A 57,671-nucleotide genomic window follows, 5' to 3' on the forward strand; every position below is an offset into this window, starting at 1 on the left:
GGGGGATAGGGGTGCACATGTCCACCCCGCCGATCTCGTCGACGACACTCACGAACGACAGGAAGTTGACCTCTATGTAGTGGTCGATCCGGACGTTGGTCGCCTTCTCCACGGTGGCGACGGCCAGGTTGCGGCCGCCGAGCGTGTACGCGGCGTTGATCTTGCCCTTGGACTCGCCCACGTCCCGGCCGGACCCCTTGTCCTTGTGCGCCGGGAAGGTCACATAGCTGTCGCGCGGGATGCTCACCATCGTCGCCTGGTCGCGCTTGGCGTTGAGGTGGACCAGGATCATCGTGTCGGTGCAGTCGCAGGCTTCGCCGCCCGCGTGCAGTTCGTTCAGGCGCTCCTTGGAGACGCCTTCGCGGCTGTCGGTGCCGACGATGAGGAACGTGGTGCCGCCGGTGGCGCCGTCCGGCCGGTCGTCGAGGCCGGCGAACGGGTCGACCCGGTCGATCTTCCCGTCCAGGTACTTCACCCACGCCCAGCCGACGCCGCTGGTCACCAGCACCAGCGCTGCCACCATCCCGGCCAGGGTCATCGGCCAGCGGCGACGCCGGGCCGGGGGCGCGGCGGGACGGCCCGCCGCCGTACTGCGCGTCGCCATCGCTGCCCTGCCCCCTCCTGATCCGGCCTTCGGAACGCGGAATTTCCACCTTAGGACGACGTTCCGGGCGGGCGCCGGAGCGACGCGCCGGACGGGCCGCCGTAGCGGACCTGCGGATTCCCGGCTTCTCCGGAATGCGCAGCTCCGGATATCCCGCCGCGGTGGCCCGCACACCCCCGGCGGGCAGTACGCTCGGGTCCCGATGAACCCGAATCCCAACGAAGCGTCCGGCGCGCCCGCCTCCGCCCGCCCCGGGGACCTGCCGCCGCTGCCGCCCGCGCCCGCGGTGTCGATCGTGATGCCGGTCCTGAACGAGGCCCGCCACCTTGAAGAGGCGGTGAGCCGCGCCCTCACCCAGGACTACGACGGCGACCTCGAACTCGTCATCGCCCTCGGCCCGTCGACCGACGACACCGACGCCATCGCGGCCCGCCTCGCGGCCGCCGATCCGCGCGTCCGCACCGTGGCCAACCCGAGCGGCCGCACGCCCAGCGCGCTCAACGCCGCGATCGAAGCCGCCCGCCATCCCGTGGTGGTGCGCGTCGACGGCCACGGCATCCTGCCGCCCGACTACGTGCGCACCGCCGTCGCCCTGCTGAGCGACACCGGCGCGGCCAACGTCGGCGGCATCATGCACGCCGAAGGCACCACCGCGTTCGAGGACGCGGTCGCCCGCGCGATGACGTCCAAACTCGGCGTCGGCAACGCCCGCTTCCACACCGGCGGCGGCGCGGGACCCTCGGACACCGTGTACCTCGGCGTGTTCCGCCGCGACGTGCTGGACAAGCTCGGCGGCTACAACGAGGAATTCATCCGTGCGCAGGACTGGGAGCTGAACTACCGCATCCGGCAGGAGGGCCACCTGATCTGGTTCTCGCCGGAGCTGCGGGTCTCCTACCGGCCCCGGCCGACCGTCAAGGCGCTCGCGAAGCAGTACTACAACTACGGCCGTTGGCGCCGCGTGGTCACCCGCTACCACAAGGGCTCGGTCAACCCGCGCTACCTCGCGGCCCCCGCCGCGCTGGTCGGCGTCGTGGGCGGCCTGGTCGCCGGAACCGCCGGGTACCGGCCCGCGTTCGTGCTGCCGGCCGGATACGCGGCGGGCATCCTCGCGGGTGCCGCGTGGGAAGGCCGCGGCCTCAAGCCGGGGGCATGGGTACGGCTTCCGGTCGCGCTGGCCGCCATGCACGGGTCGTGGGGCCTCGGCTTCCTGACCAGCCCGCGCGCGCTCGCCGAGCACGTGAAGGCGGCGGGCATCCCCGTCCCGAAGACGCCCGCGCCGCGCGACGCGGAACCCGGTCCCGCCGCGTTGGAGCCCGACCCGCGGTGAACGTCCTGATGCTCGTCATCACGACGGTCGCCACCGACACCCGGGTGGTGCGGGAAGCCGCGACGCTTGCCGCCGCCGGGCACGACGTGCACATCATCGGGCGCGGCGTGCCCGGCGACTGGCTGCCGCCGCCCGGCGTCACCGTGTCGTCGGCCGACGGGGCGTCGGTGTTCGCCACCTCCCGGGCCGCGCTCGGCGGCGGCCCGGCGCCCACCGGCGCGCCTCCGGGCACCCCGGCCGCGCCGCAGGGACCCATGCCGCCGTACCGGCGCGCGGCGCGCTGGATGCTGCTGCCGCAGCACCGCGCGTCCGCGTTCGCCGCCTGGACCCGCTCGGCCCGGCGGGACGCCGCCGACCGGGTGTTCGACGCGGTGCACGCGCACGACTTCAACACCCTCGTCCTGGGCGCCGAACTCGCCCGCCAGCGCGGCGTGCCGCTGGTCTACGACAGCCACGAACTGTGGAGCGGCCGGCCCCGCGTCGGCCGACCCACCCCGCTCCTCGCCGCCCGCGAAGCCCGCATCGAAGGCGAACTCGGGCGCGAGGCCGCCGCGGTGCTGACCGTCGGCGAAGGCGTCGCGAACGCGCTGCGCGGGCGCTACGGGTGGCGGCACGTCTCCGTCGTGCACAACACCTTCCCCCGCGGCACCGCGGCCGCCGCCGTACCGCTGCCGGACCGGCCCACCGGCGCGGTCTACGCCGGACGGATCGCGCCGTACCGGGAGATCGAGACGATCGTCGCCGCCGCCCGCGACCTGCCGGGGCTGGACGTCACGCTGGTCGGACCCGCCGACGACACGTACCTCGGCGAACTCGACCGCGGCCCGGTGGCGGTGGAGGCCGCGCTGCCGGTCGACGAGGTCGACGCGCTGCTGCGCCGCACCGGCCTGGCGCTGGTCACGCACTCGGACCGGTGGGAGAACCACCGGCTGGCGATGCCGAACAAGCTGTTCCACGCGGTGCGCGCCGGGGTCCCGGTGGTCGCCACGGACGTGCGCGAACTCGCCCGGGTGGTCCGCGAGCACGGCCTGGGCACGCTGTACCGCCCGGGTGATGCCGCGTCGTTGGCCGCCGCGGTGCGCGAAGCGTGCGAACGTTATCCCGAGCTGACCGCGAACGTCCGCGCCGCCGAGCCCCGGCTGAGCTGGGAGCACGACGCCGCGACGCTGACCGGCGTGTACGCACGCCTCGGGGCCGGCCGCACCGCCTGACCACCGCACACGGAAGACCCAGCGCCATGACGCCACTTCGGGTTCTCTACGCCCCACGCGACATCGCCGGACAGCCCGGCACCTGGGCCCGCGGGATCCGCCCGCTCGGCGTGGAAGCCGAAGTGTGGAGCTTCGGCGAGCCCGCGTTCGGCCTGGTGCCGGACCGGGTGTGGGACGCGGACCGGCTGCTCGCCGATCCGGCGTACCGGTGGGACGTCCTCGACCGGGCCGTGCGCGGTTTCGACGTCTTCCACTTCCAGTACGGCCGTTCGCTCCTCAACGCCCACGAGCCCCTGCTGCCCGCCCTGTGGGACCTGCCGCTGCTGCGCTCGCTCGGCAAGAAGGTCTTCATGCACTGGCACGGCTCGGACGTGCGGCTGCGCAGCGTGCACATGGCGCGCGAGCCCGACTCGTACCTGAAGGACGCCGTCGTCGACGAGCCGCGGATCCACGCCCTGGTGGAGATCGCCCGGCGGCACTGCGACCGGATGTTCGTCTCCACGCCCGGCCTGCTCGACTACGTGCCCGACGCCGAGCTGGTGCCGCTGGCGATCGACGCGGCGGCGTGGGCGACCGACCGCGGACCCGAGCCGGAGGTGCCGGTCGTCGTTCACCTGCCGTCCAAGCGCGCCACGAAAGGCTCGCACCTGGTCGACGCCGCATTGCGCCCGCTGCACGACGCCGGCATCGTCGAGTACCGGCCGCTCTCCGGATTGACGCACAGTCAGGTGAAGGACGCGTTCCGGCGTGCCGACCTGGTCGTGGACAGCCTCACCATCGGCGACCACGGCATGGTCGCCGTCGAAGCGATGGCGTGCGGCGCGATCGCGCTCGGCCACGTCCACGAACGCAACCGCGCCCGGGTGCCCGGCTGCCCCGTCGTCGAGGCGACCGGCGCCGACCTCGGCGACGTCGTGCGCGGCCTCGCCGCCGACCCGGACCGGCGCGCCCGGCTGCGCGGCGAATCGGCGGCCTGGGCCGCCAAGCGGCACGACGCGGCGCGGGTGTCCGGGCAGTTGCTCGACGCCTACCTCGCACCCCCCGTCAAGGTGGTCGGCGACCGGCCCGACTGGGCGGTCGTCGAGGGCCGCGGCCGCCTCGTCGCGCTCGACGCCGAAGTGTCCCGGCTGCGCCGGGCCCTCGGCCGGCACGGATCCGTCGCCGACACGGTGCCGCCGCGCACGCTGCGTGACCGGGTCGAGGAACACCCCCGTCTGCACCTGCTGCTACGCCGAGCCGACGGTGTCCGCAGACACGCACGGGTGAAAATGCGCGAACTGGGCAACCTGCGGAAGCGCGGCTGAGCACGGGAACAGGCCCCACCACACCCGCGACACCCCCGCGACACCCCGATCCGAGCCCCCGGGTACGGGCCGGTGTGCGTGGCACACTGGCCGCGTGCTCGCCGTCATGGTCGTGACCAACCACATCGACGGGGATTCCCGCGTCCAGAAAACCGCCCGCTCCGCGGCCGAAGCCGGGTGGGACGTCGTGCTGCTGGGACGTGCGCGCGGCACCGTCCGCGAGGAATACCCCCTGGGCCCCGCCCGGGTCGTCCGGGTGCCGCTGCGGATGACCGCGCAGAGTTACCGCAAGGACAACCCGCCGCGGGGCCTGGCCGGAAGACTCGGCTACCGCTCCGGCGAACAAGCCCGCATGCGCGTCGACGCCCGCCGCGCCTTGCGTGCCGACCTCGACGTGGAACGCCGCCTCCTCGCCCTGCGCGGCGGCGACCTGCGCGGCCGGCTGCGGGTCACCGGCCTTGCCGCCGCGGACCGCACGCGCGGCTACTGGATCGAGGCACGCCGCAGGCTCTACCAGCGCGCCGCGGCCAAGGCGGCGGAGCCCGGTGCCCGCGACCGGCTCGCCGCGGGCGTCGGCCGGGACGGCGGCGCGTGGCGCACCCAGCCGCAACTCGTCGACTTCGACACCGCGTTCGCCCCGGTCATCGCTGAACTCCGGCCCGACCTCCTGCACGCGCACGACTTCGACACCATCGGGCTGGTCACCCGCTCCGCGCTCAAACTCCGGGCGGCCGGAAGCCCGGTCAAGATCGTCTACGACGCGCACGAGTACATCGCGGGCTGGGACCGCCCCGGCGACCCCGCCTTCCGCCCCGCGATGAGCGCCCAGGAACGCAAGTACATCCCCCTCGCCGACGGCGTCGTCACGGTCTCCGACGCGATCGCCGACCTCCTCGCCGCCGATCACCGGCTCCCGGTGCGCCCCACGGTGGTGTGCAACGCGCCGACGGTCGCCGAACTCGCGTCGAGCACCGCCGAACCCGTGCCGGACGTGCGCGCCGCGGCCGGACTGGGCGCGGACGTGCCGCTGCTCGTCTACGCCGGGATGACCGCGCCGGAACGCGGCCTCGGCACCGCGGTCGCCGCCCTGCCGGACCTGCCCGACGTGCACCTCGCGATGGTGACCGCCCGCAACGGCTACGTCGACGCGCTGGTCGAACGCGCCACCGCACTCGGCGTCGGCAACCGGCTGCACGTGCTGCCCTACGTCGCCCCCGACCAGGTCGTCGCCCACCTCGCGGCCGGCACGATCGGCATCGTCACCTCGCTGCACTCGCCGAACTACGAACTGTCCCTCCCGAGTAAGTACTACGAGTATCTGAACGCGCGGCTGCCGCTCGTGGTCTCCGACCTGCGCACCGTCGGCGCCTTCACCCGCGACCACGGCATCGGCGAAGTGTTCCCGGCCGGCGACGCCGCCGCGTTCGCCGCCGCGGTCCGCGCGGTACTCGCCGACCCGTCGCGCTACACCAAGCCGTACGACGGCGACCTCCTGGCCCGCAACACCTGGGAAGCGCAAGTCCCGGCGCTGCTCGACCTGTACGGACGGCTGGTGTCCTGATGCCCACCCGCGCCGACCGGCCCGCACCCCGCCTGGTCCTGCTGCGCATGAACTGGATCACCGGCGACTCGCGGATCCAGAAGCTCGCGCTGGACATGGCGGAACGCGGCTGGGACGTGGTCGTCCTGGGGCGCTCGCGCACCGCGGCGCGCGAAGTGACCACGCTCGGCGATCCGGAGCGCGGCGCGGCGGCGGTCGTGCGTGTGCCGGTGCCCGCCGTCGTCGCGCCGTACCGCAAGGCCCGGCGGCTGCGCGGCCTGCTCGGCCGGATCGGCTTCGCGAGCCGCGACGACGAGGTCGCCGACCGGGCCGCGGTGAACTTCCTGCGCCGCGACTTGGCCGCCGACCCGGGCGGGATGCTCCGGTACGGCGTGCGGAGCGCGGGCGTGACCGCGGCGCGCGCCCGGCACATGCTCCGGCGCGAGGCGACCCGGCGGCACGCCGCGCGCCTGGCGCGCGTGGACCGGCCGGGGGCGGCGGCGCGCGCGGTCGCGTACCGGTGGCTGGCGCCGGGCGCGGGATGGCGCGCCACCCAGCCGCAACTGGCCGACTTCGAAGCCGCGTTCGGACCCGAGATCGACGCGCTCGAACCGGCGATCGTGCACGCCCAGGACATCACGGCGCTCGCCGTGGGCGTGCGCGCCGTCGAACGCGCCCGGCGCGCGGGCCGCGACGCGGTCATGATCTACGACGCGCAGGAGTTCGTGGCGGGCGCGGGCTACCCGGATCCGGTGCAGAAGGCCGGCTACGTCGGCCTCGAACGCGAACTCGTCGCCCGCACCGACGGTGTGGTCACCGTCTCCGACACCCTCGCCGACCTGCTGCAGGAACGCTACGCGCTGCCGGTGCGCCCGACGGTCGCCGCCAACGCGCCGCGCCTGGCCCGGCCGACCGGCCACGGTGGCCGCGGGGTGCGCGGCGCGGCGGGACTGCCGGACGACGTCCCGGTGCTGGTGTACTCCGGGTGGCTGGCGCCGGAGCGCGGGGTGGACACGCTGGCCGAGGCGCTGGTGTACCTGCCGGACGCGCATGCGGTGGTGGTCGCGGGGGACCGGCGGCCGTACTTCGCGGAACTCGAAGCGCGGGTCGCGGACCTGGGCGTCGCCGACCGGTTCCACTTCGTGCCCTACGTCGAACCGGACGAGGTCGTCGACCACCTCGCCACCGCGACCGTCGGCGTGATCCCGCTGCGGCATCTGCCGAACCACGAGATCTCGTTGATCACGAAGTACTACGAGTACATGTATGCGGGCCTGCCGATCGTCGTCTCCGACGTGCGGACGATGGCAGCGTTCACCCGCGATCTCGGCTGCGGCGAGGTGTTCCCGGCGGGCGACGCGCGCCGCCTGGCCGAGGCGGTGCAGCGGGTGCTGGCCGACCGGTCGCGGTACGTGAAGCCCTATGCGGCCGACGGGTTCCTGGACGAGCACGCGTGGGAGCGGCAGGCGGACAACGTCGCCGCGCTGTACGAACGGCTGACCGGGCTCGCGCCGACGGCCCGGGACGGCCGGACGCTCGCCCGGGAAATCCGCTCGGGCGCGGCGGGGTTCGCCTCGGGCGGGGGCACGGCCGAGCCCGCGCCCGCGGCCGACGCCGCGGCGGCGGGCCGGGAGCCGCGGAGCCTCGACGACGCGGCCGGGCTGGCGGAAGCCGGGCCGCGCGCGGTCGTGCTCGTGGGCAACCCGGCCGGCACGGATCGTGCCGAAGTGCGCGAACTCGCGCGGCAGGTGGGTGCGTCCGGCTTCGACACGGTGCTGCTGGCGCCCGACCCCGGCGGACTCGGCGCGAGCGCGTGGGCGGACGGCACACAGGTGCTGGCCGTCCCGGCGGCGCGGACCGTGGCGGCGGGGCGGGACCGACGCCGCGGCACGGACCCGGTGCAGGCGCGGGCGGCGCGCACCTATGCGGCGTTCCTCGCCGCCGACCCGGGCGGCGTCGCCGCGCAGGTGCCGGGGGCGGCGACCGCGCTGCGCAAGGCGGTCGCGGGACGTCCGGGGAAGCGGCTGCACATGCTGGCCCCGGCGCTCGGCCGACGTGCCGCGTTGCCCGAAGCCTTCGACGCCGAGGCGGCGTTGCGCCCGGTCCTCGACGAGCTGCGGCCGCAGGTGATCCACGCGTGCGATGCGGTGGCGCTGCTGACGGCATCCCATGTGGCGGCGCGCGGCGGCGTACGGATCGAGTACCACCGCCCGGCATCGGACGACGACGGCTTCGGCACCGACCGCGATGTCCGCCGCGCGCTGCGCGTGCTGGAGCGCGCGGTGAGCGGGCGGGCGGACGTCGTGCACGGCGGCGCCGCGGGCGGGGTGCTCGCGGCCGCGGAGTTGTCCGTGGTGGCGCCGCGGCCGCAGGTCTCCCGCGCCGGAGGCGACCCGTATCTCGTGGTCGGACCCGCGAACATGGCCGGACAGGGCTGGGCGTGGGCGCAGGCGGTGGAGCGGTACGTCGCCGGGGCGCGGACCGAGGTCGTCGCCCTGCACCGCGAAGGCCCGCTGCGGTTCCCGGCCGACCGGTATCTCAGCGCGGCGGGCTGGGAGTCCGCCGGCGTGCACCTCGCCTTGCGCCGACATGTGGCGGCACAGGCCACGCACGTGCTCCTGGAGTCCGGGCTGCCGTTGACCGGACGGGCGGCACGGAGCGGGCACGCGTCGGGCGACACCCGGGCGCTGCGCGAGGCGGGAGTGGCCGTGGGGCTGGTGTTCCACGGCTCGGACGTCCGCGACCCACGGCGGCACCGCGAGCTGTACCCGGAATCGCCGTTCACCGACCCGAACGGGGCGCTCGCGCGCGAACTCCAGCCCCGTTACGACGCCCGGATGGCCGACCTCGCCGACTGGGACGGGCCGGTGTTCGTGTCGACACCGGACCTGCTCGACTTCGTCCTCGACCGGTGGCCGCACGCCGTGTGGCTGCCGGTGGCCGTGGACACCGGGATCTGGCGCCCGGGCCCGGAGCCGCTGACCCGGGACCGGCCGGTCGTCCTGCACGCGCCGTCGCGCGGCACGCTCAAGAGTTCGGCACTGATCGACGCCGTGGTGGGGGACTTCGCGGCGCGGGGGCTGGTCGAATACCGGCGGGCGGCCGACGTGCGGCCCTCCGACATGCCCGCGCTGGTCGCGGACGCGGATGTGGTGATCGACCAGCTGGCGATCGGGAACGTCGGCGTGCTCGCGGCGCAGGCGATGGCCGCGGGGCGCCTGGTCGTCGGGCATGCCGCGCCCCGCGTGCGGGAACGCTACGACGGCGCCTTGCCGCAGCTCGACGCCACTCCGTCCACCCTCCGCGGCGTCTTGGAATCGGTCCTCGACGATCGCGATCACGCCCGCGAACTGGCCGCTCAAGGGCCGGGATTCGCGAGCAGCTACCACGATGGCCGGCGCTCTGCCGCGGCCCTCGCGCCGTTTCTCGCCCGGCATCACCGCACCACCCAGGGAGAGTTCTGATGGCCGATACGGAATCCGTCGTCACGGGCACGGACGCCGCGCAGGACACCTCGACAGGGAGGGCGGCGGTCGCGGTGGGGGAGACCGCGGGGGGGACCGCGCCGGAGGTTGTCGCCACGGAGAACGCGTCCAGCCCGTCGGCGGTCGCCGCGGCGAAGGCGAAGCCGCGACGGAGCCGGAAGCGGGCGGCACCGGAGGAGCCGTCGGCTGCCGCCGAGTCCACGAACGGCACCCCGGATGCCGCAGGGGTGGCGGCGGAGTCCGGCACGCCGGCCCCCGCCAAGCCCCGCCGCACCCGCAAGGCGACGGCGGATACCGAGGTTCCGGCCCCGGCGAAGCGGGCGAAGCGAGCCCCGCGGAAGACGGCGGCTGCGGGGCCGGGGGAGCCGGGGGAGTCGAGGGAGCCGGGGGAGTCGAAGTCGGCGCGTCGGACTCCGAAGGCCAAGGTCGCCGACGCGCCCGCGGCTACCGCTCCGAAGACCGAGGAAACACCCGAGCCGGCGACGAGTGCCACGCGCACCGGCCGACGTCCGGGGACGCGCGCGCCGAGCAAGCGGAAGACGGCGGAGGCGGTCGCCGAGACGGCGGCGGCCGAAGGCACGACGCCCGCGGGGGACGCCACCCCCGGTGGGGACGGCGCGGGTTCCGTCCTTGCCGGCGGACCGGCCGACGCCGCCGGGAGCTCCCCGGTGGGCTCGGCCCCTGCAGTCCCTGCCGCTGCAGTGCCTGCCGCCCCTGACGGTTCCCCTGCGGAGGCGGCTGCGCCGACGGGCGACACGCTCACGGGCGAGCAGGCCGAGACCACGCCGCCGACCGCGGACGATCGGGACCGTGAGTCCGCCGACGAGCGCGCCGCGGCCGGCGCGGAGTCCGGCGCCGGTCACCGTGAGGCGGGCGCGGTCGTCGACCCGCTTGGCGAGACGGCCGACGGCGCGGACTCGCTCGGCGACCCCGCCGGCCACGCGGCCGGCGCGCGGGCGGCCGATGCGGCGGTGGCCGACCACCACGACACCAAGAGGCCTTCGGTGGCCACGTCGTTCCTGGCCGATGCCGCCGTGGGGTCGCCGGCCAGCGGGTCGAAGGCCGCTGCGGAGACAGAGCCCGCAGGTGCCGAGAGCGGTGCGGGCGTCGACGCCTTGGGCGACCCGGCGGAGCCGGCTTCCGCCGACGATGTCGCCGCCGCGGCTGCGGCGGCCGTTGCCGATCTCGCGGCTCGCGACGCCGACACGGCGAGCGACGAAGACGCCGCCACGCCCTCTGCCCCCCGTGATCACGACAGCGCCGAGGGCTCCGCCGCCACTCCATCGACGGCGGACGCCGCGCTGCCCGAGTCGGGTTCCACCGACCCGAACGACACCACTCGGGCGCTCTCCGACTCCGCCGCGGCCCCCGACGTGGCCGAACTCCTGGACGCCGTCCCCGCCGCGGCCGATTTCGACCTGGCCGCCGACCTCGTCGCCGCCACTCCGCCCGCCGACTCCCCTTCAGGCCCGGCCGACGACCTCGAAGCTCTCCTCCCGATCCTCGACGAGCGCCCGCGCGCCCGCGCCACCCGGGTCGACCCCACCGCCGTCCGACCCACCCTCCCCCGCGTCCTCCTCACCGCCGAAACCCCGCTCGAGCCCGGCAGCGTGCCGCTCGAGCACAGCCGGGCGCTCGCCGAGCGCGGCAACTACGTCCTCCTCGCCGTCCCGGCCGAGGCCGCCGAGGTGTCGACGTCGGTGACCGCCGAGGGCGAAGGCGTTCTGCGGGTCGTCAACGTGCCCGTCGACCCCGAGACCGCGGCCGACATCTCCCTCGCCCGGGCCGACGTCGCCGCGTTGGACGGGGGCGGGTTCGTCACCGGGATCCGCCGCAAGTTCGCGCGCCGCCGGCTCGCCCAGGTCCGGCAGGGCGTGTGGTCGGCGGCCGCCGCCGACCCCGGGTGGACGGACCGCTGCGCGGAGGCGTACGCGCCCTACCGCGACGCCTTCGCGCCGCAAACCGAAGCCCGTGTGGCCGACGCCCGCTCCGTCGAAACCGCCCCCGTCACCCGCACCGGCACGCGCCTCGCCGTCGGTCCCACCAACACCGCGGGGCAAGGCCGCGAGTGGGCGCGGGCCGTGCGCACGCACATCCCCGGAGTGGACACCGAAACGTTCGCGCTCAGTTCCGGCAACAGCTTCGGGTACGACGCCGACCACGCCATCTCCACCGACGACTGGCTGTCCCGCACCTGGCAGCTGCGGCAACTCGCCTACGTCCTGGACAACTTCTCGCACGTCCTCGCCGAGTGCGCGATGCCGCCGTTCGGCCGCCTGAACGGCCCGTGGGCCAACTTCGACCTCACCGAGCTGGACGCCGCCGGGATCGCCCTCGCGCTCGCGTTCCACGGGTCGGAGATCCGCGACCCGGCCGCGCAGCGCGAGCGGGTGCCGTTCTCGCCGTTCGACCCCGATCACGAGCTGACCCGGGCGCTGCAGAGCAAGGTCGACCGGCTGGGGCCGGTCGTCCGGGACCTGGACCTGCCGAAGTTCGTGTCCACGCCCGACCTGCTGCACGACGTCCCGGGCGCCGACTGGCTGCCCGTCGTCGTCGACCCGGGGCTCTGGGCGTCCGACCGCGTCCCGCTGGAGCGCGACCGGCCGGTCGTCGTGCACGCCCCGTCGAGCCCGTTCACCAAGGGCACCGCGTTGATCGAGCCGGTCGTCGAGGAACTCCACGACGCCGGGCTGATCGAGTACCGCCGCATCAAGGGCGTGTCGCACGCCGACATGCCCGCGGTGCTCGCCGACGCGGACATCGTGCTGGACCAGTTCGTGTTCGGCGCGTACGGCGTCATGTCCGTGCAGGCCCTCGCCGCCGGCCGGGTCACGCTGTGCTACCTGCACGAGTCCGTCACCCAGTACCTGCCCGACGGCTTGCCGATCGTCAACGCCGACCCGGACACACTCCGCGACGAACTCGAGCGCGTCGTCGCGGAACGGGACGCCGCCCGCCGGATCGCCGCGCGCGGCCCCGCCTACGTGCGCGAGCACCACGACGGCACGCGCAGCGCCGAGGTCCTCGCGCGCTTCCTGGGAGCGACGCCGCGAGCCGCGCAATGAGCCCCCCACGGGTGGCGATGCTCGTCGCCAACGACATCACCCGCGACTCCCGCGTGCAGAAGGTGGCTTATTCCGCCGCCGAGGCCGGGTTCGACGTGCTCCTCGTCGGCTACGACCCGAACGCGCCCGGCAGCCCTGCCCGGACGACGCACATCGGGGCGGCCGCCGTGGTGCGCACCGGCCTGTCCAACCGCTTCCGGCTCAAGGCCGGCGAACTCGCCCGGCATCACGGCTCGGCCGCGCGGATCAGGCTGCTGCGGGCGGCGAGTTTCGCGACGCGTATGGACTACAAGGCGCGGCGGCGGCTCATGAAGAGCGTCAAGGAGCCGGGCACGGGCGGTCCGGGGCTGAAGGGCAAAGCCAAAGAGGCCTTGTGGAAGGTCTACATCCGCGACGGCGATTGGCGGCGCACCGCCCGGCACCTGCTGCTGCTCGAAGACGCGTGGAGCGCCGTCGTGGAGGAGTTCCGCCCCGACGTCATCCACGCCCACGACATGCACACGCCGGGCATCGGGGTCCGCATCGCCGACCGCATCGAACGGTCCGGCGGCGTGCGCCCCAAGGTCGTCTACGACGCGCACGAATTCGTCGACGGCGTGTTCATGCCCACCCAGCGCAAGCTCGCCTACACAGGTCTGGAAAGGGAGTTCGTCCGCCGCGCGGACGCCGTCGCGACGGTGTCCGGGGTGCTCGCGGACATGCTGATGCGCAAGTACCGGCTGCCGGAACGCCCGACGGTCGTGGCCAACGCACCGATGATCGGACTGGATCCGGCGCCGGGCGGCGGTGCGCCGTCGCTGCGCGCCGTGCTCGGGCTCGCCGACGGGGTGCCGCTGCTGGTCTACAGCGGCGCGCTGTCCCCGGCGCGCGGGGTGGACGTCGCGGTGGAGGCGCTGCCGCTGCTGGAGGGCGTGCATCTGGCGGTCGTGTGCGGTGACGAGCGCGACGCGTACGTTCGTTCGTTGGTCGCACGTGCGGGTGAACTTGGCGTGGGCGATCGGATGCACACCGCGCCCTATGTGGCCCCTCACGAGGTGCCCGCATATCTGGCGTCGGCGACCGCCGGAGTGATCCCGATCCTGCACACGGTCAACCACGAAATCGCCTTGATCACCAAGTACTACGAGTACATGCACGCCCGACTTCCGATGGTCGTGTCGGACGTCGAGGCGATGGCGCGGAAGACCGTGGAGCTGGGCTGCGGCGAGGTGTTCGCGGTTCGCGCCACCGACGAGGCGGCCGACGCCGGGCTGCGCGAACGGGACGCGGAGGCGTTCGCGAAGGCGGCCGGGAGGGTGCTCGCCGACCCGGCGGCCTACGCCGCGGCGTACACGGACGAGTTGCTCGCGGAGAACTCCTGGGAGGGCCAGGCGGAGATCTTGGTGGGCCTTTACGCGGGGTTGGCCGGACGGCGCCCTCAACACCTTTCGGGCCGCCGCTCGTTCGCCGAGACGGAGTGATTTTCCGTCGTCCAACCAGCCGGTCGCCTGCGGCCGGCGCATAGCCGAAGCGCGGTCGACCAGCGGCCGACGCGCGGCCAACGAGGAGTGGCGCATGACCCGTGAGCGGCGATTTTCGCCGGTATCGCCGGTATCGTCGTTATACCTGCTACGACCCGGTATCCGGCCGATCGCGGAATCCGGCGTCGGGCCGGATGTTCCGCAGTCGAGGAGAAGCCGGTAGTGGCGGTCATGGATGCCGAGGCAGAGGTCGGGCGCCGCAGCGGCGCCGGGAACAGCGGCGTGCCGGTGCATGTGTACGAGCCGTACCACGCGCACTTGCCGCCGCTGCGGGTGTACTTCCGCGAGGTGTGGCAGCGGCGGCGGTTCGCCTATCGCATGGCGCACGCGACCCTGAAGGGCCGCAACTACGAGACGGTGTTCGGCCAGCTGTGGCTGGTGATCAACCCGCTGCTGCTCGCCGCCGTGTACTTCATGCTGGTCACCGTCCTCGCCGGGTCGCCGCACAGCAACCCGCTGATGGGCTTCACGGTGATCTTGTCGGGACTCTTCGCGTACTACTACACGCGCAACATCGTCCAGCTGTCGTCGACGTCGATCACCGGCGGCGGCAAGATGATCATGAACATGGCGTTCCCGAAAGCGCTGCTCCCGCTTTCCTCGCTGTTTTCCTCGTTCATGATGTATTGGCCGACATTGGTGGTCTACGCAATCGCGCACGCCGCCGCCGGCCGGGCGGTCGGCATCGCGTTCGCGTGGCTGGTGCCGATCTTCGTGGTGCAGACCGTGTTCAGCTTCGGCTGCGGGCTGTTCTTCGCCGCGATGGCCGTGTACTTCCGCGACACGTCCAGTCTGCTGCCGTACGCGCTGCGGATCTGGATCTACCTGTCCCCGGTCCTGTTCACCGTCTCGCAAGCCAAGGAGAAGCTCTCCGCGAACCCCTGGCTGCTGTGGATCTTCAAGGTCAACCCGCTGTATCCGATCATCGGCTCCTGGAACCAGGTCGTCCTGGAAAACCGGGCGCCGGACGGTGCCCTCATGGTCTACGGCACCGCCTGGGCGGTCGTGGCCCTGATCGGCGGAGCCTGGTTCTTCCTGTCCCGGGAGCGTGAATTTGCCTACCGCATCTGACCCCGAGGCCCGCGAGGCACCCGAAGCAGGCCGCCCGGACCCGGCGGCCCGGAACAACCGGGCCGGCCAGGCCGCCCAGGCCGCCCAAGCCGCCCAAGCCGCCCAAGGCGCTCCGGACGACGAGGCCGCTCCCGCCGCCGCCACCCGGCCGGGGTCCGCGGACCAGCCGCTCGCGGTCCAGGTCGACAACCTGTCGATCACCTACCGCACGTCGGTGGAGAAGGTCCCCACGCTCAAGAGCGCCATCAAGCGGGTCGGCCGCCGCGAACGCACGATCCGGGAGATCGAGGCGGTCCGCGACGTGTCGTGGCGCATCGACCACGGCACCGTGCTCGGCGTCGTCGGCGCGAACGGCGCGGGCAAGTCCACGATGCTGCGCGCCATCGCCGGCATCCTGCCGCCCACCAAGGGCCGCATCGAGGTGCACGGCAAGGTCAGCACGCTGCTCGCGCTCGGCGTGGGCTTCAACAGCCAGCTCACCGGCCGCGAGAACGTCGTCCTCGGCGGACTCGCCCAGGGCAAGGCGGAAGCCGAGGTCGAGGAGAAGTACGAGGAGATCGCCGCGTTCGCGGACATCGGCGAGTTCATGGACATGCCCATGAAGTCCTACTCGTCGGGCATGTACCAGCGCCTCGCGTTCGCCGTCGGCGTGCACATGGACCCGGACATCCTCCTCGTCGACGAGGCGCTGTCCGCGGGCGACGCGGCGTTCAAGCGCAAGGCCGCCCGCAAGATGGACGAACTCTGCCGTGCCGCACGCACGATCATCCTGGTCAGCCACGGCATGGCCAGCGTCCGCGAGATGGCCAACCACTGCCTGTGGCTGCACAAGGGGCGGCTCATGGACCAAGGCGACCCCGAGACGATCATCGGCGAGTACATGCGGTTCCTGGAAGTCGGCGAAGACGCGTTCGCCATGGAAGACGTCTGAGGCCGCCGTGACATCTGTCGACATCAGCATCGTCAGCTCCGCGCACGACGTCGCGGACGCCCGCCTGCACCGCACCGCCGCGGCCCTGCTGCGCGCGGGCATGACCGTCGAGGTCATCGGGTTGGGCGACGCGGCCGGCGGCCCCGCCGGCACCCGGGTCGTCGCGCTCGGCGACCGCGGCGGCGCCTTCCGACGACTGCGGCGCGACCTCGCGCTGCCGTTCCGGGCGTCCGGCCGGGTGGTCATGACGCTCGACCCCGACCTGGTCCCGGCGGCCGCCGCGGCCCGGCTGCTGCGCCGCGGCCGGCTGGCCGCCGACGTGCACGAGGACTACCTCAAGCTGCTCCGCGACCGGCCGTGGGGCGCCACCTGGAAGGGCGCGGTCGGCAGCGTGCTGGTCCGCGCCTGCACGGCCGCGACCCGGCGAGCGGACCTCACCGTGGTCGCCGACGACCACGTGCCGCCGCTGACCGCGCGCCGCCGCCTGGTGGTGAAGAACCTGCCCGACCTCGGCTACCTGCCGAAGCCGGCCGACCCCGACCCGGAGCCGCGCGCGGTCTACATCGGGGACGTGCGCCGCTCGCGCGGCCTGGCCGCGATGCTCGCGGCCGTCGAGGCCGCCGAGTCATGGCACTTGGACATCGTCGGGCCGGTCGCCGCCGCCGACCAGGAGTGGCTCGCCCGGTGGCGGCGCGAGTCGCCCGCCGCGGCCCGGGTCCGGCTGCACGGCCGCCTCGCGCCGCGCGAGGCGTGGGGCATCGCGCAGGGTGCGTGGACCGGTCTGGCGCTGCTCGACGACACCCCCGCGTTCCGCGAAGCGGTGCCCACAAAGCTGTACGAATACCTGGGCTGCGGACTGGCTGTTGTGGCCACGCCCCTGCCCCGGATGGCTAGGATCGTGACCGAGTCCGGGGCGGGATACGTCGTCCGCGACACCGACGACGCGGGGCGCGTGCTGCGCGAGTGGGCCGACCGCCCCGAGGAGCTCCGGGCGATGCGCAAGGCCGCTCTCGAGTGGACGGACCGCAACCTCACCGGGGCGTCCCCGTCCGACGAACTCGCCCACACCATAAGTGACCTCGTCCGCGCCGCCGGCCGGTGACCGCGCCCCGTGCCGACGCCCGCAGACCCCGAGCACACCGAGGAGCCCCGCGTGGAGCCCACGGGCAGCGTTGATCCGATCACCCGTCCCGCCGACCCGGGCGGCCGCGCCGACGGCGGGGTCGACCTCGCCGGGCGGGCCGACCTGCCCGGGCCGGGCGGCGAGCCCGACCCGGTGCGGATCATGGCGAGCGCCGACGTCGACGCGACCGCGGCGATCGGCGCCGGGAGCACCGTCTGGCACCTGGCCCAGATCCGCGAGGACGCGGTCCTGGGCACCGGGTGCATCATCGGGCGCGGCGCGTACGTCGGCCCGGCCGTCGAGCTGGGCGACAACGTCAAGCTGCAGAACTACGCGCTGGTCTACGAGCCCGCCCGGCTCGAGGACGGCGTCTTCATCGGCCCCGCCGCGGTCCTCACCAACGACATGTACCCCCGGTCCATCGACCCGGAGGGCAGCCTCAAGCGGGTCGGCGACTGGCACGCACAGGGCGTGACGGTCCGCGAAGGCGCCGCGGTGGGCGCGCGCGCCGTGGTGGTCGCCGGGATCACCATCGGCCGGTGGGCGCTTGTGGGCGCCGGTGCGGTGGTCACCCGTGACGTACCGGACTACGCGCTCGTTGCCGGGGTACCGGCACGACGCGTCAAGTGGGTGGGCCGGGCCGGCGTACCGCTGGTCCCGGATCAAGCTGGTTCCGGGGAGGAACCGGGGGAGGCAGAGGACGGCAGCACCCAGGCCGTCCGCCGGTGGGTGTGCCCGGAAACCGGGGCGCGCTTCATCGAGATCGACGAGACCCTCTCGGAGGTAACCCCCTCATGGTCCGATCCATCCCCGCGGCGGCACCCAGCCTAGGAGCCGAGGAGAGAGACGCGGTCGACCGCGTCCTGCGCAGCGGCATGCTTGCGCAGGGCCCCGAAGTGGCGGCGTTCGAGCAGGAGTTCGCCGCCATCGTCGGCGGCCGCACGGTGGTCGCGGTGAACTCCGGGACGTCCGGCCTGCACTTGGCCCTGCTCGCCATGGGCATCGGCCCCGGCGACGAGGTGATCATCCCGTCGTTCAGCTTCGCCGCGACCGCCAACGCGGTCGCGCTGGTCGGCGCCACCCCGGTGTTCGCCGACATCGAGCCGGAGCACTTCTGCCTCGACCCCGCCGCCGCGGCCGCCGTGGTGACCCCGCGCACCGCGGCGATCATGCCGGTGCACCTGTACGGCCACCCGGCCGCGATGGACGAGCTGAACGCGCTCGCCACCCGGCACGGCCTGGCGGTCATCGAGGACGCCTGCCAGGCGCACGCCGCCGCGCTGCACGGCACGCCCGTCGGCGCGTTCGGCAAGACCGCGGTGTTCAGCCTCTACCCGACGAAGAACATGACCTCGGGCGAAGGCGGCATGGTCGTCGCCGACGACCCGGCGGTCGTCCGGAAGCTCCGGCTGCTGCGCAACCAGGGCATGGAGAAGCGGTACGACAACGAGATCGTCGGCTTCAACAACCGGATGACCGACCTGCACGCGGCGATCGGCCGTGTCCAGCTCGGCAAGCTGGCCGGCTGGACCGCGCGCCGCCAGGCCAACGCGGCGTTCCTGGACGCGAACCTGGCCGGGACGGACGTCGTGACGCCGCCGGTCGCCGCGGGCGCCACGCACGTCTACCACCAGTACACGGTGCGCGTCCCCGAAGACGCGTTCGCGGGCGGGCGGGACGGCTTCGCCGAGCGCCTCGCCGAACGCGGCGTTGGCTCCGGCGTGTACTACCCGGTGCCGATCCACCGGCTCCCGTCGTTCCGGCTCGACCTCGACCTGCCGGAGACCGAGCGCGCGGCCCGCGAGGTGCTGTCGCTGCCCGTGCACCCGCAACTGAGCGACGCCGACCTCAAGACGGTCGCCGAGGCGGTGGCCGGCAAATGAGCCCCGTGGCCGGACAGCCGCTGCGCGCCGGGCTCATCGGGCTCGGCATGATGGGCCGCCACCACGCCCGCGTGCTGCGCGGCTTGGCCGACGTCACGCTCGTCGGCGTGTGCGACCCGATGGGGGACCCGCACGACGCGGCGGGGGGCGTGCCGCTGTTCACGACCGTCGACGAGCTGATCGCGGTCGGACTGGATTACTGCGTGGTCGCCGCGCCGACCGCGTACCACGAGGACCTGGGCCTGCAGCTGGCCGCGGCGGGCGTGCACACGCTCGTCGAGAAGCCGCTCGCCCAGGACGTCGCCTCGTCCCGCCGGGTCGCCGAGGCCTTCGAACAGGCTGGGCTGGTGGGCGCCGTCGGCCACATCGAGCGCTACAACCCGGCCCTCCAGCAGCTCCGCGCGCGGCTGGAGGAAGGCCAGCTCGGGAACATCTACCAGGTCGTCACGCGGCGCCAGGGCCCGTTCCCCAACCGCATCTCCGACGTCGGCGTGGTCAAGGACCTGGCCACCCACGACATCGACCTGACGGCGTGGGTGACCGGGCAGACGTACCGGTCGGTGTCCGCGCGCACCGCCTTCAAGAGCGGGCGCGCGTTCGAGGACCTGGTCGCCGTCGTCGGCCAGCTCGCCGACGGCACGGTGACGAACCACCTGGTCAACTGGCTGTCCCCGATGAAGGAACGCGTCACGGTGGTGACCGGCGAGCGGGGCTGCCTGATCGCCGACACTCTGAACGTGGACCTGACCTTCCACAACAACGCCGAAATACTGACCCAGTGGGTCGCGCTGTCCAACTTCCGCGGCGTCAGCGAAGGCGACATGATCCGCTACGCCATCGCCAAGCCGGAGCCGCTGCACACCGAACACCAGGCCTTCCGCGACGCGGTCCTCGGCAAGGAGTCCGACATCGTCACGATGCGGCAGGGCCTGGTGAACGTGGTGGTGGCGCAGGCGATGCTGGACAGCGCCCGCGACGGCATGACGGTCCCGATCGAAAACTGACCGGTCCGTTCATCCCGTTGGGTGAACCTGCGGGATTCCCGATCGGTTCGGCGCCACGCTCGCCATAGGCTCGCGCCGGACCGAAAGGGGGACACACAATGGTTGCTATGGCATACGAAACCCCCAGTCAGCAGGAGATTCTCCTGGAGGAATTCCTGGCTCTGGACACCCCGCCCGGGTTCCGTGCGGAGCTGATTGAGGGGGAGGTCGTGGTGGCGCCACCGCCGGCTGGTGATCACGAGGATGTGATCGGACTGATCATTGATCAAGTGGCGACGCGATCTTCGGTGAAAATGCAGATGTCGATGACGAAGGGCTTGACCGTGCCGAGTGTCGGTCTGGCCCCAAGGAACCACGTGATCCCGGATATCTCGATTGCGCCTATGGCCATGCGGCTGTTTCGCGGGGCGGAGCCGTGGATGCCCAGCGACGGTGTGGAGATGGTCGTTGAAGTGACGTCCTCCAAGCCGGACCGGGACCGTAAGGACAAGCGGTTGTCCTATGCACTGGGTGGGATTCCGCTGTACCTCCTCATCGACCGGAGCGAAGGACGCGTGTCGCTGCTCAGCAACCCGAAGAACGGCGACTATGACGAATTGTCGCGGCCGTTCGGCGAGACGATCCCGCTGCCTGCCCCGTTCGACTTCCTGTTGGACACCACAGACTTCCTGTGAGGCCCCGTGAAGGTCATCAGCGTCGTCGGTGCCCGCCCCCAGTTCGTGAAACTGGGGGCGGTGGCCGATGCCTTCCGCGGAACCAGGCACGAGCACCGGATCGTGCACACCGGCCAGCACTACGACGGCGCGATGTCCGACGCGTTGTTCGACGGGCTGGGGATTCCCGCGCCCGACGTGCACCTCGGCATCGGTTCGGGCGGTCACGGCGCGCAGACCGGGGCGATGCTCGCGGCGCTGGAGGACGTGTTCCTCGCCGGCGAGCGGCCCGACTGGGTGCTGGTCTACGGGGACACCAACTCGACGCTGGCCGCCGCGCTTTCCGCGGTGAAGCTGCACATCCCGGTGGCGCATTTGGAAGCCGGGCTGCGTTCGTTCAACCGGCTCATGCCCGAGGAACACAACCGGGTGCTCACCGACCACGCGGCGGATCTGCTGCTCGCGCCGACGGAGATCGCCGCGGTCAACCTGGCGAACGAAGGCCTCGCCGCACGCACCGCCATCGTCGGCGACGTCATGGCCGACATCGTGCTGCGCACCCGCGACGCCGTTGCCGACCGGCCCCTCGACCCCGGGCTGCGTGAAGGCGAGTACCTCGTCGCGACCGTGCACCGGGCGGAGAACACCGACGACCCCGCCCGCCTCGCCGCCGTCGTGGACGCCCTGGCCGCCCTCCCGCTCCCCGTCCTGCTGCCCGTGCACCCGCGGCTCCGGGACCGGGCCGCCGCAAACGGGATCGCGCTGGACCGCGGCGCGCTGCGGCCGACCGGTCCGCTGCCGTACGCCGCGACCGTCCGCGCGGTCCTCGGAAGCCGCGGCGCCGTCACCGATTCGGGTGGACTCCAGAAGGAAGTTTTCCTCCTCGGGCGGCCCTGCACGACGCTGCGCGCCGAGACCGAATGGCCCGAGACGCTGGCCCACGGCTGGAACGTGCTGTGCCCGGACCCCGCCGAACTGGGCAAAGTCGCCGTACGCGAGCGTCCGGCCCCCGTCGAGGGGCATCCGTACGGCGACGGCCACGCCGCAAATGCGGTCGTACGCACGCTCGAAGCCCGCGCCTGACCGTCGCCCAATCGTCACCCTCGGGACAAATCCGGCGGGTACGCTGGCGCCATCTGGATCATCCACGACCGAAGGTACGTCCAACGTGAAGATCTGTGTCGTCGCGCTCGGGAAGATCGGCCTCCCGCTTGCCGTGCAGTTCGCCGGCAAGGGGCACGAGGTCGTCGGGGTGGACGTCAACCCGGCTCTGGTCGAGCTGGTCGGCAAGGGCGCCGAACCGTTCCCCGGCGAAGCCGAGCTCGCCGAGCGGCTGCGCGCGGTCGTCGACGCGGGCACGCTGCGCGTCACCACGCACACCGCCGCCGCGGTCGCGGAGAGCGACTACGTCGTGGTCGTCGTCCCGGTCGTCGTCGACACCGACGCCCAGCCGGACTTCCGCGCGATGGACGCCGCGACCGCGGCGATCGGCGAGGGCCTGCGGCCCGGCACCCTGGTCTCCTACGAGACCACCCTCCCCGTGCACACCACCCGCGAACGCTTCCTCCCCGCCCTGGAGAAGGCCTCCGGCCTGCGCTGCGGCACCGACTTCTTCCTCTGCCACAGCCCCGAACGCGTGCTCACCGGCCGGATCTTCGCCGACCTGCGCCGCTACCCCAAGCTGGTCGGCGGCATCGACGAGGCGGCCGCCGCGTGGGCCGTCGCCTTCTACGAAGCGGTCCTCGACTTCGACCCGCGGCCGGACCTGCCGCGCGGGAACGGCGTGTGGGACATGGGCAGCGCGGAAGCCGCCGAGTTCGCCAAGCTCGCCGAGACCACCTACCGGGACGTCAACATCGGTCTGGCCAACCAGTTCGCGCGCTACGCGGACGGCATCGGCGTCGACATCCACGCCGTCATCGAAGCGTCCAACTCGCAGCCGTACAGCCACATCCACCGGCCCGGCATCGCCGTCGGCGGCCACTGCATCCCGGTCTACCCGCGCTTCTACGCCTTCAACGACCCCGACGCCACGGTGGTCAAGGCGGCCCGCACCACCAACGCGGGCATGCCGGGCTACGGCGTCGGCCTGCTCGACGGCCTGCTGTCGATGGACGGCACGGGGCTGCGCGGCGCCCGCGTCGCGGTCTTCGGGGTCAGCTACCGCGGCGGGGTGAAGGAGACGGCGTTCTCCGGCGTGTTCCCGGTCGTCGAAGCCTTGCGCGCGGCGGGCGCCGAAGCGATGGTGTCCGACCCGATGTACACGGAGGGCGAGATCGCCGCCCTGGGTTTGCGGCCCTACCAGGACGGGGAGCCGGTGGACGCGGTGATCGTGCAGACCGACCACGAGGAGTACCGGACGTTGTCGGCCGACCGGTTCCCCGGCGTCCGCGCGCTGGTCGACGGGCGGCGGGTGACGGACCCGGCGCGCTGGACGGGCGTGGCCCGGCGCACGATCGGCGGCGGCGGAGCCTGACCGGCCCCGACGGGCCGGCGATGCCGACGGGACCTGACCGGGCGTGAGCGAGCGGTACGAGGACGGACACGTGGACGGCGGGGCGGAGCAGGCAGCACAGGTCGACCCCCGCACGCCCCGGCCCGGGCCGCGCGTCGCCCGCTTCGTCCGCGGCCACGCCGGGAAGCTCGTCGCGGGCTGCGGCGCCGTCGTGATGCTCGCCGTGCTGGGCGTGGTCGCCGTCCAAGCGGAGGAAGTGCGCCCCTGCTGGTCGGACTTCCACAGCCTCACCGACACCGAGGTCTTCCCGGACGCGTTCGGCGTCCCGCAGATCGGCGGCACCGACAATCCGGCGATCCGCGCCGCCCTCCGCGACCCGCTCTACCGCGAAGCCACCCGCTTCACCGGCGACCAGGCCGTCGGCAAGCCGGTGTGGACGGTCGTCGCCCAAGGCCCGCTGCCCGTCATGTCGGACGAGTTCGGGCTGCTCCCGGCGCGTGGCGGCGCGGCTCCGCGTGATCTGGCAATGTACGAAGGCCGCAGCGGCAAGCGCCACTGGATGCGCGCCGCCGAAGGCCCGCTCGACACGTTCATGAAGAACCTCCGCTCCCTGACGTTCGTGCCGCACAAGAACGGCGACACCCAGGTCATGGGCGCCGACGCCCGGTCCGGCTACGCCCAGTGGTGCCAGGCCGTGCCGGTGACGCCCGCGGTTGCCGACCCGGAGCGCGACCGCGGCTGGGTCACCGGGATGACCGGCAACGGCGGCACCGTCCTCATGGTCGGCACCGCCCCGGGCGGCCGACCCGATACGTCGCGGGTCGTCCAGCAGGACACCGTCTCGGGCGGGATCGCGCGCCGGTGGGACGTGCCCGGCCGCTGGACGGACGTCGCCGCCGACGGCCGCACCGTCTACCTCGCCGCGCCGGGCGCCCTCGCCGCCTTCGCGCCCGGCGCCGCCCGCCCGACCTGGAAAGCCGAACTCCCGGACACCACAGGCACCGTCGGCTTCGCCGCGGTGACTCCGGACCGCATCCTCGCGGGCACCCGCCCGGCGGACGGCGGCGCCGGGACGCTCACCGCGTTCGACCACGGCGGGCGCGCGGTGTGGACGCTGCGCGACGCCGATCCGGACGACGTGACCGTCACCGGCGACACCGTGCTCGCGCACGAGACCCGCGCGGGCGCCGACGGTGTCGCCGCGTACCGTCTGAAAGACGGAACCCCACTGTGGTTCACGGCAGTTCCCGGCCTCGGCCGACTGGCCGACGGCGGTACCGACGGCACGACCCTCTACCTGCCCGGCGGAAGCGGCCTCCGCGTGCTCCGCATCTCCGACGGCCACCCGGTCCCGAGCACGCTGACGGTGCCCGTCGACCGCGTCTTCGTCACCGGCCAGCGCATCGTCGTCGAGCACACGGCATCAGCCAAGTCCGCCTGGTCGGTCGCCTACTCGACCCCGCAGGCGCCGGCGGACACCTCCGGCTCGGACGGGGACCCGCGGAGCAGGTGACCGGTCCGAGGCCGAACGAGCCCGCGGCTACTTGGATTTCTTGGTCTTGATGCAGGACGTGTTGTCGGCGGTGTTGAGCTTGAGGTCGTCCTTCGACGGCGCCGCGGGCGGCGGCGAGGCGGAGGCGGGCGTGCCGGGTCCCGCGGACGTGCTCGGCGCCGCGGACGGGAAGTCGAGGCCGATGACGACCTCGAACGTCTTGGCGGTCGGGCTCTCGTCCACCGCCGTTTCGGGCAGGCCTACCGCGACGGCGAGTTGCTTGGCCGCGTCGAGCTTGCCGGCGGGGAACGAGATGGAGCTGTTGGCGCGCGGCGTGGTGCTCTTGGTGTTGTTGACCGAGGCGTCGTAGCGCAGCGTCTTGAGCTGCTGCACGACCGCGGTGGCGCGCGGCGTCGTGGTCGTGTTGCGCACGCTGACCTTGATCGTCGCCGGGTCGACCACCGGTGCGGCGGGGGCGGTGGCCGCCGGCGGCGCCTCGGCACCCGGCGCGGCGGCGGGCGCGTTCGGGTCGCCCTCCGTGATCGACCGGTCGGCCGCGACCGCCGCCCACAGGTTGCCGGCCTTGGGCTCGAGCGGCTGGACGTGCACGCGCGGATCCTCCCCGGGGACGTCCATGACCGGGAGGGTCGTGAACGCCATCCGCTTCTCCGGGACCTTCTTGATCTCCTGACCGAGCCCGGCCAGCTTCTCGATGCGGCCGAGCCCGGTGTCGACGGTGATGTTGTCGACCGCGGTCTGCGCGATCTGCAGGACGGCCTGCGGGTCCTTCCACGTCGCGCTGGTCTTGATCTCGCGGGCGAGCGCCATGAGGAAGCTCTTCTGCGCCTCGATGCGGCCGAGGTCGCTGTCGTTCTTGAAGCCGTGCCGGGCGCGCACGAACTTGAGCGCGTCCTCGCCCGCGAGCCGGGTCTCGCCGGCGGGGAGGCTCAGGCCGGTGCCGCCGGGCGGGTTCGTGGTGAACGGGTCTTCGAGGGGGTCGCACAAGTTGACCGGCACGCCGCCGACCGCCTTGGTCATCTCCTTGACGCCCTTGAACTCGATCTTGAGCCAGTGGTCGATCTTGAGGCCGAGCATGCGTTCGACGGTCGCGACCGTGCACGGGGTGCCGTACGGCGCCAGCATCGTCTCGTTGAAGGGGACGCGGTCGGCAGCTGCTTGAACCTTTCCGCTACCGCCTTCCTCCTTGCACGCGGGACGGAAGACCAGGGTGTCGCGGGGGATGCTCACCAGCGTCGCGTTGGACCGGTCGGCGGACAGGTGGAGCAGGATCGTGGTGTCGGCGAGGCCCGGGTGGCCCGCGTCGCCGTAGCCTTCGTTGCCCGCACCGACGCGGTTGTCCGAGCCGACGAGCAGCACGTTCATCGGTTTGCGGCCCTGCTCGTCGGCGGGCGCTTCCTTTGCCGCGTCGACGGCGCCGCTGCGGTCGCCGGTCTTGATGCGGCTGTTGAGGTACTCGTAGTACGCGTAGCCCGCGCCGGCGATCGCGACGAGGAGGCCGACGAGGCCGATGGCCGTCCACTTGAGGCGCTTCTTGACCTTGCTCTTGGGCTTGCCTTTCGCCTCGGCCGCGGCACCACCCGACCGGCGGCTCGCGGCCCGCCCGGCCGGCTCCGACCGGCGGCGGCCCGGCGAGGACGCAGCCGGTGCCGCCTCGGCCGACGCCGACTCCTCGGCGTCCGCGCGGCGGCGGGACGACGCGGGACGGGGCGAGTCCGGACGGGACGCGGAGCCGGAAGCGGCCGCTTCGCCGGGCGTGCGCATCCGGAACTCGCCGGTGTGCTCGTCGACGACCCACAGATCCGCGATGTCCGCGTCGTCCAGCCCGTCGAGCCGGTCGCCCCCCGCGGCCGCCCCCGGAGGGGTGCCCGCGGCGCGGCGGCGCCGATCGCGCGAGTGGTCGGCCGACGGTCCGAACCCCGAGCCCATGCCGTGCATCGCCTCCCGGCGCCGTGTGCGATCGGTGTCCGCGCCTCGCGGACCGTTTGCGCGCGGACCTACTTCTTGCCGCGCCCCGTCGAGATGCAGGACGTGTTGTCCGCGGTGTTGAGCTTGAGGTCGCTCGCGCTCGGCGCCGACGGCGGCGCCGTGGTGGCGGTCGTCGCCGGGCCGGTGGTCTTGCCCGGCTTGCCGGCGGCGGGCGCCGTGTCGGTCAGGCCCGGGAAGTCGGAGCCGATGACGACCTCGAACGACGTCGAGCCGGTGGTGCTCTCCTCCAGCGCGGTGTCGGACAGGCCGACGGCGGCGGCGAGTTGCTTGGCCGCGTCCACCTTGCCCTTTGGGTAGCGGACGACGCTGTTGTCGAGCGTCCGGCCCGAGTTGCCCGACTCCGACGTGGCCTTGTAGCCGCCGGCCGAGAGCTGGTCGGCGACCGCCTTGCCCTTCGTGTACTTGGTCGTGTTGCGGACGGTGACCTTCATGGTCGTCGGGTCCACCGTCGGCGCCTGCGGCGCGGCCGGGGCGGAGGCGGGCGCCTCGGCGGGCGGTGCGGCGTCCGCCGCGTCGCCCTTGGTGATCGGGGCGTCGGTCTTGATGGCCTGCCACAGCTTGGCCGCGTCGGGCTGGCGCTGCTGCACACGTCGGTCGGGGTCAGCCGGGTACGCCTCGTTGGGCAGCGTGGTGAACGCCATCCGCTTCTCGGGCACCTTCTTGATCTCGTTGCCGAGGTCCACGAGCTTCTTGATGGTGTCGAGGCCGTCGTCGACCTGGAGGTTGCCAGTGGCGGCCTGCGCGAGGTCGAACAGCGCCTGCGGGTTGCTCCACTTGGCGTTGTTCTTGACCTCGCGGGCCAGCGCCATGAGGAAGCTCTTCTGCGCCTCGATGCGGGCCAAGTCGCTGCCGTCGCCGAACGCGTGCCGGGCGCGCAGGAACTTCAGCGCGTTCTCGCCCTGCAGCCGCTGCTCGCCGGCCTTGAGGAACAGGTCGGTGCCGCCGCCCTGGTTCGGGCGCACCGGGTCGTTGATCGGGTCGCACAGGTTGATGGGCACGCCGCCGACGGCGTCGGTCATCTCCTTGACGCCCTTGAAGTCGATCATCAGGTAGTGGTCGACCTGGACGCCGAGCATCTTCTCGACGGTGGCCACCGTGCACGGCGCCCCGCCGTACTGGTCGCCGAGCGTCTCGTTGAACGGGAACGGGCTGGTGGACGCCGGGGCGGTCTTGCCCTTCACGGTGCACTTGGGGCGCATGACCATGGTGTCGCGCGGGATGCTCACGAGCGTCGCGTTCGTGCGGTCCGCCGACAGGTGCATGAGGATCGTGGTGTCCGCGAGGCCCGGGTGGCCGGCGTCGCCGTAGCCCTCGTTGCCCGCGCCGATGCGGCTGTCCGACCCGATGAGCAGGATGTTCATCGGCGTCCGGCCCTCGGAGTCGGCCGCCGACTGGGGGACTTCGTCGCCCGCACTGCGCTGGGTCTTCTTGATCCGGCTGTTCAGGTACAGGTAATAGCCGTACGCGCTGCCCGCCAGCACCACGAGGGTGGCGGCGAGACCGATCGCCGTCCACTTGATGCGCTTCTTCGCCTTGCTCTTCGGCTTGGCGGCGGCGCGGCGTCCGGGACGGGACGACCTCTCGTCCTCGTCGGTGTCCGGGCGCTCGGTGACGGCGGCCTCGGACCGCGACGCGGTGGTCGTCCGACGGGCCGCGGCCCGTCCGCCGCCCTGTCCCGCGCGGGTGCCCTCAGGCGGCGCGTCGTCGCGGAACAACCCGGCGTGCGGGTCGTCGGACTGCTGCGCGGGCACGGCGCCGCGACCCGGGGAACGCAGTTCGTAGTTCCCGGTGTCGGGGTCCATGACCCACAGGTCCGCCACGTCCGCGTCGTCGAGGGACTCGAGGCCTTGTCCCGGTCGCCCATTCTTGGGTGCGTCGCCAGCGTTCACGATCCGCGTCCCCTCCCGGCTACCCGTCGTCTGACCTGCGCGGCCCCCCGGTCGCGCTGTGGTGATCGGATTTCTGATTCAGCATCTGAGTGGATGAAACTGTCACCCTAGTGGCCGAGTTCCCGGCCCCGGGCAACCCGTCTCGTTTCCGTGGTACGACTGCGGCCGGAATTGGCTTTCCCGGTCGGGGCTTCGTGGGTTTCCCCAGGTCATGCGCACACGTCCTGGTCGACTGTGCGTCCCGTCACGGTCACGATCGGGCCACCGGAAGCACTCGGGCTCGCGGCCGGGGGCGTGCTCCCGGAGCCCGTGGGAGCAGGGCTCCCGGTCGCACTTCCGGTCGGGCTTGCGGTGGCGCTTCCGGTCGCCGTCGCGGACGGGTCCGCGCCGTCCGTGGCCGGGTTGTCGCTCGCGTCGGCGGACGGGCTGTCGGACGGGCTGTCCGTGGGGGCGTCCGACGACTCGTCGGCCGCCGGGTCGGACGGCTCGTCGGTGGCCTTGCCGGTCGCTTTCCCGGTCGCCTTCCCCGTCGGCGCACCGGTGGTCGACGTCGCCTTCGGCATTGCCGCGTCGTGGATCTCGACCGTGCCGCCCGGTTCGACGGGGGAGGCCGGGTCGGCCTTGCCGACCGCGATGCGGTCGAAGCGGATCGCGGTGAACAGCGCGTCGGCGTCCGGCTGGACGAGTTCGTCGCGGTTGTGGTCGTAGCGGTACGGCTGCCGCGGCACGGTCAGGAACGCGGACTTCTCGCTCGGGATGTCGGCCACGCTCTTGGAGAGCTTGGTGAGTTCGTCGAGCGAGTCGAGGCCCGGGTCGGCGGCGATGGAACGCGTTCCGGCGTCGAGGAGTTCGTACAGCTTGATCGGGTTGAACAGCACGCCGTTCGACTCGATCTTGTTCATCAGCGAGGCGAGGAACCGCTGTTGGCGGGTCATGCGCATCGTGTCGCTGCCGTCGTCGAGGTTCTTGCGGGCGCGCACGTAGGCCAACGACTGCTCGCCGTCGAGCGTGCGGCGCCCGGCCGGCAGGTCGAGCTTCGCCGCGCGGTCCTTCAGCGGTTCGCTCAGGCAGACTTCGACGCCGTCGACGGCGTCGACCATGTGCTTGAAGCCGGTGAAGTCGACGACGATGTGGTGGTCGATCTTCACCTGCGTCATCTGCTCGACGGTCTTGATCGTGCAGGCCGAGCCGCCGATTTCGAAGGCGTGGTTGAACTGGTCCTTGTAGGCCCGGGATTGCGTGCCGTCGTCGCGGACGCAGGAGGGGATCTGCACCATCAGGTCGCGGGGGATGCTCACCGCGACGGACGATTTACGGTCGGCGGAGAGGTGCAGGAGGATCGTCGTGTCGGAGCGCTTGGTGCCTTCGCCGATGTCGCCGTACTCGATGTTGTCGCCGGTCCGGTCGTCCGACCCCATCAGCAGGATGTTGACCGCGCCGTACGCTTCCTTCGGGACGGCCGGCCGCTCCGGCCCGATCTTCATGTCCACCGCGTCGGTGGTGATCTGCCCGTCGAGCTGCCGGTAGAGGAAGTACGCCGCCGCCCCGGCCGCGGATATCAGCACCGCCATCGCCACGGCCATGCTCACCAGCACCCGCTTCCACCGCCGCCGACGACGGGATACGGGAGTGACGGCCGGGGGCAGGAAGGCCGGGGATATGGAGAGTTCGTTCGCGGCGGCCCCGCCGACAGGCGTGGGCGCGGCCGGGGGGACGGGGTCGGCGGACGATGCCACGCCGTTCCCAGCTACCGACGCGGCCGCCTCGTCCGCCGACGCGACGCCGTCTCCGGTGGCCTCGACTGCTTCACTGGAATCCGGGGAGGACGGGGCCGGGGTGGGGGAGGCACCGGACTCGGCCTGATCGACCGGCTCCGCGCCGCTCGCCGCCGCGGGCTCCTCCGACGTGGTGGGCGCCTGGGCCGCGGGGGCCGAGTCACCCGAAGCGGTCACCGTCGCCGATTCGGCCGTCACCGGCCCGGACACCGCTATATCCGCCTGTGCTGCTGTGGATGCGTCAGCATCCACCGAGGCGTTCCCGGCGGCTGCCGCGTGCGCGGCGGCCGCGGTTTCCTCGGCCACCGGCGTCGACTCCGCGTCGTCGGCGGGGGAGGGGCCACCGGAGTCGGATTCCGCCTCCGCACGCGCCTGCTCGGTCGGCGCGGCGGCCTTGGCCGCGGCGGGCCCGGCGTCGGTTGACGTGCCTACGCCGTCGGCCTGTGCCGTGTCGGTCCCGTCCGAGTTCGCGGAGGAGGCGTCTCCGGTGGCTGTCGGGCCTTCGGGGGCCGAGGGAGTTGGCGTTGCGGCAGCGGGTTCGGGGGCCCCGCCGGGCGATGAGCCGTCCGCGTTTGCCTCCGCATCCCCGGTGGGGGAGGAGCGGTCCGATGCGGCGCCGTCTTCCGCGCCCGCCTGCCCGGTCGGCGCAGGGGACTCGGCCGCGGAGGCCTCGACCGGTCCGTTTTCGGGCTCGCCGACGGTGGCTTCGGTCGTTGTTTCGGGCTGCGGTTGCGGGTCGGCGGTGGTGGGCTCGTCGGCGTTGCGGTTGCGGTTCCGCTTCGCGTTCGACGCGCCCTGATTCTTGCCGCCCTTGACCACGAGGTCTTCGCTCTCTGCCGCCCGACGTGAAAAATCGGCCCCCGTCCCGGAAATGACGCAGGTGCGAACTGCCGGTGGCCGGTGTCCAGATAGACGTGCCGTTCGACAGGGGCGTTGCACCAACGTCGCTTTATGTGGCTCAAGTCACATCACGATGCGGTGACGCGCCGTGGCGTCGCTGCCTTGCCGAACGGATGCACGGTACGTTGCGCCGTTCGGGCGCCGTGAGCCGGGGTCGGTTGGACTGGACCACCGCGGCATAGGCGCAGGTCGCGGTCAGGTCGCCTTGCAAATGTCCTGATCGGCGTCGCGCGTGGCCACCTTCAGTGACGGTGCCGGCGCCGGGCTCGGCGGCGGGCTCGCCGGAGCCGCCGCAGGCGGCATGCCCGCGTACGAACTCCCCACGGTCAGCACCACCTGCTCCGGCACCGTCCCTTCCGGCTGCACCGCGGACCCCGGCAGCGCCGCCGCCAGCGTCTTCGCCTGCTCCGCCAACGCCGGGGCGTGCTCGATCGTCGTGGACGTGACCTGGGCCGTGCTGCCGGTTGCGTCCACCACGAACCCGCGCCGCGTCAGCTCGTCGCCGACCTCGCGCGCGACCCCCGGCCGCCCGCTGCCGTTGAGGACCTTCACGTGCACCTGCGTCGGATCAACCGGGCGGACCGGGACCGGGGCGGACGCACTCGACACCGCCGGGCTCGGCGGCGCCGCCGATGTGGCCGCCCCCGTCTTCGGCGTCCCGGCCTGCGCGGCCGGGGCCGCCGCCGGAGCCGGCCCCGGGGCCGCCCCCGCGGGCTTCTTGCCGTCGAGGTGCTCGTCGAGGTTGATCGCCTGGAACAGCCGCCGCGCGTCCGGCTGGATCGGCTCCAGCCGGTTCTTGTCGGTCGGCGAGTCCATCACCGGCACGGTCACGAACGTCATGTCGGACGTCTTGACGCCCTGCACGCTCCGCCCGAGGTCGACCAGCGCCTTCACCGAGTCGAGGCCCTCGTCCGCGCGGATCGACTTGGTCACCGCGTCCGCGAGGTCGTACATCCGCGCCGGGTTGAACAGCACCTTGCTGCTCGTCATCTGCTTGGCGAGCGACGCGATGAACGCCTGCTGCCGCTTGATGCGCCCCAGGTCGCTCCCGTTGCCGCCGAGCGACTCGTCGTGCCGCAGCCGCACGAAATCGAGGGCTTCCTTGCCGTGCACGGTGCGCTTGCCGGCCGCGAGGCTGATCTTGCCGGTACGGTCGGCGACCGCCTGCGGCAGGCAGATCTCCACGCCGCCGACCGCGTCGACCATGCCCTTGAACCCGGAGAAGTCGACGACGATGTGGTGGTCGATCCGCAGTCCGGTCAGGCGTTCGATGGTGTTGCGGGTGCACGCCGCGCCGCCCAGCTCGTAGGCCGAGTTGAACATCTGCCGGGTGCGCTCCGGCGACTTGCCGCCGGTGCGCGTCACGCACGGCGGCACCGTCACCATCAGGTCGCGCGGAATGCTCAGCACGACCGCCCGCTTGCGGTCCGAAGTGAGGTGCAACACCAAGGTGGTGTCCGAGCGTTCGCCTTCGTCGCGGCCGCCGCCGAGCTGCTTGTTGGCACCCGCCCGCGAGTCCGACCCGATGATCACCACATTGAGCGGCTTGCCCTTGCCGTTGCCGCCGACCTCGGGCCGGTCCGCGCTGAGCTTGCCTTCCACGGCGTCGGTCTGGATGTTGCCGTTGAGCTTGCGGTAGACGACGTAGGCACCCGCCGCGCCGGTCACCAGCAGCAGTGCGCAGACGACCAGCAGCGGGATGAACACCTTGCGGCGGCGGTTGCGCCTGCGACGGGCCTTGCGCGCGGCGGCCCGGCCGCCGAGGCAGGGCGCCGCGTCGGCGGCAGCATCCGCCGCGACCGGTTCCGGCACCCCGTCGTCCGACGAACTCCCGGACGGAGTGCGCCTCCTGGCCATACCCCGTCCTCACCTTCCGCGCAGTTTCCCGGCGGACGGACGGAGTCGACCGACCGGGCTTCAGCCTTCGGAATCAGTGATCGTACGGGTGACGCGCTCGGTCGAAATCCGTCGTTCCCGGGCGGATTCGTCGATGAGTTCGAAGTTTCGGCACAAAACCACAGGTACGGACGCCGCGAGCGGTGCCAGCAGCCCTGCCCGCAAACCACTCGCACGAGTGAACGGCAAGGTCGACAAAAGCCGGTCGCCGGGCGCCAGCCCCCATGCCGCCGCGGACTCCGCCCCGGCGTCCGCGGTCTCCGCCCCGGTGAGGGTACGGCCGTCGATCTCCAGCGCCGGGTCGTCCGCGCTCGGCGGCACGTACGGCACGAACCGGTCGCCGAACCCCGGCACCTCGACCGCGTAATCGCGGTAGCCCTCCGGCGGTGCCGCGAACCGGGCGCCCAGCGGCCGCAGCGACAGCCCGACCCGCTCGCCCGGGCAGGCCAGCCCGCGCTCCAGCGCGTCCGGCCCGGCGACCACCACGTCGGCCGCGGCCGGGTCGCCGTCCGGCACCGCGACCGCCCCGACCGACCAGCACGCCAGCAGCCACACCTGGGTCTGCCAGTGCGCGGGCAGCAGCAGCGCGACGCGGTCGCCGGGCTCGACGGAGAGTTCGTCCTGGAGGTAGTTGGCGGTCTTGCTCACCCAGTTGTCGAAGGTGACGACGGACAGCTCGACGCGCTCGCCGGTGGCGTCGTCGTAGAACGTGGTGAACGGCCGCGTCCCGTCCGAGGCGAGGGCGGAGCGGAGCAGGGTGACGGGAGTGGTGTCGGACATGGGCTCACTGTACGGAGCGGACGATGCGGCAGACGCGCGGCCTCCCCAGGCCTGTGGACAACCCGGCTCAACGCGAGCCCACGCCCCACAACTCCATCCGAGTGGCCTTCACCGGTTCAGCACTAAGCCCCGCCTGCCGAGGAACACACACAAGACTCCCGCCCCGACCACGAAAGGCCACCGTGCTCCTCGGCTCCACCGCGCGCTCCGCCCGAAACCGCCTCCGCCCGCTCGCCGCAGCCGCGGCCCTGGCGCTCACCCTCCTCGCCGCGCCCGCCGCAGCGACCCCCGAGACCGCCTCCGCCCGCACCCCGGGCACCACCCACACCGTCCCCCTCCAGGGCGTCGCCCGCGACGCTCCCGCGGGCGAGGGCCGCACCATCGCGGCAATCCCACGCACCCCCACCCGCGCCTTCTCCCTCGCGGGCATCTCCTGGGACGACCCGGCCGCGGACCCCCGGCTCGTTGTCACCCTCCGCACGAAGTCCCAAGGAAAATGGGGCTCTTGGCGCACCATCCGGACCACCGGCGACCGTCTGGCCGACACCGCCCGCCGCGGCGCGTCCGAACCGCTGTGGATGGGCCGCTCCGACGCCGTCCAAGCCCGCGTCGGCCTGCTGTCCGGCGACGTCCCGCGCGGCCTGCGCCTCGAACTCGTCGACCCGGGCGTCGCGTCCGTGGACGGCAAAGTCCGCCCGCGCGGCGCCGGAAGCCGCCCGGCGATCGTCAGCCGCGCCGCGTGGGGCGCCGACGAGTCGCTGCGCGAAGCCGACTTCAAGTACACGGACACCGTCAAGGTGGTCTTCGTCCACCACACCGCGGACAGCAACACCTACAGCTGCGCCGACTCGCCCGCCGTCCTGCGCTCCATCTACCGCTACCACGTGAAGACCAACGGCTGGTCGGACATCGGCTACAACTTCCTCGTCGACCGCTGCGGCACGATCTTCGAAGGCCGCGCGGGCGGCGTCGACAAGGCCGTCCGCGGCGCGCACACCCTCGGGTTCAACACCGACAGCATGGGCGTCGCGGCGATCGGCACCTATACCGACACGGCCCCGCCCGCCGCGCTCCTCGAAGGCCTGACCCGGGTCATCGCGTGGAAGCTCGGCATGTACGGCCGCAACCCGCTCGGCCAGGACCAGCTCACCTCCGGCGACAGCGCCAGCCGGTTCGCCGCGGGGACCAACGTCCGCTTCAACGTGGTCAGCGGCCACCGCGACGCCTTCGTCACCGAATGCCCCGGCCAGTCGCTCTACGACAACCTGCCGCGCCTCCGCCGCGGCGCCGCGAAGGCCCTCGGCACGTGACCGTCAGCCGCCCACGCTCTTCCCCACCATCCGCTCCAACCGCTCCACCAGCGGCTCCACAACCGCCTGTGCGGTGAACCGCTCGCGCGCCAACTCCGCCGCCGCGGCGCGCAGCCGCCCGACCTCGGCCGGGTGCGCGGTAAGCCGCCGCAACGTGTCGGCGAGCGCATCCGGGTTCCCCGCCGGGACGAGCCGCGCCGCGCCGCCCAGCAGGCGGTGCTGGGGCGCGGTGTCCGACGTGACGACCGCACAGCCGGCCGCCGCGCCCTGGAACACCTTGTTCGGCACCACCCGCAGCGCCTTCGCCCCGGTGCCGAACACCCCCAGGCACACGTCGTGCCCGGCGACCAGCCGCGGAAGATCGGCGGCGGGCACGTCGGCCTGCCAGCGCACCCGCGGATCCTGCCCCACCAGGTCGCGGGTGCGCTGGAGCTGGAGACCGCGGCCGATCATCGTCACCGCGATCGGATAACCGTCGAGCTGGCGCAGCGCACCGCCGATCACCGGCGCGCCCTGCACCGGGGAGAACAGGCCGAACGCGACGACCCGCAGCGGCGCGTCCCGCGCCCCCGCGTCCGGCCCCGCCGGCCCGGCACCCACGTGCCGCCCCGCGTCGAACCACTGCGGCGCCGCGCCGATCGGCACCACGATCGTCCGCTCCCGCCGGTCCGGCGGAAGCACCCGCCGGTGCTCTTCGGTGTCCACGAGCACCAGATCGGCCGCCCGCAGCGCGGCGCGCTCGACCCGCATCGCCCAGCGAAGCGCGGCGCGCGGTGCCTGCCCGACCCGGTCGGCGACGTCGTCCACGCTCTCCAAGTGGTCGAGCACCAAAGGCGTGCGCGGGAACAGCCGCCGGGCGGCCTGGATGTCGACGCGGCCTTGGTACCCGCACAGGATGACGTCGGGTTTCGGCAACCGGCGTGCCCGCACGGCGAGTTCGGCGAGTCTCGCGGCGTGCGCGGGCCGCCCCCGAGGTCTGCGGTCCCGGCTGGGCACGTCGGTAGGCCGCAGCGGCGCATTGCAGACGACGACGTCGACCCCCTGGCGTTGCAGGCCCTCGGAGAGGATCCCGACCCGGGGGTGCACGGTCGTGTCGTACGTGCCGAACACCATGACCCGCATAAGCCGATTGTGCGCAGCGTGACGGGCCTTAGACCAGATGTAGGGGGAGCCCGATGTTACGGTGGCGCGGGCTCGCGCGCGGACGGGCCGCCGCGAGCGGGACCACAAAGGGAAGAGGACGGGTATGGCGACGACGCACGCCGCGGCGCTCACCCGCACCTTCCGCCCCGCCTACGAGCTGGACCTGCGCCTCACCCTGGGGCAGTTGCAGCGCGGCCACAGCGACCCGACGTACCGCGTCGCCGCCGACGGCGCGGTGTGGCGCAGCGCCCGCACCCCCGACGGCCCCTGCTCGCTCCGCATCACCGCGCGCCGCGACACGGGCGAGGTCACCGGGGAGGCGTGGGGCCCGGGCGCCGCGTGGCAGCTCGACCGGCTGCCCGCCCTGCTGGGCGCCGACGACGACCCGGCGGCGTTCCCGTCGCACCACCACCCGCAGATCCACGACGCGTTCCGCTCCCGCCGCGGCCTGCGGATGCCCCGCACCGGACTCGTCCTCGCCGCGCTGATTCCGTCGATCCTGGAGCAGAAGGTCACCACGATCGAGGCGCGCAAGGCCTTCCGCCTGCTCGTCCTCTGGTACGGCGAACCCGCGCCCGGCCCGGCACCCGACGGCCTCCGCGTCATCCCCGACGCGGCCACCTGGTCGCGCATCCCCACCTGGGACTGGCACCGCGCGGGCGTCGACCACAAGCGGTCCCGCACCATCATGGAAGCCCTGCGCGTGGCCCCGGCCCTGGAACGCACCGCGCCCCTCGCCAACGCCGAGGCGTCCCGGCTGCTCAAGTGCGTCCCGGGCATCGGCGTCTGGACGACCGCGGAAACCATGCAGCGTTCGCACGGCGACCCCGACGCGCTCTCCGTCGGCGACCTCCACCTGGCCAAGCAGGTCTGCTACGCCCTCACCGGCACCCCCGGCGACGATGCGCGCATGCTCGACCTCCTGGAGCCCTACCGGGGCCACCGCCACCGCGCGGCCCTGCTGGTCCGCATGACCGGCCCGCGCACGCCCCGGCGAGCCCCGCGGTTCGCCCCGCGGGACTACAGCCGGATCTGACCCGGACCGGGCCCGAAGCAGGCCCGGGGCCGAAGGGATGTCCGCAGGGACGTCAGCGCACCACGATCACGTCGTCCGCCGTCCGTTCCGGCCGCTCGCGCGGCGGTTCGGCCGGGTGGCCGATGGCCACGGCGCCCATCGGGTCCCACGTGTCGGGGAGCCCGAGGGCGGTGCGGACGGTGTCGCGGCAGAACATCGTCGAGGAGATCCACGCCGAGCCCAAGTCCTCGGCGGTCAGCGCGATCAGCAGGTTCTGCACCGCGGCGCCCGCGGAGACGACGAACATCTCCCGCTCGGCGGCGGAGCGTTCGGCATCCGGGTAGGTGTGCGCGCCGTCGGCGACCAGGCACGGCACCGCGATGTACGGCGCCTTGCGCAGCAAGTCGCCGCGGGCCACCCGGCGTTCGATCGCGTCCTCGGCCAAGCCGTCGGCACGCAGGTCGGCGATCCACTTGTCCCGCATCGCGTCGAGCAATTCGGCGCGTGACGACGGGGATTCGAGAAGGACGAAGCGCCACGGCACGGTGTGGTGCGGCGCCGGAGCGGTGACCGCCGCGGCCACCGCGCGCCGCACCGCCGCCGGATCGACCGGCTCGGCGGTGAACGCGCGGATGGTGCGCCGGGCTTCGACCGCGCGGCGGGCGCCCTCGCGAAGCGCGTCGTCGGTACCGAGGCGGAACATGTCGTCCGCGGAACTGCGCACCATCGCGCGGATCCCGGCGCCGTCCTCGTCCGTCACCAAGTGCTCGAGGCCGCGGACCACCGCGACCGGGACCGCACCCGCCTTGCCCTTGACCAGCTCGGCCGCGGACGCGAGTTCGTCGACGATCGCGGTGACGGTGACGGCGAGTTCGTTGCCGTGCGTGTCGCTGCGGCCGCGGTGGTCGTCGAGCGCGTCGAGGCCCGCGACGCCGATTGCGACGTCGGTCAGCCCGGTCCGCCACGGGCGGCCGAAGGTGTCGCTGACGACCACGCCGATCCGCACTCCGGTCCGGGACCGCAGCCCCGCCCGCAGCGCCCGCGCCGACACGTCGGAGTCCTCGGGCAGGAGCAGCAGCGTGCCCGGCTCGGTGTTGGACGCGTCCACGCCCGCCGCCGCCATGACGAACCCGTGCCGGGTCTCCACGATCCGGGTGTTGCCGCGGCGGGCGACCACCCGGACGGCCTCGGAGTCGATGACCTTGTCGCGGTCGACTCCGCGCAGCAGCCGGCCTTCCGCCTTGCTCACGATCTTGGACGTGACGACCAGGATGTCGCCGTCGCGCAGCCCCGGCCCCGCGGCCGCGGCGTCGGCGATCAGCGCGGCGAGGTCGTCGCCTTCCCGGACTTCCGGAATGCCCGGCAGCCCGAGGACCTGGTAGCCCGGCGGCGGCGTCACGCGCCGGCCTCCCCGGCGGCCCGCACCTCGGCGGCCATGTCGAGCGCGGCGCGCGCCATCGCGGCGGTCGCCTCGACGTCGGTCATCATCAGCGGAATCGCGCGGCAGCGGATCCCGGCTTCCTCGACGGGCGCGACCGCGTCCGCGTCGGTGGCGTCCACGAGCCAGCCGTCCAGCAGGCCCGGCCCGTAGTGCTTGGCGACCGCGACCGCGGACGTCTCGACGCCGACCGCCTCCAGCACCTTGTCCGCCATGCCGCGCACCGGCGCGCCGCCGACGATCGGCGACAGCCCGACGACCGGCGCGGACGCCTCGACCAGCGCGTCCCGGATCCCCGGCACGCCCAGGATGGTCCCGATGCTCACCACCGGGTTCGACGGCGGGAACAGGATGACGTCGGCTTCCGCGATCGCCGCGAGCACGCCCGGCGCCGGCTTGGCCTCTTCGATGCCCACCGGCACGATCGCGTGCGCGGTCACCGAAGCACGGTGCTTGACCCAGTACTCCTGGAAGTGGATCGCGCGGCGCACGCCCGGGTGCTCGGCGTCCTCGCCCAGCTCCGCGGTGTCGACGACGACATGGGTCTCGACCCGGTCGTCGGACATCGGGATGAGCCGCACGCCCGGCTGCCACCGCGCGCACAGCGCCTCGGTCACCGCGCTGAGCGGGTAGCCGGCGCTCATCATCTGGGTCCGCACGATATGCGTCGCATAGTCGCGGTCGCCGAGGCCGAACCAGGTCGGCTCGACGCCGTACGCGGCCATCTCCGCGCGGATGCTCCACGTCTCGTCGCGGCGGCCCCAGCCCTGTTCCTCGTTGATGCCCTCGCCGAGGGTGTACATCACGGTGTCCAGGTCGGGGCACACCTTGAGCCCGAACAGGTGGATGTCGTCGCCGGTGTTGCCGACGACGGTGATGTCCGCCTGGGGTTCCGCTGCCTTGAGGCCACGCAGGAACCGAGCTCCGCCGATCCCGCCGGCCAGTACCACGATGCGCATGGCGACAGTCTCGCAGGCCCGGGGCGCGGCGCGGCGGTCAGCCCGCCACCGGCACCGCTTCGGCGGCGGTGCGGACCCCGTCGTGCGGCGTCATCGCGGTCAGGCGCGGCGCGTACACGTGCACGCTCACCGCGGGTTCGGTCCCCATATTGGTGATCGCGTGCACCGCGCCCGGTCCGGAGACGCGCGTGACGCCCGGCCGCAGGACGCGTTCGCCGGAGCCGGCCTGCTCGTGGAGTTCGCCGGAGACGACGGCGAACACGCCCGCGGACCCGCCGTGGTCGTGGGCGCCGGTGCCCTGGCCGGGCAGCCAGCTGAGCAGCCACACCTCGTGGTCGTCGGCGGAGTGCAGCAGGCGGTACCAGCGGGAGACCGGGTCGAAGCCGACGGTGTGCGGTGCCGCGGCGACCTCGGCGGCGTACCGGGCGGCGAGGCCGGCGAGGCGGCCGACGCCGGTGCGGATGGGCGGTGCGGTGGGCAGGGCCAGGGTGTCAGGGGCGGCGAGCGGGTCGCCGGCGACCGTGATGTCACTCGACATGCGCGGGAAGTCCTCGGGAGCAGGGTGCGGCGGAGCCGCACAGAACAGCGGAAGTGCGGTGGAGTCCGCACGGAACAGCGGACGGGAGCGGCGGACCGGACAGCGGTCCGCGGGAAGCTGCGGCGAGGGCGCGCGGTACGGCCGGGAACCTGCGGGACGGCCGCGGCCGGCACGGATGGCGCCGGAGACCGGGGGCGGTCACCGCGGGGGAGAACCGGAAGGATGGGCCGGTGGAGCACCTGGTCCCGGTCACCGCCTGCGCGGCGAGGGCGGACGGAAGAAGCCGTGCCCTCAGCTCGTACAGCAGGGAGACATACAGGACCCGCAACACAGCGCAGCGGCGGTCCCGCGGACGTCGGCGGGGCGACTCCGGAGCGGCATGCGGTGTGCGGACATGCCGAAAAGGACACCCGCTTCGAGGGGCCGCTGTCAACTCGGGATGGCCCGTACGGGGGTGTCCTACGCCCCGAGTCCCCGATTCGGGTGAGATTCCGCCCCGCAGGATTGAAGACAGGGTTGAAATAGAGGGGCATGGGGGACTGATTCCTGACATGCCGCGCATACCGGTGCCTGCCACGGCCGCCGGAAGCGGCAACCGGTTGTCCGGAAAACGACCGGTGGCAGGCGGGTCGAACTGCCGTACGCGCACCGAAATCCCGGGGAACTCCGCGCAACCCCAGGCAAGTCCGCGGGTCCCCAAGCAACTCCGCAGATGCTCGCGGAACTCGGCGTCTTCCGAAAACGGCTGTGACGTCGGTCATTCCGGTGAGATTTTCCGCGGAAGCGGGGAACCCTGGTGGGCGCGCGGCGCGTAGGTCCATTACGAGTCGGCATCGTCCGGTTGGTCCGAAGGTGCCTCCGGAGGGTGCCGGCACAGTCCTCGGACGTGGGGCGGAAACTCGGGGTTGATAGATATGTCCGAGTTTGATGCAATACGTCCAACCCGTGGGGTCGGTGTGGTCCCGGGGGGTGAATCCGGGCCCCAATAGCAGAGCCTGGCTTGACGGGACAGTAATGACGCGCTTGTAATTTCACACAGGCTGGGACCGTCGCCGGTAACGGCTTAATAACGGGGACGTAAAAAGGGTCGAGGAGGCACGCGATGGGCGAGCTGTTGCAGCTCCTGGTCGATGAAGGCGTCATGGAGGGCGTGGAGGGGCTGGCGGAGGAGGAACTCACCTGGCAGGAACGGGCCCTGTGCGCCCAGACCGACCCCGAGTCCTTCTTTCCGGAAAAGGGCGGTTCGACCCGCGAGGCCAAGAAGGTCTGCTTCTCCTGCGAGGTTCGCGACGAATGCCTTGAATACGCCCTCGCCAACGACGAGCGTTTCGGCATCTGGGGCGGACTCTCCGAGCGCGAACGGCGCCGGTTGAAGAAGCGCGCGGTCTGACCCGCCGCCGGACCGCGGACCGCCGCTGATTCCGCCGCCGCAAGGCCGCCGAATCCCCGGCACACCCCCCCGCGCGGTCCGTGCTCAGGGCGTCGTGCCCGACCAGCCCGGAACACCTGCCGTACCGGGCCGGCATCGGAGACCGACCGGGAGTGGCTCCCGTCGTCGCGTAGTGTGGGCCCGTCCAGCCGGGTGCTGGATGATCACCGCCGTCGCTCCCGAGCCTCCCGGGGTCCTTAGCCCTGATGCCACTTTTCACGCAACAGTCGGCCTCTACCCACGCGCCGGCATATCCGAGACATGTCGTCACCGCGATCCTCGTCGCCCACGACGGGGCACGCTGGCTCCCCGGCACCCTGACCGGAATCCTCGGCCAGGAACGCCCGGTTCAGCGCGTCGTCGCGGTGGACACCGGAAGCACCGACGCCACCCCGCGGCTGCTCGAGGACGCCCTCGGGCCGGCCTCGGTGATGAGCGCCGACCGCCGCACCTCCTTCGGGGCCGCGATCGCCGAAGCCGTCCGCACCGTCCCGTTCGCCGACGAAGCGTCCCTGCCGTACGGCATCGACGGGTACGCGCCCGGCGCCGACCCGTACGGCCCCGACGCGTTCGGCGGCGACGACTACCTCAGTCCCCGCTCCGGCGAACTCGTCGAATGGCTCTGGCTGCTGCACGACGACAGCGAACCCGCGCCGGACGCGCTGCACCTCCTGCTGCGCGCCGCCGACGAACTCCCGTCCGCCGGCGTCCTCGGCCCCAAGATCCGCAGCTGGTACGACCGCCGCCAACTCCTCGAAGTCGGCACCACGATCGCGCGCAGCGGCCGCCGCTGGACCGGACTCGAACGCCGCGAACAAGACCAAGGCCAGCACGACGCCGTCCGCGGCGTACTCTCCGTCGGCAGCGCCGGTATGCTCGTCCGCCGCGACGTATGGGAGCAACTCGGCGGTTTCGACAAGCGCCTCGCCTTCGGCCGCGACGACACCGACTTCGGCTGGCGTGCCAACGCCGCCGGCCACCGCGTCGTCGTCGTCCCCGAAGCCGTCGTGCTGCACGCCGAAGCTGCCACCCGCGAACGCCGCCCCATCGACTGCGCCCCCAACCACCCGCACCGGGTCGACCGCGCGGGCGCCGTCTACACCCTCCTCGCCAACGCCACCGGCAAAACCCTGCCGCTCGTCTGGCTGCGCCTCTTCTTCGGCACCTTCCTCCGCGCCCTCGGCTACCTCGTCGGCAAGCTGCCCCGCATGGCGCTCGACGAATTCCTCGGCGTCTACAAGGTCTTGCTGCGGCCCGACGCGATCATCGCGGGACGCCACAAGCGTTCCCGCACACGTGTCGCCGCCGACGCCGAATTCCGCGACCTCTTCCCGCCCCGCGGCGCGGGCATCCGGCACGCCGTCGACACGCTGTTCGGCAACATCAGCCGCCGCGTCGAACCCGAAGGCGCCCGCGCCCGGCAGAGCGTGCTGGAAAGCGGACCCACGTCCGAGGACGCCGACGACCTCCACGTCGAGAACTTCGCCCGGCTACGCGCCGTCGTGCAGCGCCCGGGCATCGCGCTGGCCGCCGGGCTGGTGCTCGTCACCCTTCTCGCCGCCCGCGACGTGCTCAGCGGCGGCGACCTCGTCGGCGGCGCGCTGCTGCCCGCCCCGGACTCCGCCGCCGACCTGTGGCACCGCTTCACCGAGTCCTGGCACGGCGTCGGCCTCGGCGGCAACGACGCCGCACCCCCCTACCTCGCCCTCGTCGCGGGCCTGGGCACGCTGCTGTTCGGCAGCGCGTCCGCCGCGGTGAGCGTGCTGCTCATCGGCAGCGTCCCGCTCGCCGGCATCAGCGCCTACCTGAGCGGCCGCAAGCTCGTCCCGAACAAGCCGGTCCGCGCCTGGGCCGCCGCGGCGTACGCGCTCATGCCCGTCGCCACCGGCGCGATCGCCGCCGGACGCCTCGGCACCGCGGTCGTCCTCGTCCTCGCCCCGATCGTCGCCCGCGGCCTCGCGGTCACCGCCGGCCTCGGCGGCCAGCCCGGCACGTGGCGCGCCGCGTGGGCCACCGCCCTCGCCGTCGCCGCGGCCACCGCGTTCGTCCCGCTGTCGTGGGTGTTCGTCGTCGTGCTCGCCGTCGCCGCGCTGCCCGCCGCGGTCCTCGCCGGACGCCTCGGCGCCGGCCTCGTGCTGCGCCTCGCCGTCGTGGTCGTCGTCCCGCTGGTGCTCCTCATGCCGTGGACGCCCGCGATGTTCGGCGGCGACCGGCTGTTCCTCGAACCCGGCCTCACCCCGGACGGCCTCGCCGAACGCGGCACCAGCCCGGTCGGCCTCCTGCTCCTCGACCCCGGCGGCCCCGGCACGCTTCCGGCAGTGTTCGGCGCGGGCCTCCTGCTCGCCGCGCTCGCCGCACTGCTGCGCGACTCCCGCCGCACCGCGGTCCTGGCCGGCTGGGCCGCCGCCACGGTCGGCCTGATCGGCGCGGTCGCCATCAGCCGCATGGAGGTGACCGCCCCCGCCGACGGGCACGCGGTCGCCGCCTGGCCCGGCCTCGCCACCGTCGTGGTCGGCCTCGGCTACCTCGCCGCCGCCGCGGTGGGCGCCGAAGACGCCCGCGCCCGGGTCGCCGCCAGCAGCTTCGGCTGGCGCCAGCCCGCCGCCGTCGTGGTCGCCGCAGTCGCCGCACTCACCCCGGTCGCCGCGGCCGGCTGGTGGATGTGGCAGGGCGCCGACGGTCCGGTGTCCCGCAAGGACGGCCCCTACGTCCCGGCGTTCGTCGCCTCCGACAACTCCACCGCCGACCGCGCCCGCACCCTCGTGCTGCGCACCGACCCGGGCGGCGCCGTCCGTTCGGTGCTGGTCCGGGGCAGCGGCGTGTACCTCGGCGACCCGGACGTGGCGCCGGAAGCGAAGAAGGCCAAGGTCTTCGACGACTACGTCGCCGCGTTCCTGTCCGGCACCGGCAGCGCCGACACGGCCGGCCTGTCCGACTTCGCGGTCCGCTACGTGCTCGTCCAGGCGCCCGCCGACCCGGCGTTGGTCGCCCGGCTCGACGGCACCCCCGGCCTGGTCCGCAAGTCCTCGGAACACGGCACCCCGCTTTGGCGGGTCGAAGGCACCAACGCCCGTGCCGTGATCGAGAACCCGGACGGCGCGAGCTTCCCGCTCTCGTCGACCGACGACGGCGTGTCCACCCGCATCGACCCGGGCCCCGACGGCCGTGTCCTGCGGCTCGCCGAACGCGCCGACTCCGGCTGGAAAGCGACCCTCGACGGCAAGCCGCTGACCGTCCGCAAGGGCGACGCCGGCGACTGGGGGCAGCAGTTCACCCTCCCCGCCGGCGGCGGCCGCCTGTCCGTCACCCACGAAAGCGGCGGCCGCGGCATGTGGCTCGCCGCCGAAGGCCTGCTGTTGCTCGTCGTCGTGGTCCTCGCGCTGCCCGCGCGGCGCCGCGGCAACGACGACGACATGCCCGACAGCCCCGCCGCGGTCGGTGCGGGCGCGGCCGAGTCCGCGGTGTCCGCGAGCCTGCCGGGCGGCGGACGCCGCGCCCGGCGCGAAGCCGCCGCGGCGGAAGCGGCCGCCGAGGCCGCAGGCATGCCCGCGCCGGAACCCGGCGGCGTGCCGCCGGAGTCTCCCGCGGAGACCACCGGATCGCTGTTCGTGCCGGCCCAGCAGGGCGGCACCGGAACCGCGGACGACCAGGAAGACGACTGGGACCTCGGCCAGTACGCGCGCGGTTTCCAGCCACGCGAAACGCAGTTCCCCGGCGACTCCGGCTACCAGGAGCCCGGCCAGAACCCCGGCCAGAACCCCGGCTACGGGGACTACGCCGCAACCCCGTATGCCCCCGCTCAGGACGGCTACGGCCAGTCCGGCGGCTACGACGGCGCGGGCTACGAGCAGAACGCCTACCCGGGCGGCTACCCGGACGGCGGCTACGACCCGAACGCGTACGACCCGAACGCCTACCCGCAGCAAGGCGGCTACAGCTCCGGCGAATACGCGGCGTACGACCCGCAGACCGGTGCCCCCGTCTGGCCGCAGCAGCCCCCGCAGCAGCCGCAGGAGCAGCCGGGGTCCGACACGCCGTGGCCGCCGCCCCCGCAGCAGCCCCCGCACCCGGGGAGCGGCCGATGACGGCCCGCGTCCGGCGCGTGCCCGCGCGCCGCCCCGGCACCCCGCAGCCGCACCGACCCGGAGGCCGCCGGTGAAGCGCACCACCCTGTCCCTGGTCGTCGTGGTCGCCGTGCTGGCCCTCGTCGTCGGGTTCGCGACGATGACCAAGCCGTCCGCGGGCCACGCCACCGAGGCCAAACCCCGGCAGGTGCCCATCCAGCGGACCGACGCGGTGTGCCCGCAGGTCCGCGCCAATCCGGGCGCGTCCACCCTCTACACCGCCTACACCCCGGCGTCCGCGTCCGCGGGTGCCGGGGCGGGCGAGGCGACGCTGACCGAACTCGCCGACCGCACCAAGGTGCGCGGCAAGGCCGACGCCGTCGGCCGCCCGGTCTCGCTGCCCGTGGACACCGCGGAGAACCCGCCGCTGGGGTGGACGGCGTCCGGCTCGTTCGCCGCGGGCTTCGCGGCGCAGTCCACAACCCGGCTCGCCACCGGGACGGGTCGCGGCCTGTCCGGCACGGTGTGTGAAACGCCGGGCACCGACGAGTGGTTCGTGGGGACGTCGACGGCGCCCAATCGCGAGTCGTACTTGTACCTGGCCAACAGCACCAACGTCGGCGCGCAGGTCGACGTCGAGCTGTACGGCCCGGACGGCGCCATCCAGATCGACGGCGTCCGCAGCATGACGTTCGCGCCCGGCGAGGCGCAGAACATCCGGCTGGACACCCTCAAAGCCGGTCTGCCGGTCGCCACGGTGCACGTCATCGCCCGCACCGGCCGCATCGCCGCCGCCGTCCGCGACACGCAGGGCGCCACGGGCAGCGACTGGCTTCCGCAGGCGGGGCAGCCGGGGCGCTCGTTCGTCGTGCCGGGCCTGCCCGCGGACGCGTCGAGTGTGAAGCTCACCGTGTTCGGCGCCAGCGACACCGACACGGAGGTGGGTGTCGAAATCATCGGCAAGGCCAGCACGTTCAAGCCGGCCGGCTTCGAGTCGGTGACGGTCAAGCGCGGCGAGGTCAAGGAGCTGGACCTGGGGCCGATCACCCAGGGCGAGGCGGGCGCGCTCAAACTGACCGCGGCCCGGGCGGACGTGCTGGTCGGCGTCCGCGTGGTGCGCGGGAGCGGCGACAACACCGACGCGGCGTTTCTCGCCGGGACGCCGGCCCTCGGCGGACGCGGAGTGGTGGCGGACAACCGCGCGGGCGGCGCGTTCACCGACACGGTGTTCCTGACGGCTCCTCAGGGGGCCGCGAAGGTCCGCCTCATCGCCGCCGCGGGCGGCGACCCGGCGACCGCGGACGTGGACGTCCCGGCGGGCACCACCGTCGCGGTGCCGGCCCCGGTCCCGGCCGGTGCCGGGCAGTTCGCGCTGAGTATCGAGCCGCAGCCCGGCTCGGGCCCGGTGCACGCGGCCCGCATGATCAACGAACAGGCCGACAAGGTCCCGATGTTCACGATCCAGGGGAGCAGCCCCGCCCGCGAGACGGTCGACCTGCCGACGGTGCGCGGCGACCTGACCATCATGGTGCAGGAGCCGAAGAGCACGCCGTCCGCGACGGCCACGCCGACCACGCCGGGCGCACCGGCCAAGTAGGTCCCGCTCGAACCGTCACCGTGCCGCGCCGGTCCCGCACGGGGCCGGCGCGGTTCGTCTGTCCGCCGTCGGCTGTTCTCCGCCCGGCCGTCACTCGTCCGGGTCGACGGTTTCCGGGTCCAGCCCCAGCAGGTCCGCGACCTGCTCGACGAGGATGTCGTGGACGAGCATCTCCAGCTCGGTGCGGCTCTCCGCGCGCAGTTCCAGCGGCCGCCGGTACAGGATGATCATCGCGGTCTCGGTGGACGTCGCCGGCACCATGCGCCCCAAAGCCACCGGCTCGTCGGCCAGCAGCTCGGTCTCCGCCTCGGGCACGTCCAGCACCGCGAACCGCACCCGCTCCAGCTCCGGCCACCGCTTGGTGAGCCGTTCGACCGAGTCGGACGCCAGGTCGTCGAACTTCTCCGCGCGGGTCAGCGCGATCGGCACCGGGCGCGGCGCGAGCGGCCCGCGCATGCCCCGGCCGTGGCGGTCCCGCCGGCGCCGCCGCGGCGGCCGATCGGGGTGCGGACCGGACCCGGGGTCCTGGCCTGGAGCGCCGGAGTTGCCAGGATTACTGTGCACGGAATCGAGCATAGAGGCTGGCGGAGGCGACACGTGGGCCTGACGTGGGGCGTATGTGACCCGTGGGCCGCCGCGGTGCGGTACCGTCCATGCCCGTGAGCCCTGTACGTCGCTGTTCGCGGACTGCATGCGGCCGCCCTGCGGTCGCGACGCTGACGTACGTCTATGCGGACTCCACGGCGGTCCTCGGTCCTCTCGCGACTTATGCCGAACCGCACTGCTACGACCTGTGCGCCGAGCACTCCGAACGCCTCACCGCGCCGCGCGGCTGGGAGGTCGTGCGCCTCGCCCCGGACCCGGCCGCCGGGAAGCCCAGCAGCGACGACCTCGAAGCGCTCGCCAACGCGGTCCGCGAAGCCGCGCGCCCGCCCGTGCCGCCGCAGGCGCCCGACCAGCCCGAGCGGTCCGCGCACCCGGAGAGCAGCGGCCGGCGCGGCCACCTGCGCGTGCTGCGCTCGCCGGACTCCTGACGGACTGCCCGACCGGCCGATTCGCTTGCGGCGTCCGCTTCGCTAGTGTTTTACCGGCCCACGGGCCGACCGAAGCAGAGCCGACGCGGGGCCGGCAGTGCCGCCCCGCTGACCACGAGCGGAGCCCCGGTGCGCGACCTTTCCCAGATCGTGAAGGCCTACGACGTCCGAGGCGTCGTCCCCGACCAGTGGGACGAAAGCACCGCATACGCCCTCGGCGCCGCGTTCGCGAAGGTCACCGAAGCGGCGACGGTCGTCGTCGGCCACGACATGCGGCCCAGCTCTCCGGCGCTGTCCCGGGCCTTCGGCGAAGGCGCCGCGAGCCAGGGCGCCGACGTCGTCGAGATCGGCCTGGCCTCCACCGACGAGCTGTACTACGCGAGCGGCAGCCTCGACCTGCCCGGCGCGATGTTCACCGCGAGCCACAACCCCGCGCAGTACAACGGCATCAAGATGTGCCGCGCCGGGGCGTCCCCGATCGGCGCCGACACCGGCCTTGCGGAGATCCGCAAGCTCGCCGAGGACGGTGTCCCGTCGTACGACGGCAAGCCCGGCACGATCAGCGAGCGCGACGTCCTCGCCGGCTACGCCGAATACCTGCGTTCCCTCGTCGACCTCACCGGCATCCGCCCGCTCAAGGTCGTCGTCGACGCGGGCAACGGCATGGGCGGCCACACCGTCCCCGCGGTCCTCGCGGGCCTGCCGCTCGACGTCGTCCCCATGTACTTCGAACTCGACGGCACCTTCCCCAACCACGAGGCGAACCCGCTCGACCCGAAGAACCTCGTCGACCTCCAGGCCAAGGTCCGCGAGACCGGCGCCGACCTCGGCCTCGCCTTCGACGGCGACGCCGACCGCTGCTTCGTCGTCGACGAGAACGGCGACCCGGTGTCGCCGTCCGCGATCACCGCGCTGGTCGCCGTCCGCGAACTCGAGAAGCACCCGGGCGCGACGATCATCCACAACCTGATCACCTCGTCGGCGGTCCCGGAGATCGTCCGCGAGCACGGCGGCAACCCGGTGTGCACGCGCGTCGGCCACTCCTACATCAAGCAGGAGATGGCCGAGACCGGCGCGGTCTTCGGCGGCGAGCACTCCGCGCACTACTACTTCCGCGACTTCTGGCGCGCCGACACCGGCATGCTCGCCGCGATGCACGTCCTCGCCGCGCTCGGCGGCCAGGACGGCCCGCTGTCCGACCTGGTGTCGTCGTACAACCGCTACGTGGCCTCCGGCGAGATCAACAGCGAGGTCGCCGACCAGCGCGCCGCGACCGAGAAGGTCCGCGCGGCCTACGCGGGCAAGCCCGGCATCGTCGTCGACGACATGGACGGCATGACCATCGGCGGCGACGACTGGTGGTTCAACCTCCGCCCGTCCAACACCGAGCCGCTGCTGCGCCTCAACGTCGAGGCCAAGGACACCACGACCATGGAGGCGCTGCGCGACGCCGTCCTCGCCCTGGTCCGCGGCTGAGACCCGCGGCCGGGCCCGGCGCCGTCGGCGCCCGGGCCCGGCCTGCCGCGTGTTGCGCGGCGGAACCAGTCAGTAGGGTGTGACGTTGACCGTACGCCCATGCACAGCACCTGCACCGTCCCCGTGGGAGAAGCCTTGAAGCTCGAACCCTCGCTCCTGGCGATCTTCGCGTGCCCGGTGTGCCACGCACCGCTGCGCGCCGACGAGTCCGCCGACGAGCTGGTCTGCACGTCCGACACGTGCGGCCTGGCCTACCCGGTGCGCGACGACATCCCGGTCCTGCTCCCCGACGAGGCCCGCCGCCCGGGCACCGCCGCGCACGGTTCCGGCCCGGCATGATCCCCGTCGACGAGGCCCTGCTCGACGACCCGGACGGGCTCGGCCGCGCGGACACCGGCCAGGCGCTCCTCGCGCTGGCCGGGGCCGGCGCGCAGGTCCGCCGCGCCGCGCTCGCGGCCGCCGAGTCCGGCATCCGGTCCGGCGTCGACCGCCCGCGCGTGCTCGCCGTCGCCGTGCCGGCCGCGTGCGGCCCGGTCGCCGCGGCCGTGACCGCGCTCGGCGGCGCCTCCGCGGCCGTCCCGGTCGTCGAGGTCCGCGGCGGCGTGCTGCCCGGCTGGGCGGGCCCGCTCGACCTGCTGGTCCTCGCCGGTCCGCGCGGCGACGAACCCGAACTCCTCGCGCTCGCCGAACAGGCGTACCGGCGCGGCTGCGCGGTCGCCGCGGTGGCCCCGTCCGGATCGCCCGTCGACGGCGCCGCCGAGCAGTCCCGCGGCCTGCGCGTGCACGCGCTCGCCCGGACCGCGGGCGGCCCCGAGAAGCTCGCGCCGCGCGACACGTTCTGGCCGCTGCTCACCGGGCTCCTGTCGATCGCATACGCGATAGGGGCGTCGCCGTACGCGCCGGGCGAGGCGTTCGACGCGCTCGCCGACCGCCTCGACGCCGTCGGGCTGCGCTGCCGCCCGGCCGCCGGCACGTTCGAGAACCCGGCGAAGGCGCTCACCCTCGACCTCGCGGGCACCGTCCCCGTGGTGTGGGGCACCGGCCCGGTCGGCGGCGTGGCCGCGGCCCGGTTCGCGGACGTGCTCGCGTCCGTCGCCGGCCTGCCCGCGCTGTCCGGCACGCTGCCGGAGGCGGCCGCCGCGGCCGGGAACCTCTTCGACGGTTCGCTCGGCCGCGCCGTCGCGGACACCGACGACTTCTTCCGCGACCGGGTCGAGGAACCCGAGCCGCTGCGGCTGCGCCCGGTCCTGCTCGTCGACGACGGCGCCGACCAGGCGCTGCGCCGCGCGGACGCGGTGCGGCGCGTGGCCGTCGACCTGGGACTGCCGTACAACGAGATCACCGCGGAGGGCCGCGACCCGCTGGCCCGGCTCGGCGACCTGGTGGCGCTCGGCGACTTCGCCGCGGTCTACCTCGGACTGACCACCGGGCACGAAACGGGGGCGTCCGGGAGCTTCGCCGGGCCTGCCGGACCGGGGGACGGGATCAGATAGCCATGGACCGCCTGGCCAATCCGGTCCGCGTCTCCACGTGGGGCTCGACCACGGCCATCCCCGAGATACTCGGCGTCGCTCCCACGGGCGAGCCGCAGGCCGAGCTGTGGATGGGCGCCCACCCGGGCGACCCGTCGCACATCGACCGCGGCGCCGGGCCGCGTTCGCTCGCGGACGTGATCGCCGCCGCGCCGGAGGCCGAACTCGGTGCGGCGGTCGCCGAACGTTTCGGCGCACGGCTGCCGTTCCTGCTCAAGGTGCTCGCCGCGGAGCAGCCGCTGTCGCTCCAGGTGCACCCCAATCCGGCGCAGGCCGCGGCGGGGTTCGCCGACGAGGAAGCGCGCCGGGTGCCGTTGGATGCGCCGTACCGCAACTACGGCGATGCCAGCCACAAGCCGGAACTCGCCTGCGCGCTCGGTGACTTGGAAGCGCTGTGCGGTTTCCGCGAGGTGCCGGGGACGGTGAAGCTGCTCGACCAGCTTGCGGTGCCCGAGCTGCAGCCGTGCATCGACGCGCTGCGCGGTTCGCCGGAGGCCGAGGGACTGCGGTTCGCGATGACCCACGCGCTGACGCTGCCCGACGACCGGCGCGCGGTCGTCGTGGGGGAGGTGAAGGCGGCTTGCCTGCGGGTCGCGGACACGCCGTCGCCGTTCGCCGCGGCGTGCGCGGCGGTCGCCGACCTGGCGCACCGGCACCCGGCCGACCCGGGCGTGGTCGCGGCGCTGCTGCTGAACCACGTGCGGCTGGCCGACGGGGAGGCGGTGTATTTCGCCGCCGGGCTGCCGCACTCGTATCTGCGCGGCGTCTTCGTCGAGATCCTCGCCAACTCGGACAACGTGCTGCGGTGCGGGCTCACCGACAAGCACATCGACATCGCCGAACTGCTGCGCGTGCTCGAGTTCCGCGCCGGGCCGGTCGACGTGCTCAAGCCGGTCGAGGGCGTCGACGGCGAGCAGGCGTACCCGACGCCGGTGCCGGACTTCCGCCTCTCGCGGTTCGTGCTGGACGCCGCGGGCCCGTCCCGCGTGCTGCACGCGGCCGCGCCGCAGATCCTGCTGTGCACCGCGGGCGCCGCCGTGCTCGCTCCCGAGGGCGGGCCGGAACTCCGGCTGGCGCGCGGCGAGTCGGTGTACGTCCCGGCGGGTGATCCGCCGATCGCGGTCACCGGCGAGGGCGCACTGTTCCGCGCGACGGTCCCGGGCACCGCGGGCTGACCGAGGGCCATTCCGGCCGTCCTCCGCCACGTTTTTACTCCCCGATGACAGAATGACCGCCGCAGCTTGGCCAACGGACCCGGTCGACGGGTCCCCGAGGGGACGGGGCGGTAGTCGGATGAGTGCGGGTGGAGGGACCAAGGCGGTCGTCGCGGCACTGGCCGCGAACCTCGGGATCGCGGTGGCGAAGTTCGTCGCCTTCGCCATCACGCGCTCGTCGTCGATGCTGGCCGAAGGCGTCCACTCGCTCGCCGACTCCGGCAACCAGGTGCTGCTGCTCGTCGGCGGCAAGCGCGCCAAGCGGGCGGCGACGCCCGAGCACCCGTTCGGGTACGGCCGCGAGCGCTACATCTACGGCTTCCTCGTCTCGATCGTGCTGTTCTCCGTCGGCGGCATGTTCGCGATCTACGAGGGCTACGAGAAGATCGCCCACCCGCACGAGCTGGAGAGCTGGTACTGGGCGGTCGGCGTCCTCCTCTTCGCGATCGTCCTCGAAGGCTTCTCCTTCCGCACCGCGATCGCCGAGTCCAACCAGCTGCGCGGCAACCTCAGCTGGGCGCAGTTCGTGCGCCGCGCCAAGTCACCCGAACTGCCGATCGTGCTCCTCGAAGACTTCGGCGCCCTGATCGGCCTCGTCCTGGCGCTGCTCGGCGTCGGCCTGACCGTCGCCACCGACGAACCGGTCTTCGACGGCATCGGCACCCTGTGCATCGGCATCCTCCTCGTCGTGATCGCGATCGTCCTCGCGCTGGAGACCCGCAGCCTGCTCCTCGGCGAAGCCGCCGACCTCGACACCATCCGCGCCATCGAGGCCGCGATGGTCGACGGCGACGAGGTGGAGAGCATCATCCACATGCGCACCCTGCACCTCGGCCCCGAAGAGCTGCTCGTCGCCGCGAAGATCGCCGTCAACCGCTCGGACACCGCCGCCGAGATCGCCGACGCCATCGACAACGCCGAAGCACGCGTCCGCGCGGCCGTCCCGATCGCCCGCGTCATCTACCTGGAACCGGACATCTACCGCGCTCCCGCCGCCACCGCCTGACCGGCCGCCCGGCCCGGCCGCGTCCGGCGCCGCCGCCGGGCCGAAGCACCCGCAAGTGCTAACGTCGATCCGAGCAAGGCGAATGCAGTCGCTGCGGACGGCAGTCAGAACCGCGCCGGTTTTGAGGGCATAGAAGGCCACCGACTGGATCGCGCCGCCAGGTGTGCGTACCCGCGCATGCCCGCACACGGCGCGACCACGGTCTCCACCTCATCCACCGCACGAAAACAGAGGACTGCCTTCATGACCTTCACCGACTTCAAGGTCGCCGACCTGTCGCTGGCGCCGTTCGGCCGCAAGGAAATCCAGCTCGCCGAGCACGAGATGCCCGGCCTGATGGCCATCCGCAAGGAGTTCGCCGCCGCCCAGCCGCTGGCCGGCGCCCGCGTCATGGGCTCGCTGCACATGACCGTGCAGACCGCCGTTCTCATCGAGACCCTCGTCGCGCTCGGCGCCGAGGTCCGCTGGGTCTCCTGCAACATCTTCTCCACCCAGGACCACGCCGCCGCCGCGATCGCCGTCGGCCCGAACGGCACCGTCGACGACCCGCAGGGCGTCCCGGTGTTCGCCTGGAAGGGCGAGACGCTCGACGAGTACTGGTGGTGCACCGAGCAGGCGCTGAACTGGCCGGGCCACGACGGCCCGAACATGATCCTCGACGACGGCGGCGACGCCACCCTCCTCGTGCACAAGGGCGTCGAGTTCGAGAAGGCCGGCGCCGTCCCGGCGACCGCCGCGGACGACTCCGAGGAATACGCCGTCATCCTCGGCGTGCTGCGCCGCAACCTCGCCGAGAACCCCGGCAAGTGGACCGCGATGGCCCCGCACATCAAGGGCGTCACCGAGGAGACCACCACCGGCGTGCACCGCCTGTACGAGATGTTCCAGGCCGGTTCGCTGCTGTTCCCGGCGATCAACGTCAACGACTCGGTCACCAAGTCGAAGTTCGACAACAAGTACGGCTGCCGCCACTCGCTCATCGACGGCATCAACCGCGCCACCGACGTGCTCATCGGCGGCAAGGTCGCCGTGGTGTGCGGCTACGGCGACGTGGGCAAGGGCTGCGCCGAGTCGCTCCGCGGCCAGGGCGCGCGGGTCATCGTCACCGAGATCGACCCGATCTGCGCGCTCCAGGCGGCGATGGACGGCTACCAGGTCACCACGCTCGACGACGTCGTGGAGATCGCCGACATCTTCGTGACGACGACCGGCAACAAGGACATCATCCTCGCGTCGCACATGGCGAAGATGAAGCACCAGGCGATCGTCGGCAACATCGGCCACTTCGACAACGAGATCGACATGGCCGGCCTCGCGAAGACCCCCGGCATCGTCAAGGACGAGGTCAAGCCGCAGGTCCACACCTGGACGTACCCGGACGGCAAGACGCTGATCGTGCTGTCCGAGGGCCGCCTGCTCAACCTGGGCAACGCGACGGGCCACCCGAGCTTCGTGATGTCGAACAGCTTCGCGAACCAGACGATCGCGCAGATCGAGCTGTTCACGAAGACCGAGGAATACCCGATCGGCGTGTACACGCTGCCGAAGCACCTCGACGAGAAGGTCGCGCGCCTCCACCTGGACGCGCTCGGCGTGAAGCTGACGACGCTCACCGAGTCGCAGGCCGCCTACATCGGCGTGCCGGTCGAGGGCCCGTACAAGCCGGAGCACTACCGCTACTGAGCCCGGCTGACACCGCCGCGAAACCTCCGACCGCCCCCACCGGTTCGCCCCGGTCGGGGCGGTCGCACGCCGCGGGTGGGTGCGTCCCCGCCACGGGACACGCCCGCCCGCGGCATTTCCGGAGAAAAGCCGCTTTCCGGGCTAGAGTCTGAGCTGCCCGGGCCGCCCCCGAACCCGCCCGCTCCGCGGCCGGATTCGCCCCCGCCGGACCCGGGACCACGCGGGCGACCCGGGAAGGCGACACGATGCGCAACCGGCTGGACGCGTGGGCGGCCCTCGCGGAGTGCCTCCAACTCGTACCGCTGACGGCGGACTCGGGCATCGTGCCGCCGGGGTGCGACCCTGCGGCGGGGCCCGCGCCTTCGCCCTCCGCGCCCGCGCCCTCGTCGCCGCGGCCGCCGGCCTCGCCCGGCTCGCCGGGCAAGCCGCCCGCGACGCCCGGCAAGGCGCCCTCCTCTCCCGCCCCCGCGGCCTCCCCGACGCGGCCCGCCCCGCCGTCCGGCGACCCGCCCGAGGGGTGACCCACGTCGTGCCGAAAGCCCCCGCCGGGAACTCATCCTCCCGACGGGGGCTTTCGCACATGCCGACGCAGTACCCACGCTGAACCCAACACATCGGCGCCCGAACCGTCGCACGACCCGCGGTGCGGGAGGCCACAACTCCATCGAAGGAACTCGGGGACATGCACAAGACACGCCTCATGGCGGCCGGAATCGCCATGGCCGCACTCGCCCTTGCCGGTTGCAACAAGTCCGACGACACGGTCGCTCCGCAGGGCGCGGCTCCCGCCGCACCCGCGGGCCCGGCCACCGCACCCCTCGCCAACGCCGACGGCACCGGCCGCGGCCTCGCCCCGGTCACCAGCGCCGCGGACAAGGCGGCCGGCCGGGCTCTCATCGACAAACTCCGCACCGCACCGAACGGCCCCAAGACCGGCTACAGCCGGGACCAGTACGGGACGGCGTGGTCCGACAAGGCGAGCGGCGTACCGCTGAGCGGCAACAAGTGCGACACCCGCGACGACATCCTCAAACGGGACGGTTCGAACGTCCAGTACAAGGACAAGGCATCGTGCGTGGTGTCGGCGATGACGCTGCCGGACCCGTACACCGGCAAGGACATAGCGTTCACGAAGAGCAAGGCGAGCACGGTCCAGATCGACCACATCGTCCCGCTGAGCGCGAGCTGGCAGATGGGCGCCGACAAGTGGCCGGCCGCCAAGCGCATGCAACTCGCCAACGACCCGCTCAACTTGCTGGCCGTCGACGGCCCCACCAACGGCGGCAAGGGCGACTCGATGCCCGCGGCTTGGCTGCCCCCGAACCCGAACATCCGCTGCGCGTACGTGATCCGGTACGCGCAGGTGTCGCTGAAGTACGACCTGCCGGTGACCCCGGCGGACAAGACGGCGATGGCGGGGGTGTGCGGGTGAGGTGAGGGCGGCGGGGCGCGAGGGGTTGTGGACGGCCGGGTGCGGGGGCGGTCGTCGAACCGGCCGCGCGGCCGGTTCGGCGCGAGCTGCGAGCGGCTCGCCCCAGGGCGAGCAGTACGACCGCCCGCTCGGGGCTGAGGGGCGAGCACTCGACGGCGGCGGGGGGTGGGGGATGTCGCGGGCGTGGTCTGCGGGCGTCGGGAGTGTGGCCTGTCGACGGGTGCGGGCGACGGCCTGGGCCACAGGCAAGCCGTGGCCGTGCACACGCGGGTGGTCGACCCGGTCGTGTGCGCGGGTAGTGGGACGACGCAGTCTGGGCGTTCTGCCGCCGACCTTTCACCGCCGTGCCGGCGCAGCGGTCTTCACTGCGTTTGTGTCTCCTCGCCGCGCGGCCACCGTGCTCTGATCCCGACCGCCTAAAGTCGATCGCATGCCGACCGGCCGCTATTCGTTCCACGACCCGCATGACGGGGCTCCGCTCGGCGGCGAGCGGTTCCGGTGTGCGCCGGGTCCCGCGGGGTGGCGCTACACGGCCAGTGGCGAGGACGGCCGCGGCGGCATCGACCTGACCCTCGACGCCCGGGGCCGCCCGCTGCGGCTCGACGTGTCCGCGGGCGGGTGGCGGGTGCGCGGCGGCGCGACGGTCGTCGAGGGCGCGGCGGGGGTGGCGTGGATTCGCGTCCCGGCGGATCCGGCCCAGGCCGCCGCCGCACCGGTACCTGCGGAAGACGAGGCTCGCGCGGTCGCGTTCACCGGCCGGTCGCCGGCTTTCCTGGTGGCGACGGCGCGCCTGCTCGGGCTGACGGTCGGGGACTCGGTCCGGGTGCGCTTGGTCGACCTGACCGAGCCGTCGTTGGCAGCGCACCCGTGCGACCAGGCCTGG

At 73.3% G+C, this 57,671-nt stretch carries 42 protein-coding genes (2 of these 42 running past the window's edge); 31 read left to right on the forward strand and 11 right to left on the reverse strand.

The genetic code is table 11. From position 1 onward, the window contains the following. Positions 1-604, reverse strand: partial view of an LCP family protein gene (locus ACPA54_RS09650; RefSeq protein ID WP_423528256.1) — the start only. It extends 908 nt beyond the left edge of the window; 604 of the gene's 1,512 nt are visible here — the first part of the coding sequence; it begins with the start codon at positions 602-604; its stop codon lies off the left edge, out of view. Between the two features lie 202 nt (positions 605-806). Between ACPA54_RS09650 and ACPA54_RS09655 the strand changes: the two genes are divergently transcribed. The 17 genes from ACPA54_RS09655 (at position 807) to ACPA54_RS09735 (ending at position 24,692) form a co-directional block, all read left to right on the forward strand. After that, positions 807-1,934 carry a glycosyltransferase family 2 protein gene (locus tag ACPA54_RS09655; protein ID WP_423528257.1) on the forward strand — a complete coding sequence of 376 codons (1,128 nt, stop codon included), beginning with the start codon at positions 807-809 and terminating at the stop codon, positions 1,932-1,934. Next, complete coding sequence (locus tag ACPA54_RS09660) at positions 1,931-3,145, forward strand: glycosyltransferase family 4 protein (protein WP_423528258.1); 1,215 nt, start codon at positions 1,931-1,933, stop codon at positions 3,143-3,145. Before ACPA54_RS09655 ends, ACPA54_RS09660 begins: the two co-directional genes overlap by 4 nt. A gap of 26 nt (positions 3,146-3,171) precedes the next feature. Next, positions 3,172-4,449: a glycosyltransferase family protein gene (locus tag ACPA54_RS09665; protein ID WP_423528259.1), complete on the forward strand. Its 1,278-nt coding sequence runs from the start codon at positions 3,172-3,174 to the stop codon at positions 4,447-4,449. Positions 4,450-4,543: 94 nt separating this feature from the next. Further along, complete coding sequence (locus ACPA54_RS09670; RefSeq protein WP_423528260.1) at positions 4,544-6,010, forward strand: glycosyltransferase family 4 protein; 1,467 nt, start codon at positions 4,544-4,546, stop codon at positions 6,008-6,010. Beyond that, positions 6,010-9,453 carry a glycosyltransferase gene (locus ACPA54_RS09675; RefSeq protein ID WP_423528261.1) on the forward strand — a complete coding sequence of 1,148 codons (3,444 nt, stop codon included), beginning with the start codon at positions 6,010-6,012 and terminating at the stop codon, positions 9,451-9,453. The genes ACPA54_RS09670 and ACPA54_RS09675 overlap by 1 nt, the downstream gene beginning before the upstream one ends. Then, complete coding sequence (locus ACPA54_RS09680) at positions 9,453-12,539, forward strand: glycosyltransferase family protein (RefSeq protein ID WP_423528262.1); 3,087 nt, start codon at positions 9,453-9,455, stop codon at positions 12,537-12,539. Before ACPA54_RS09675 ends, ACPA54_RS09680 begins: the two co-directional genes overlap by 1 nt. Continuing rightward, entirely contained in the window at positions 12,536-13,999 is a 1,464-nt protein-coding gene (locus tag ACPA54_RS09685) for a glycosyltransferase (RefSeq protein WP_423528263.1), read from the forward strand. Before ACPA54_RS09680 ends, ACPA54_RS09685 begins: the two co-directional genes overlap by 4 nt. Before the next feature lie 231 nt (positions 14,000-14,230). Beyond that, complete coding sequence (locus ACPA54_RS09690; protein ID WP_423528264.1) at positions 14,231-15,130, forward strand: ABC transporter permease; 900 nt, start codon at positions 14,231-14,233, stop codon at positions 15,128-15,130. Further along, positions 15,114-16,061: an ABC transporter ATP-binding protein gene (locus tag ACPA54_RS09695; protein ID WP_423528265.1), complete on the forward strand. Its 948-nt coding sequence runs from the start codon at positions 15,114-15,116 to the stop codon at positions 16,059-16,061. The genes ACPA54_RS09690 and ACPA54_RS09695 overlap by 17 nt, the downstream gene beginning before the upstream one ends. 7 nt (positions 16,062-16,068) lie before the next feature. Continuing rightward, positions 16,069-17,163, forward strand: coding sequence for a glycosyltransferase family protein (locus ACPA54_RS09700; RefSeq protein WP_423528266.1), 1,095 nt, complete (start codon positions 16,069-16,071; stop codon positions 17,161-17,163). A gap of 183 nt (positions 17,164-17,346) precedes the next feature. Continuing rightward, positions 17,347-18,015 (forward strand): acyltransferase, encoded by a 669-nt coding sequence (locus ACPA54_RS09705; protein ID WP_423528309.1) that lies wholly within the window; start codon positions 17,347-17,349, stop codon positions 18,013-18,015. Beyond that, positions 17,979-19,067 (forward strand): DegT/DnrJ/EryC1/StrS family aminotransferase, encoded by a 1,089-nt coding sequence (locus ACPA54_RS09710; RefSeq protein WP_423528267.1) that lies wholly within the window; start codon positions 17,979-17,981, stop codon positions 19,065-19,067. The genes ACPA54_RS09705 and ACPA54_RS09710 overlap by 37 nt, the downstream gene beginning before the upstream one ends. Beyond that, the gene (locus tag ACPA54_RS09715; RefSeq protein WP_423528268.1) at positions 19,064-20,071 is read left to right on the forward strand and encodes a Gfo/Idh/MocA family protein; all 1,008 of its coding nucleotides are present in this window, start codon (positions 19,064-19,066) and stop codon (positions 20,069-20,071) included. The genes ACPA54_RS09710 and ACPA54_RS09715 overlap by 4 nt, the downstream gene beginning before the upstream one ends. Before the next feature lie 98 nt (positions 20,072-20,169). Next, positions 20,170-20,745, forward strand: coding sequence for a Uma2 family endonuclease (locus tag ACPA54_RS09720; protein WP_423528269.1), 576 nt, complete (start codon positions 20,170-20,172; stop codon positions 20,743-20,745). A gap of 6 nt (positions 20,746-20,751) precedes the next feature. Next, the gene (gene wecB, locus ACPA54_RS09725; protein WP_423528270.1) at positions 20,752-21,807 is read left to right on the forward strand and encodes a non-hydrolyzing UDP-N-acetylglucosamine 2-epimerase; all 1,056 of its coding nucleotides are present in this window, start codon (positions 20,752-20,754) and stop codon (positions 21,805-21,807) included. A gap of 85 nt (positions 21,808-21,892) precedes the next feature. Next, entirely contained in the window at positions 21,893-23,200 is a 1,308-nt protein-coding gene (locus tag ACPA54_RS09730) for a nucleotide sugar dehydrogenase (protein WP_423528271.1), read from the forward strand. A gap of 43 nt (positions 23,201-23,243) precedes the next feature. Continuing rightward, a complete protein-coding gene (locus tag ACPA54_RS09735) occupies positions 23,244-24,692 on the forward strand; it encodes a hypothetical protein (RefSeq protein ID WP_423528272.1) in 1,449 nt (482 codons plus the stop codon). Between the two features lie 27 nt (positions 24,693-24,719). Here ACPA54_RS09735 and ACPA54_RS09740 read toward each other — a convergent pair whose 3' ends face one another. The 5 genes from ACPA54_RS09740 to ACPA54_RS09760 all read right to left on the reverse strand — a co-directional run bounded on the left by ACPA54_RS09740 (position 24,720) and on the right by ACPA54_RS09760 (position 33,918). Further along, entirely contained in the window at positions 24,720-26,618 is a 1,899-nt protein-coding gene (locus tag ACPA54_RS09740; RefSeq protein WP_423528273.1) for an LCP family protein, read from the reverse strand. A gap of 68 nt (positions 26,619-26,686) precedes the next feature. Then, positions 26,687-28,567 carry an LCP family protein gene (locus ACPA54_RS09745; protein WP_423528274.1) on the reverse strand — a complete coding sequence of 627 codons (1,881 nt, stop codon included), beginning with the start codon at positions 28,565-28,567 and terminating at the stop codon, positions 26,687-26,689. Positions 28,568-28,776: 209 nt separating this feature from the next. Then, on the reverse strand, positions 28,777-31,161 hold the full coding sequence (locus tag ACPA54_RS09750; protein ID WP_423528275.1) for an LCP family glycopolymer transferase: 2,385 nt from the start codon (positions 31,159-31,161) through the stop codon (positions 28,777-28,779). 276 nt (positions 31,162-31,437) lie between these two features. Continuing rightward, positions 31,438-33,099 carry an LCP family protein gene (locus tag ACPA54_RS09755; RefSeq protein ID WP_423528276.1) on the reverse strand — a complete coding sequence of 554 codons (1,662 nt, stop codon included), beginning with the start codon at positions 33,097-33,099 and terminating at the stop codon, positions 31,438-31,440. A gap of 60 nt (positions 33,100-33,159) precedes the next feature. Next, entirely contained in the window at positions 33,160-33,918 is a 759-nt protein-coding gene (locus ACPA54_RS09760) for a TIGR03089 family protein (protein ID WP_423528277.1), read from the reverse strand. Between the two features lie 182 nt (positions 33,919-34,100). Here ACPA54_RS09760 and ACPA54_RS09765 point away from each other — a divergent pair, with 182 nt between their 5' ends. After that, entirely contained in the window at positions 34,101-35,228 is a 1,128-nt protein-coding gene (locus tag ACPA54_RS09765) for a peptidoglycan recognition protein family protein (protein WP_423528278.1), read from the forward strand. Positions 35,229-35,231: 3 nt separating this feature from the next. Here ACPA54_RS09765 and ACPA54_RS09770 read toward each other — a convergent pair whose 3' ends face one another. Next, the gene (locus tag ACPA54_RS09770; RefSeq protein ID WP_423528279.1) at positions 35,232-36,350 is read right to left on the reverse strand and encodes a glycosyltransferase family protein; all 1,119 of its coding nucleotides are present in this window, start codon (positions 36,348-36,350) and stop codon (positions 35,232-35,234) included. A 124-nt stretch (positions 36,351-36,474) separates the two neighbouring features. Here ACPA54_RS09770 and ACPA54_RS09775 point away from each other — a divergent pair, with 124 nt between their 5' ends. Then, on the forward strand, positions 36,475-37,407 hold the full coding sequence (locus tag ACPA54_RS09775) for a DNA-3-methyladenine glycosylase family protein (protein ID WP_423528280.1): 933 nt from the start codon (positions 36,475-36,477) through the stop codon (positions 37,405-37,407). A 52-nt stretch (positions 37,408-37,459) separates the two neighbouring features. Here the strand turns inward: ACPA54_RS09775 and ACPA54_RS09780 are convergent, their stop codons facing one another. Genes ACPA54_RS09780 through ACPA54_RS09790 form a run of 3 tightly spaced genes read right to left on the reverse strand, consistent with a single transcriptional unit; the run spans position 37,460 to position 40,321 of the window. Next, complete coding sequence (locus tag ACPA54_RS09780) at positions 37,460-38,785, reverse strand: coenzyme F420-0:L-glutamate ligase (RefSeq protein ID WP_423528281.1); 1,326 nt, start codon at positions 38,783-38,785, stop codon at positions 37,460-37,462. Then, positions 38,782-39,783, reverse strand: coding sequence for a 2-phospho-L-lactate transferase (cofD, locus tag ACPA54_RS09785; protein ID WP_423528282.1), 1,002 nt, complete (start codon positions 39,781-39,783; stop codon positions 38,782-38,784). The genes ACPA54_RS09780 and cofD overlap by 4 nt, the downstream gene beginning before the upstream one ends. A 37-nt stretch (positions 39,784-39,820) precedes the next feature. Then, positions 39,821-40,321, reverse strand: a complete 501-nt coding sequence (locus ACPA54_RS09790; RefSeq protein WP_423528283.1) for a cysteine dioxygenase — start codon at positions 40,319-40,321, stop codon at positions 39,821-39,823. A 1,102-nt stretch (positions 40,322-41,423) separates the two neighbouring features. Here ACPA54_RS09790 and ACPA54_RS09795 point away from each other — a divergent pair. From ACPA54_RS09795 to ACPA54_RS09805, 3 genes are all read left to right on the forward strand, one after another. Next, positions 41,424-41,711 (forward strand): WhiB family transcriptional regulator, encoded by a 288-nt coding sequence (locus ACPA54_RS09795; protein WP_345676021.1) that lies wholly within the window; start codon positions 41,424-41,426, stop codon positions 41,709-41,711. A gap of 245 nt (positions 41,712-41,956) precedes the next feature. Continuing rightward, positions 41,957-45,835 (forward strand): glycosyltransferase family 2 protein, encoded by a 3,879-nt coding sequence (locus ACPA54_RS09800; protein WP_423528284.1) that lies wholly within the window; start codon positions 41,957-41,959, stop codon positions 45,833-45,835. Between the two features lie 70 nt (positions 45,836-45,905). Continuing rightward, a complete protein-coding gene (locus tag ACPA54_RS09805) occupies positions 45,906-47,411 on the forward strand; it encodes a DUF5719 family protein (protein ID WP_423528285.1) in 1,506 nt (501 codons plus the stop codon). 90 nt (positions 47,412-47,501) lie between these two features. Here the strand turns inward: ACPA54_RS09805 and ACPA54_RS09810 are convergent, their stop codons facing one another. After that, entirely contained in the window at positions 47,502-47,867 is a 366-nt protein-coding gene (locus tag ACPA54_RS09810) for a metallopeptidase family protein (protein WP_423528286.1), read from the reverse strand. A gap of 197 nt (positions 47,868-48,064) precedes the next feature. On the opposite strand from ACPA54_RS09810, the gene ACPA54_RS09815 reads away from it, so the two are divergent. The 9 genes from ACPA54_RS09815 to ACPA54_RS09855 form a co-directional block, all read left to right on the forward strand. Then, positions 48,065-48,445 (forward strand): DUF3499 domain-containing protein, encoded by a 381-nt coding sequence (locus ACPA54_RS09815; protein ID WP_345676025.1) that lies wholly within the window; start codon positions 48,065-48,067, stop codon positions 48,443-48,445. A gap of 129 nt (positions 48,446-48,574) precedes the next feature. Beyond that, entirely contained in the window at positions 48,575-49,921 is a 1,347-nt protein-coding gene (locus ACPA54_RS09820; protein WP_423528287.1) for a phosphomannomutase/phosphoglucomutase, read from the forward strand. Between the two features lie 135 nt (positions 49,922-50,056). Then, entirely contained in the window at positions 50,057-50,260 is a 204-nt protein-coding gene (locus ACPA54_RS09825) for a Trm112 family protein (protein WP_345676049.1), read from the forward strand. Then, the gene (locus ACPA54_RS09830) at positions 50,257-51,414 is read left to right on the forward strand and encodes an SIS domain-containing protein (RefSeq protein ID WP_423528288.1); all 1,158 of its coding nucleotides are present in this window, start codon (positions 50,257-50,259) and stop codon (positions 51,412-51,414) included. Before ACPA54_RS09825 ends, ACPA54_RS09830 begins: the two co-directional genes overlap by 4 nt. A 2-nt stretch (positions 51,415-51,416) precedes the next feature. Beyond that, a complete protein-coding gene (gene manA / locus ACPA54_RS09835) occupies positions 51,417-52,628 on the forward strand; it encodes a mannose-6-phosphate isomerase, class I (protein ID WP_423528289.1) in 1,212 nt (403 codons plus the stop codon). A 118-nt stretch (positions 52,629-52,746) separates the two neighbouring features. Further along, the gene (locus tag ACPA54_RS09840; protein ID WP_345676029.1) at positions 52,747-53,673 is read left to right on the forward strand and encodes a cation diffusion facilitator family transporter; all 927 of its coding nucleotides are present in this window, start codon (positions 52,747-52,749) and stop codon (positions 53,671-53,673) included. 243 nt (positions 53,674-53,916) lie between these two features. Continuing rightward, positions 53,917-55,356 (forward strand): adenosylhomocysteinase, encoded by a 1,440-nt coding sequence (gene ahcY, locus ACPA54_RS09845; RefSeq protein WP_423528290.1) that lies wholly within the window; start codon positions 53,917-53,919, stop codon positions 55,354-55,356. Between the two features lie 682 nt (positions 55,357-56,038). After that, positions 56,039-56,788: an HNH endonuclease family protein gene (locus tag ACPA54_RS09850; RefSeq protein ID WP_423528291.1), complete on the forward strand. Its 750-nt coding sequence runs from the start codon at positions 56,039-56,041 to the stop codon at positions 56,786-56,788. 430 nt (positions 56,789-57,218) lie between these two features. Then, positions 57,219-57,671, forward strand: partial view of a hypothetical protein gene (locus tag ACPA54_RS09855; protein ID WP_423528292.1) — the 5' portion only. 177 nt of this gene lie beyond the right edge of the window; the window shows 453 of its 630 coding nt (coding positions 1-453); it begins with the start codon at positions 57,219-57,221; its stop codon lies beyond the right edge, outside the window.

Origin of the sequence: Uniformispora flossi (assembly GCF_049534875.1) — a bacterium.
In the GTDB taxonomy this organism is placed as follows: domain Bacteria; phylum Actinomycetota; class Actinomycetes; order Streptomycetales; family Streptomycetaceae; genus Yinghuangia; species Yinghuangia aomiensis.

What these genes read in the sequence shown, in the direction of transcription:
- ACPA54_RS09655 (WP_423528257.1), top strand. Translation starts at nt 807, where the DNA reads ATGAACCCGAATCCCAACGAAGCGTCCGGCGCGCCCGCCTCCGCCCGC.
- ACPA54_RS09665 (WP_423528259.1), top strand. Translation starts at nt 3,172, where the DNA reads ATGACGCCACTTCGGGTTCTCTACGCCCCACGCGACATCGCCGGACAG.
- ACPA54_RS09675 (WP_423528261.1), top strand. Translation starts at nt 6,010, where the DNA reads ATGCCCACCCGCGCCGACCGGCCCGCACCCCGCCTGGTCCTGCTGCGC.
- ACPA54_RS09680 (WP_423528262.1), top strand. Translation starts at nt 9,453, where the DNA reads ATGGCCGATACGGAATCCGTCGTCACGGGCACGGACGCCGCGCAGGAC.
- ACPA54_RS09685 (WP_423528263.1), top strand. Translation starts at nt 12,536, where the DNA reads ATGAGCCCCCCACGGGTGGCGATGCTCGTCGCCAACGACATCACCCGC.
- ACPA54_RS09690 (WP_423528264.1), top strand. Translation starts at nt 14,231, where the DNA reads ATGGATGCCGAGGCAGAGGTCGGGCGCCGCAGCGGCGCCGGGAACAGC.
- ACPA54_RS09705 (WP_423528309.1), top strand. Translation starts at nt 17,347, where the DNA reads ATGGCGAGCGCCGACGTCGACGCGACCGCGGCGATCGGCGCCGGGAGC.
- ACPA54_RS09710 (WP_423528267.1), top strand. Translation starts at nt 17,979, where the DNA reads ATGGTCCGATCCATCCCCGCGGCGGCACCCAGCCTAGGAGCCGAGGAG.
- ACPA54_RS09715 (WP_423528268.1), top strand. Translation starts at nt 19,064, where the DNA reads ATGAGCCCCGTGGCCGGACAGCCGCTGCGCGCCGGGCTCATCGGGCTC.
- ACPA54_RS09720 (WP_423528269.1), top strand. Translation starts at nt 20,170, where the DNA reads ATGGTTGCTATGGCATACGAAACCCCCAGTCAGCAGGAGATTCTCCTG.
- ACPA54_RS09740 (WP_423528273.1), bottom strand. Translation starts at nt 26,618, where the DNA reads ATGGGCTCGGGGTTCGGACCGTCGGCCGACCACTCGCGCGATCGGCGC.
- ACPA54_RS09755 (WP_423528276.1), bottom strand. Translation starts at nt 33,099, where the DNA reads ATGGCCAGGAGGCGCACTCCGTCCGGGAGTTCGTCGGACGACGGGGTG.
- ACPA54_RS09760 (WP_423528277.1), bottom strand. Translation starts at nt 33,918, where the DNA reads ATGTCCGACACCACTCCCGTCACCCTGCTCCGCTCCGCCCTCGCCTCG.
- ACPA54_RS09770 (WP_423528279.1), bottom strand. Translation starts at nt 36,350, where the DNA reads ATGCGGGTCATGGTGTTCGGCACGTACGACACGACCGTGCACCCCCGG.
- ACPA54_RS09775 (WP_423528280.1), top strand. Translation starts at nt 36,475, where the DNA reads ATGGCGACGACGCACGCCGCGGCGCTCACCCGCACCTTCCGCCCCGCC.
- cofD (WP_423528282.1), bottom strand. Translation starts at nt 39,783, where the DNA reads ATGCGCATCGTGGTACTGGCCGGCGGGATCGGCGGAGCTCGGTTCCTG.
- ACPA54_RS09790 (WP_423528283.1), bottom strand. Translation starts at nt 40,321, where the DNA reads ATGTCGAGTGACATCACGGTCGCCGGCGACCCGCTCGCCGCCCCTGAC.
- ACPA54_RS09795 (WP_345676021.1), top strand. Translation starts at nt 41,424, where the DNA reads ATGGGCGAGCTGTTGCAGCTCCTGGTCGATGAAGGCGTCATGGAGGGC.
- ACPA54_RS09800 (WP_423528284.1), top strand. Translation starts at nt 41,957, where the DNA reads ATGCCACTTTTCACGCAACAGTCGGCCTCTACCCACGCGCCGGCATAT.
- ACPA54_RS09810 (WP_423528286.1), bottom strand. Translation starts at nt 47,867, where the DNA reads ATGCGCGGGCCGCTCGCGCCGCGCCCGGTGCCGATCGCGCTGACCCGC.
- ACPA54_RS09815 (WP_345676025.1), top strand. Translation starts at nt 48,065, where the DNA reads ATGCCCGTGAGCCCTGTACGTCGCTGTTCGCGGACTGCATGCGGCCGC.
- ACPA54_RS09830 (WP_423528288.1), top strand. Translation starts at nt 50,257, where the DNA reads ATGATCCCCGTCGACGAGGCCCTGCTCGACGACCCGGACGGGCTCGGC.
- manA (WP_423528289.1), top strand. Translation starts at nt 51,417, where the DNA reads ATGGACCGCCTGGCCAATCCGGTCCGCGTCTCCACGTGGGGCTCGACC.
- ACPA54_RS09840 (WP_345676029.1), top strand. Translation starts at nt 52,747, where the DNA reads ATGAGTGCGGGTGGAGGGACCAAGGCGGTCGTCGCGGCACTGGCCGCG.
- ahcY (WP_423528290.1), top strand. Translation starts at nt 53,917, where the DNA reads ATGACCTTCACCGACTTCAAGGTCGCCGACCTGTCGCTGGCGCCGTTC.
- ACPA54_RS09850 (WP_423528291.1), top strand. Translation starts at nt 56,039, where the DNA reads ATGCACAAGACACGCCTCATGGCGGCCGGAATCGCCATGGCCGCACTC.